The sequence below is a fragment of the Tolumonas lignilytica genome, from assembly GCF_000527035.1.
GTDB classification, from domain to species: Bacteria; Pseudomonadota; Gammaproteobacteria; order Enterobacterales; family Aeromonadaceae; genus Tolumonas; species Tolumonas lignilytica.
The window spans coordinates 1,637,843-1,695,513 of the sequence record NZ_AZUK01000001.1; the positions used below are offsets into that span (position 1 = coordinate 1,637,843).

Below are 57,671 nucleotides of genomic sequence, written 5' to 3' on the forward strand. Positions count from 1 at the left end.
TTAATCGCAGTACTTCCTCTGAAATCTTAACCAACTGGTCAGGATTATGTGATGACCGAGTTTCATGGAGGAGCGCCTAATGAAAAATCCAACCCCGGTCGGCGTCGATGCCCCCGGCATTTTACCGGGCCGACTCAGCCCGTCAGATTACGCCCGCAATTTCTGCGACAGCCATGCCCCGCTGACGGCCTCACAAGCCTTAATTGAAGCAGATCGTTGCTATTACTGTTATGACGCTCCCTGCACCAAAGCCTGCCCGGCTGGTATCGATGTCCCGAGTTTTATTCACCGGATCGCCCAGCACAATATTCGCGGCGCTGCCGAAGTAATTCTGGAAGCCAACGAACTCGGCGGCATGTGTGCCCGTGTCTGCCCGACTGAAAGCCTGTGCGAACAAGCCTGCGTGCGCAATGCGCAACAGAGTAAACCGGTAGAAATAGGTCTGCTGCAACGTTATGCCACCGACACCTATCTGGTTGATCCGGGGAAGCCACTGTTTACCCGCGCCGCGCTGAGTGGCAAAAAAGTCGCGGTCGTCGGCTCTGGCCCGGCAGGGCTCACCGTCGCGCATCGCCTGTCGCGGCTGGGACATGATGTCGTGCTGTTTGAAGCCAAAGATAAACTCGGTGGCCTCAACGAATATGGCTTGGCTAGCTATAAAACCACCAACAATTTTGCCCAGACCGAGATCCGCTGGTTGCTCTCGATCGGCGGCATTGAAGTAAAAACTGGTCAGACATTAGGTCGGGATATGACACTTGCCGACTTGCAACGTGATTACGATGCCGTGTTTCTCGGGATGGGGCTCGGTGGCGTCAATGCGCTGGGCATTGCAGAACCCGATGTCAGTGGTCTGCGTGAAGCCGTCGATTTTATCGCCGAACTGCGTCAGGCGGCCGACCAAGCCGAGGTCGCAATCGGTCGTCAGGTCATTGTCATTGGCGGCGGCATGACGGCGGTGGATGCGGCGGTACAGGCCAAAAAACTGGGAGCCCGCGAAGTCACTATGGTCTATCGCCGGGGTGAGCAGGCCATGAAAGCCTCGCAGGTGGAGATCGACTGGGCACGCAGCAATGGCGTTACCATCCGACGCTGGGCGGCCCCCAAAACCATTACCTCCGAGCAGGGAAACATCACCGGCATGACCTTCGCCGTGACCCACGAACAGGAAGGTAAACTCACCGAAACCGGCGAAACCTTCACCTTACCAGCCGACATGATCATAAAAGCCATCGGTCAGACTTATCTCCCTGCCGCCGCCGGTGCTGAACTGCAATTACGCAACGGACGGATCGCGGTCGATGCCGATGGCCGGACATCCCTGCCCGGTGTCTGGGCCGGTGGCGACTGCGTTGAAGGTGGCCTCGACCTCACGGTCGATGCCGTGCGCTTAGGCAAAATTGCCGCGTTCTCGATCGATAAAACCCTGCGCGCCAGTGAAGGTGCATCCCCGGTTGCGTTGTCTGTAGAGGAGTCTTGTCATGGCTGATATCAGCAGTAATTTCTTAGGCATCAAAAGCCCGAACCCGTTCTGGCTGGCCTCGGCCCCTCCGACCGACAAAGAATACAACGTCGTGCGCGCCTATGAAGCCGGCTGGGGTGGCGTGGTGTGGAAAACACTGGGCATCGATCCGCACGTGGTTAACGTCAGCGGCCCGCGTTACGGCACGCTGCGTTCACAGGATCGCAAAATCATCGGCCTCAACAACATCGAGCTGATCACCGACCGCAGCCTCGAGATCAACCTCGAAGAGATCGCCCGCGTGAAACGCAACTGGCCCGACCGGGCACTGGTGGTCTCGCTCATGGTGCCGTGTGATGAAGAGTCGTGGAAATATATTCTGCCACTGGTCGAACAGACCGGTGCCGACGGCATCGAGCTGAACTTTGGCTGTCCGCATGGCATGAGTGAACGTGGCATGGGTGCCGCCGTCGGTCAGGTGCCGGAATACATCGAGATGGTGACCCGCTGGTGTAAGCAATATTGCCGTCTGCCGGTCATCGTCAAACTCACGCCCAACATCACCGACATCCGTTATCCGGCGCGGGCCGCGAAACGCGGGGGTGCCGATGCCGTATCGCTGATCAACACCATCAACTCCATTATCGGCGTCGATCTCGACCAGATGGTGATGTCACCCAGCACCGGCGGACAGGGTTCGCACGGCGGTTATTGCGGCCCGGCGGTCAAACCAATCGCACTGAATATGGTGGCGGAAATCGCGCGGGATGCCGAAACCCAGGGCTTACCGATGTCCGGTATCGGTGGGGTTTCCACGTGGCGCGATGCTGCGGAATTTATCGCGCTGGGGTGCAGCACCGTACAGGTGTGTACCGCCGCGATGGTGCACGGGTTTGGCATCGTCAAAGAGATGATCAGCGGTCTGAACAACTACATGGAGCAACACGGTTACCAGACCATTGATGACTTCCGCGGCAAGGCCGTGCCGACCGTCACCGACTGGCGTTATCTCAATCTCAATCACGTGGAAAAAGCCGTGATTGATCAGGATAGCTGCATCAAATGCGGTAAATGCCATATCGCCTGCGAAGACACCTCCCATCAGGCGATCACCAGCATGAAAGACGGCGAACGCCACTTCGAGGTGAAAGAGCAAGAGTGTGTCGGCTGCAATCTGTGCGTCTCGATCTGTCCGGTGGAAAACTGCATCACCATGCGTCAACTGCAGCCCGGTGAGACCGACTTACGAACCGGTAAGGTGGTCAGCGCTGATTACGCCAACTGGACCACCCATCCGAATAACCCGATGGCCATCAAGACCACGGTTATCGCCTGACCAACCAGGGCTGCCGCTCGCGGGTGGCAGCCAGAATATAGCCGGTTTCAGATCCGGCACGCACTATGCGTACCCTGAACTGGCTTTGCGAGCATGAGGGATCGGTTATGAGCAACAGTGTATTAATTCAAGGTGGCACCGTCGTCAATGCGGATCGGGAATTCCGTGCCGATGTGCTGTGTGTTGATGGTCTGATCGTCGGGGTCGGTGAACAGGTGCGCGAGCATGCGCCCCGGGGTTGCAGCGTCATCGATGCTGGCGGGCAATATGTGCTGCCGGGTGGCATCGACCCGCACACCCATATGAACTTCCCGTTTATGGGCACCACCACGGTCGACGATTTCTACAGCGGCACCGCGGCGGCACTGGCCGGCGGCACCACTTCCATCATCGATTTTGTGATCCCCAATCCGCAGCAACCGCTGATGGAAGCCTACCGCGATTGGCGTGGCTGGGCGGAATCGGCCGCCACCGATTATGGTTTTCATGTCGCCATCACCTGGTGGGATGACAGCGTACACCGCGATATGGGAACGCTGGTCCGCGAGGAAGGCATCAACAGCTTTAAACATTTTATGGCCTATAAAAATGCCATCATGTGCGACGACGAAACACTGGTAAACAGCTTCCGCCGCACCTTGGAACTCGGCGCGATGCCGACGGTACATGCCGAAAACGGCGAGCTGGTGTATCTGCTGCAACAGGAAGTCGCCAAGATGGGCATTACCGGCCCGGAAGGTCATCCGCTGTCACGTCCACCGATGGTGGAAGGCGAAGCGGCGAACCGGGCGATTGCGATTGCCGATGTGCTGGGCGTACCGATTTATATCGTGCATGTCTCCTGTCAGGAATCGGCTGATGCCATTGCCCGTGCCCGCGCTCGGGGCCAGCGCGTCTATGGCGAAGTGCTGGCCGGCCATCTGGTGATCGATGACAGCGTCTATCGCGACCCCGATTTCACCAAGGCTGCCGCCCATGTCATGAGCCCGCCGTTTCGGGCAAAACCCCATCAGGAAGCGTTATGGCGCGGCCTGCAATCCGGCCAGTTACACACCACCGCCACCGATCACTGCACCTTCTGTGCGGCGCAAAAAGCCGCCGGCAAAGAGAACTTCGCCAAGATCCCGAATGGTTGTGGCGGCGTGGAAGAACGCATGGCGGTGATTTGGGATGCGGGGGTCAATACCGGCCGCCTGACACCGAGCGAATTTGTCGCCATCACCTCGGCCAACACCGCCAAGCTGTTCAATCTCTATCCCCGCAAGGGGCTGATCGCCGTGGGCGCCGATGCCGATCTGGTGGTGTGGGACCCAACCGGCAGCAAAACCCTCTCGGCGAAAACGCATCACTCCAAAAACGACTTCAACGTCTTTGAAGGACGCACCGTCAAAGGTATTCCGACCTACACCGTCAGTCAGGGCAATCTGGTCTGGCTCAACGGCGAGTTACGGGCGCAGGCGGGGGCCGGCCGTTATATCAAGCGTCCGGCATTTGGTGCCAACTTCGCCGCGAACGCGGTGCGCGCACAAACACTGGCACCGACCGCCGTCAAACGCTGATCCTCATCACCGAATTTTAAGGAGAAGGAATATGGATACCGTCATCACTACCGCCCCTGCCACGACCCCGGTGTTACCGGATGTGCGGGTGAAAGGGGATCGCTTGTGGCAATCACTGATGGAACTGGCCCAAATCGGCGCTACTCCCAAAGGCGGCGTGTGTCGCTTAACCCTGACCGATCTTGACCGGCAAGGGCGGGATTTGGTGATCGGCTGGGCCAAGGACGCGGGCCTCTCTGTCACCATTGATAAAATCGGCAATGTCTTCATGCGCCGGGCCGGACGCAACAACAGCCTGCCCCCGATCATGACAGGTAGCCACATCGACACCCAACCGACTGGCGGCAAATTCGATGGCAACTTCGGTGTATTGGCCGGATTGGAAGTCATCCGCACCCTGAACGATTACGATATCGAAACCGAGGCCCCGGTCGAACTGGCGTTCTGGACTAACGAGGAAGGCTCACGTTTTGTGCCGGTGATGATGGGCTCAGGTGTCTTCGCCCATATTTTCTCGCTGGAACATGCCTACGCCGCCACCGATACCGAAGGTAAAACCGTCAAGGGTGAGCTGGAACGCATTGGTTATATCGGTGAGCAGGAGCCAGGCGATCATCCGATTGGCGCCTATTTTGAAGCGCATATCGAACAGGGCCCGATTCTGGAAGACGAAGGCATCACCATTGGCGTGGTGCAGGCCGTGCTCGGTATTCGCTGGTATGACTGCGTGGTCACCGGCATGGAAGCCCACGCGGGGCCAACCCCGATGGCACTGCGTCAGGATGCGTTGCAGGTTGCCGCACGCGTGATGCAGGAAGTGGTCGCGATTGCCAACCGCTTCGGCCCGCACGGGCGCGGTACGGTCGGCATGGTGCAGGTGTTCCCAAACAGCCGTAACGTGATCCCGGGGCAAGTCAAATTCTCGATTGATTTCCGTAATATGACCGACGCTTTGGTCGATGAGATGGATGCCGCCATTCGTACCTATGCCGATCAGGTGGCCGCAGAAACCGGCTTGTCGATTGCGATCACGCAGGTCTCTCACTACCCGGCAGCGCCCTTCCACCCTGATTGCAAGGCTGCCGTGCGTCATGCGGCGGATAAACTCGGCTATTCCAACATGGACATCGTCTCCGGTGCCGGTCATGACGCGGTCTATATGTCGATGCTGGCCCCGACCGGCATGATTTTCATCCCGTGCAAAGATGGCATCAGCCATAACGAGATTGAAGATACACAGCCGGAGCAGGTCACCGCCGGGGCCAACGTGTTACTGCACGCCATGCTGGAACGCGCCGGTGTAGTCGGTTAACGGTTTTTCTTCTCCTCGCCTGATATGACAACAGCCCGTCAGGGCTGTTTTTTATTTCGGTGCGACAGTTACTGCGCAATGTATCCGACATCATAAAGCTGCACCGGATTTTCACCGGACAATGGTCGGTCACGCCATAAACTGAACCGGACGAGTGACCAGTTGCTCGGTTCAAACGCCACCAGTGATGCCAGGGCGCCACGCTCTGTGATTGACTGACGGGCACGGGCGGTTTCCTGCGCTTTCAACTCCGCCAAATCACAATAAGCCGGAATAGACACTATCTCACGACTGGCATATTTTGCTTCTGTGAGGTTTGCCTGTAATTCGGAAAACCAAGGCACCCAGGTTTTTACCGACGGCACACCAAAATCACGACAGAGCCGGGCAAAACCAGCCGAAGATAAAAACTCACTCATGCCGTCGCTGTTTTCCCACAGATAAAACGGGGCATACAAATTCTCCGATGCCGGTTGGTTTTCATCCTGGCAGGCATAAAGATAGGCTTTAAATTTCAAGCCATTAAAGCCATTGAGCAAATGACCTTTGCTTTCAATACGGTTGCGGATCAGCGCCATATCGTAACCCGCTGGCAACACAAAACTATATTGCATACAGAGCATAATTCACCTCTTCTGATTAACGCAGATGCATCATGGCGGCAAGCGGTTGACCATGGGAAAACGACCAGTCAGTCATCGCTGTGGTCTGAATGATGACCATGACATTTTCCGGAGCAACGCCGGGATCACTTGCTAACAGAGCCGCCAGCCGGTGATAAAAGTTATTTTTGGTCTGCTCATTCCGCTCTTTTCCAGCCGTGATCTGGAAGAGAATGAAATCGTCGCTCCGTGGGCCGCCCATATAGTGCGCATCAAAGATCAATTCTGTTTTTTCATGCTGATGTATCGCCTGAAAACGGTCGTCGGCCGGAACATCAAATGTTTCGACCAGCGCCGTATGCAAAGCATTCGAAACGGCGCGAAGATAATCCGGAGATTTCCCCTTCAGTAGTGAGATCCGGGTAAAAGGCATACTGGCTTCCTCCGTTTAATTCGATTGCAACGTAGCTAATACCTGCAAAGCTGTCGCGGCGACCGGCCACCCGGCGTAGAACGCCAGATGGGTGATGGCTTCCGTGAGTTCTTCGCGCGATACACCATTTTCCAGCGCAAACTGCACATGAAATGGCAATTGCTCTTTGCGGTTTAATGCCACTAACGCCGCCACCGTGATCAGACTGCGCTCTCTGGCCGGAAGCTCACTGCGTTGCCAAATATCATTGAAAAGCACGTCGTCAGAAAGCTGGGCAAATTTGGGTGCTATCTGCCCGAATGCGTTTTTACCCGCGTTGTTGATCATATTCATGTTGTAAACTCCTGTTGCCTGACCATCGTTGACATCTCAACCATACTGCGTAAGCATCATTAAAAATATTGGAATGTTTTGAACTAATCATTCTGAATTTCAGGATTAATTTTCATGAAAAAAATCATCTACGATTTGGATGCGCTACGTTCGTTTACGATGGGCATGGATGCCGGCAGTTTTGCCAAAGCCTCGGAATATTTATGTAAATCCACATCCGCAATCAGTGCACATCTGAAAAAACTGGAAGAACAAACCGGACAAGTGATCCTGGAAAAGAACGGACGACATCTGAAGTTAACGCCGGCTGGCGAGATCTTATATTCATATGCCAAACGCATGCTGGCGCTGAATGATGAAGCCAATCAGGCCTTAGGAAATATGAATCTGGCCGGAGCCGTTCGTGTGGGGTTTCAGGAAGATTTTGGTGAACATTTGCTCACGGGGGTGCTGGCGGGTTTTAGCCGGGCTCATCCGAATGTCAGCATTGAAGCCAAAATTGCACGCAATGCTGAACTGATCACGCAAATCCATACAGACCAGCTCGATCTCGCCCTCACGTGGGCAGGAAATCTTGATACCGCTCATTCCATCCTGCTGGGTGAATTGCCACTGCACTGGATCGGTCGTGCCGAGCAAAATCTGACATCTTGGCAAGAAAGAAAAGAACCCATCCCGCTGATATTGTTTGAAGCGCCGTGCCTAATCCGCCAGCAAGCACTCAGTTTATTGGACGAAGCCCATATTCCCTGGCGTATTGTCTTGACCAGTCAAAGCCTGGCGGGTATCTGGTCTGCGGTCAACGCTGGTTTAGGGATCACTGTACGCACCCGCGCCGGACTGCCTGCCGCATTACAATGCATTCACGGCGAGGAGCTAGGTTTACCGACCTTACCTTCGCTGGGTATCCGCTTACACCATGCCAAACCCCAAAGAGACCCCATCATTGACAGTCTGGAAAAAAATATCATTCAGGCGGTGGCCACGATCACTCAGCCATAACCGGAACAGGTGACTGCTTTTCCTCATTCAATATGAAAACAGCCCGTCAGGGCTGTTTGTTGATTCGGTTAGGCCGTCTTTTTCATCCGCAGCAACAGCGCCAGCACCGCGGTAACAGTCGCCAATCCGGTCACGCCGACCCAGCCAAAGTGCGCCAGCATCAGATTGCCCAACACCGAGCCGAGCGTCATGCCGACAAACATCAGCACCAACAACAGGGCATTCAGACGGCTGCGTGCGGCCGGTTCGAGGCTATACACTAGCGTCTGATTGGCGATCAGCGAAATCTGTACGCCCATATCAAACCCGACCGTGCCCACCGCCAGCACGACAAGCTGTAACGTGACCGAGGTGGCAGCCAAGGACATGCCGGTCATCATCAGGAAAAAGAACACCACCAATGCGGCACCGCACATCGCCACCTTGACCGGGCCAATGCGATCCGCCTGTTTCCCCGCCACGGGCGCCATCAAGGCCCCCGCGGCACCGGCCAAACCAAACAAACCGGCGGCGGCGCTGCCCAGATGAAAGGGTGCACCGTGCAGCATCACCGCCAGCGTTGACCAGAAGGCACTGAAACTCAACGACAGCAACCCCTGCACCAGCGATGCCTGACGCAAGGCTGCATACTGCCGCCACAGATGAAATAACGAGGCCAGCAACTGGTGATACGGCAGCGTTGAGGTCACCTGAAAGCGAGGCAGCGTACGCCATGCCACCAGCCAGATGGCCAGCAAACTCAGCGCCGCCAAGACAAACATGCTGCGCCAGCCGAGCCAGTCGGCAATCAGGCCGCTTAATACGCGCGACAGCAGGATCCCAAGCAGCAAACCGGTCATCACCGTACCAACCACCTTACCGCGGCGGGAGGCCGGTGCCAGTGTTGCGGCGGCCGGGACAATATCCTGCGCCATCGTGGCCATCAACCCGATCCCCAGGCTGGCAATCAGCAATGACATCAATCCACCCGCGGCCGCCGCTGCCAACAACGCCAGCATCAATAGGCCAGATTTGGTCAGAATGATGCGTCGACGGTCATAGCGATCGCCCAGTGGTGCCAGAAACAGAATGCCGAGTGCATACCCCAGCTGTGTCAGGCTGGGGATCCAACCAATCTGCTGCGCCGGTACCTGCCACTGTTCCGTCAACATACCCAGCAGCGGCTGGCTGTAATAAATGGTCGCTACGGAAAAACCAGCACCAGCGGCAAAAAAAGTGGTCAGCGATGCCGGTAAAGGATGCGCGTCGGTTGTGGTTACATCGTTTTGATTCGTCGTTTGTATAACCGTCATCTGAATTACCTCTCGAAATAGGTTCCATCTCACAGTTTCAGTGTCGTTTTTTTCTTTTCAAGATGGTAGGCAGCCGACTCGTACATCTGTTATACGTAATACGAATAACCAAACGGAGTGATGTGATGGCAGAAAACAGCCCGGAGACTCTATTCTCAGCCAATACCCCCGACCGGCTGGAATTACTGCGCACCTTTGTGCGGATCGTGGAAGCGGGCAGCCTCTCCGCTGCCGCAACGCAACTGAACACCACACAACCGACCATCAGCCGCCGCCTGAAAACACTCGAACAAGCCTTCGGGGTGCGCTTACTGCATCGTTCGACCCATCATCTGCGCTTATCGGAAGCCGGTGAACGCTGTTACGCCGGAGCCAAGCAGTTTCTTACGCAGTGGGATGTCTTTGCCTCGGATCTGACAGGGGTGGACAGAGAACCGGAAGGCTTGTTGCGCATCATCGCGCCGCATGCTTTCGGCCAGGATGTGCTGGTCGCCCCGCTCACGGAGTTTATGCAGTTGCACCCGCGCGTCACGATCGAGTGGCTGCTCCATGATGACCGCAGCATCCGCGATTTCATCGCCGAAGGCATCGATTGTGCGATTCAGGTCGGCGAAGTGCTCGACCCGGCGATGGTGCGCATTCGGCTGGCGGAGATCCCGCGCATCTTAATTGGTGCACCGGCACTCTTTGCCTCACGTCCACTGCCGGCGCACCCTGACGATCTGAAAACGCTGCCTTGGCTCGCGCTGCAAACGTTTTACCGCAATCAGATCACGCTACGGCATGTCACCGGACAGCCGCAAATCCAGCTGCCGCTGACCCCGGTATTCAGCACCGACAGTCTGTATGCCCTGCGCAGTGCTGCGGTGAAAGGGCTTGGTATTGGCATCGGTTCATCCTGGCTGATGAATCAGGACATCAAGGAAGGGCGGTTATTACGCCTGCTGCCGGAATGGGAAGCCGAGCCGCTGCCGGTGTATCTGGTCTATCCGTATGCCAAATATTATCCGGCGAAGTTGCGACTGTTTATCGAGCTGATGCGCGACAAGATACCCGCAATTATCCGTTCTGCGACTTGCTGAAGACGCGTTCACTCCGTATTTCTTGGCTGAGTTGCCGATACAACAACCAGCCAGCCCCCATGCCGCACACCGCCAGTCCATGCCAGATCCAAACCGACGGCACCGAGCCGGCAGCACCGAGCAGGCTGCCGATCACCAAATTACTCAGTAACGCGACACATCCGCCGAAACTGGCATAAAAGCCGTAATAACTGCCCATCTGTCCTGTTTGGGCATAATGCGGCAATCGGGCAGAAAACAGCGGATAACAGAGAATCGAACCGAGTGAAAACAGCACCGCCTGCATAATCGTCGCCGCCACTGGCCAATGGTCAAACCAACCCATCATCAGATAACTCAGCCCCATTACCGCCAAACCTAGCCCAATGGCACGAGGCATACCGAGGCTTCGTTGTACCCACTGGCTCGCCGGAAGTTGCAGCACGACGCCAATCAGTGCCGTGATGGTAAAGACACTGCCGAGCAAACCGGCGGTTTGATGCTGACTTTGAATAAACGCCGGCACGGATAAATAGAGCTGATGGAACAAGACCCCATACGCGGCCGAGAATAGCGTAAATCGCAGAAAAGAACGGTTTTTCACAATGGTTTGCCACTGCTGCAAAACACGCGTTTCCACTGCTTTCTCTGGTTCCACCCGCTTTGCCAGATAAAACCATTGCAGCCCGGTCAGTAGAAAAAACACGCCGCCCGAAACCAATCCGGTCATGATGTAACTGAGATTGGTCAGTAGCAGACCAACCAGCGGGCCAAGCAGCATCCCAGCTTCACTTGCCAGATTATGCAGGACAAATGCTTGCTGTCGCTGGTTTGGATCACGACATTCCGCCGCCAGATAAGCTTGTGCGCAGGGGGTAAATAATGCACCGGCGAATCCGGTCAGAAACGCCGCCAACAGTAAGAGCGGTAAATGTTCCGCCCATCCCAGCAGCGCAAATCCAACCGAACGGACGAGGCAACCCCAGATAATGGCCGGGCGATATCCAATGCGATCACCCAGCGTACCGCCGAGCAAAAATAAGCCCTGCTGACTGAACACCCGCATGCCCATAATCAGCCCACTCGCCCATCCGGCCAGCCCTAACGTGCCGCCCAGATGCTGCGCGAGATACGGCATCATCATGTAAAAACCAAGGTTGAATGCCAAACCGTTGGTGACCAGCAAGCGCGCAGCCGGACTGAGCGCCCGCCAGCTATCGAGCCCTGAGCGAAATGCCATCATATTCTCAGCACGCTTGTCTTAAGGTGCGGATATAAGGCAGCCCATCTCGATCATGATGAATATCCACCGGCACTTGGTACAAGCGGGTAATCAGTTCTGAGGTCAGCACATCAGCCGGTGAACCAAGCGCCTGTAGCCGGTTATCCGCCAACACAATCAACTGATCGGCAAACTGCGCTGCCAGATTGAAATCATGCAACACCACTAAGGTCACCCAGTTTTTTGCACGGGTTTGTTGAAGTAAGTGCTCCATCAAATGCATTTGGTGCTGTAAATCGAGCGCACTCACCGGTTCATCCAGCATCATGATTTGCGGGTCGCGCAATAACACCTGTGCAAATAACACCATCTGGCGTTGACCACCGCTCAGCGAGTGCAGTGGGCGGTCGGCTAAATGCGCAATGCCTAGGTCTTGCAACGCCGATAAAGCCGCTCGTAAATCATCATCACTCAGGCGTAATTTCAGGCTTTGTAAACGCCCCAAAACCACCACTTCCAGCACACTCAAATCGAGCTCTAGTTGGGTATTCTGTGGCATATAACCAAATTGCTGTCGCCATTGGCTCGCCCCCAGCTCAGAAAGCGTTCGCCCATGAAACCTAATCGACCCTTGTTGCAGCGGCAATTCACCAAACAGGGCGCGCAACAGGCTGGTTTTGCCCGTCCCGTTCGGCCCGATAATGACATGAAGCTGACCCGGTTGCAGTTGCACACTCAAGTTTTTCGTCAGCGGATGTTTGCCGATCGCCATCGAGACCTTGTTGAACTCAAGCATGTTTGCGCCCCCGCCCCAGTATCAACCAGATGAAAAAGGGCACCCCGATAATCGCGGTGACGATCCCGATTGGAAAGAGCGCACCGGGAATAATTGATTTTGAAATCACGGAGGAAATCGACAACATACCAGCGCCACACAAGGCAGACAGCGGGATCAGGAAACGTTGGTCTTCACCAATCAACATGCGGCCAATGTGCGGTGCCACCAGCCCGATAAAGCCGATGATGCCGACAAAACTAATGGCGGTAGCAGTCATCAATGCCACCAGCACCAGTGTTTTGATGCGCAAACGATTGATGTTCACCCCCAAGCTGCGCGCACGCGCTTCGCCCAAGCGTAAACACGTCAGTTTCCAGGCATCGCGATAAAGCAAGACAGAGCAAACCGCAGTAACGACGGCGGTGAGAGTCAAAGAATCCCAGGTGGTGCGCATTAAGCTGCCGAATAACCAGAACACGATCTGCTGATTCAGTTCAGGCGATGAGACAAATTGCAGCAGTGAAAGCAACGATTGAAACAGGAACAGCAACGCAATCCCAGCCAGAATGATGGTTTGACTGCTGACATGGCGCATCAGCGCCAGACCGAATAACAGGCAGGCCGCGAACATACTGAAAAAAAACGCGCCAAGCGGAATGCTATACATCGACATCACGCCAAAATGACTGCTGGCAACCAAGGCCAGCGCTGCACCAAACCCCGCTGCGGCCGCTAAACCCAACGTAAACGGGCTCGCGAGGGGGTTATCCAGCAAGGTCTGCATTTGTGCGCCACCTAACCCCAATGCTGCGCCAACCACCAATGCCATCAAGGCGATCGGCAGGCGCATTTCCATCACAATGGTGCGCGTCATGCTGTCGGCCTGACTGGGTGAAATCAACGCCAGCACCACCTCTTTCACCGGCAGCAAGGACGGGCCGGTCGCGATATCCAACAATAAACTTCCGACAATAAACACCATAAAACCGAGGAGATATTTCCAACGACGGGATTCACGTTGTCGCTGACGGATCAGCGCCTGTTCGAATAAAGCAGCATCACTCATGTAAAACTCCGGAAATCTTTTTGCGGAGATAAGTGTATCGTATCTGCTTGATGATATAAATGATAACCATTATCATTCGCTTAATTTAAATCAAATAAGGCCCTCCATGAACTGGATCAAACGATTCACCATATTGCTCATATTCAGCCTGACAACGACCTTCGCATTGGCAAAACCGACCATGATCGAAGATGTTTTAGGCCGTAAAGTCACCATCGATGCACCGGCCAAACGAGTGCTGCTGGGGTTTTATCTTGAAGATTATTTTGCGGTCGGCGGCGATGCGTCATTCGATCACTTAGCGGGTATTTCCAGTGGCTGGTTTATAAAATCACGCCCGGCAATTTGGGATATGTATGTCGCCAGCAAACCGCAACTCGCAAAAGTACCGAACGTCGGTAACGTGCAAGACCAGACTTTCTCGATGGAAAAAGTTCTGGCAAGCAAACCAGATGTGGTAGTGCTGGCTGACTGGCAATACAAAGCGTTAGGTGCTGAGTTAGCCCGACTAGAACAAGCGCACATCCCGGTTGTGGTGATCGATTACAACGCGCAGACGTTGGAACGTCATTTGGCAAGTACCCGCATTTTAGGTCAGATCACTGGCGAAACGGATCGTGCCGAGAAGATTGCCAAGGCCTACAAACAGGTGGTGACCACGATTACCAACCGCATCCAAAAAGCAAACCAACCTAAGCCCAGCATCTATATTGAGCTGGGAGACAAAGGTCCGGCAGAATACAGCTACACCTACGGAAAAAATATGTGGGGTGCCATGGCTGAATTGGTCGGGGGCAATAATATTGCGGCTCCCTTCGTCGAAAGCTGGGGCTCCATTCACCCGGAACAACTGCTGGCCAGCAAGCCGGACGTGGTGATGATTGCAGGGTATGAAAGTGTCGTCAGTCAGACCGCGATGCAAGTGGGTCAGGATATTGATGCCGCTAATGTGCAACAACGCCTGAAAGGCTTCACGCAGCGTGCTGGCTGGTCTGATTTACCGGCGGTGAAGAACCATCGCGTGTTCGCGGTCTACCACGGTGCGACCCGCAGCATCATGGACGCCGCCCTGATTCAGTATGTGGCCAAAGTGCTCTATCCGGATCTGTTCACCGATCTCAACCCGCAGGCGACTTATCTGAAGTTCTATGAACAGTACCTGCCGATTCGTCCGAAGGGAACCTTCATGCTCGGCATCAACGATAAAACCTGATGCGAAAAAACAAGCCTACCGTGATCAGCGAGATAACCACACTCTCCTGACGGCGGCGGAGAGCCTTAGAGGATCTCCACCGCCTCGGCAAACGGCAGGCGCGGGCCGCGGGGATAATTCCCCGACGCATCGCCGTAACCCATGTTGATCAGAAAATTGGATTTGTAACGCCCTTCAGGGAAGAAGACCTGATCGACCATTTGATTATTGAAACCGCTCATCGGGCCGCAATCCAGCCCCAGCATCCGCGCCGCCAGAATGAGGTAGCCGCCCTGCAATGTGGCATTGCGCTTGGCGGTCACCCGCGTTAATTCCTGATTGGCCTCAAACATTGCCTTGGCATTCGGATTAGCTGGAAATTGTTGCGGCATATGTTGATAAAACTGCATGTCCATGGCCACGATCACGGTGACCGGCGCCGCCATGGTTTTTTCCTGATTACCGGGCATCAATGCATTTTTCAGTTTCTGTTTGGCTTCCGGGCTTTTAATAAACACATAGTGGCCCGGCTGACAATTCATCGACGTCGGCCCCCATTTCATCAGTTCAAAGAGTTGTCGGATCAGATCATCCGAAACGGCCTGTGCGGTGAATTTATTGAAAGTGCGGGCATTGAAAAAGACCTGTTCCAACACATGTCTATCCAGCGGCTGATTCATGTTTCACCTCATTCACACGCATAATTATCGAAGCCTATCTATAACCATAGGCCACCCGTGTCAGGTTGGTAAAAAATATTTCCGACTAAATTAGTCTGTTATTCATGCTGCGCCAGACGTTCGATGCGCCGGTCGGGTATCAGCCACAACAACGCCACGCCGATATAAACCACCACCGCCAACCACTGCGACAAGAACGCCGACAGAATCCCGGTGGCATAGAACACCGGCGATAATTTGCCTTTCCAATCGCGGCCGATCGCCTGCTGTAAGAGGGAATGTTCCCCCTGCGAGGCAATGATTTGCTGTTGCAAGATCCGGTAGGCAATCGAGGCCATCAGCAACACCAAGCCATACAGCGCGGCAGGCACTTGGGCAAAGTGGTTTTCGCCCATCCAGCCGGTCGTAAACGGGATCAGCGACAGCCAGAACAGCAGATGCAGATTGGCCCACAGCATGGCTCCCGTCACCTGCCGACAGGTGTGCAACATGTGATGATGGTTATTCCAGTAGATGCCAAGATAGATAAAACTCAGCACATAACTTAAGGTCACCGGTAGCAGCGGTAATAAGGCATTCAGGCTATCCCCGTGCGGCACTTTCATGTCCAGCACCATGATCGTGATGATGATGGCCACCACCCCATCGAAAAAGGCTTCCAACCGGTTTTTTCCCATGTTCGTGACCTCGCATCACGGCGTCGTGCGTCTCTGCATTCCCTCTCAACAGCATAGAACATAAAAAAGCAGCCGATGGGCTGCTTTTTTCATGCCAGTTACTAGGCCGCATGGCCCGCAAACAGGCTCAGCACGCTATCCAATATTGCCAACCCTTGCTTCACTTCCTCTGCGGTAATAATACAAGGCGGCACGATATGGATGCGGTTATCCGCCACAAACGGCAGCAGACCATTCTTGATTAATGCATTCTTGATCTCGCCCATCACCGCCGCCGGCATGGCTTGTCGTGTCACCTGATCCGTCACCAGCTCCAACGCCCAGAACACGCCGCTGCCGCGCACTTCCCCGATGATCGCATGCTTCGCCGCCAGTGCGTTTAAGCCTTCACCCAGCACACCGTGGCCGATGGCGGCGGCATGTTCGACAATGCCTTCTTCGGCCATCGCATCCAGTGTGGCGACGATCGCCGCCATCGCCAGCGGATGACCGGAATAGGTCAGCCCGCCCGGAAAATAATGATCGTTGAAATAGGCCGCGATCAGGTCAGAAATCAGCACGCCACCCGCTGGCACATACCCGGAGTTGACCCCCTTGGCAAAGGTGATCAGATCCGGCACCACGCCGAACTGTTCAAAGGCAAACCAGGAACCGGTGCGACCAAATCCTGCCATGACCTCATCTAAAATCAGCACGATACCGAACTCATCACACAAGGCTCGCACCCCCGGGAGATACCCGACCGGTGGCGTCAGGATGCCAGCCGTGCCGGGTATGGTTTCCATCAGAATCGCGGCTATCGATTGCGGGCCTTCACACTCGATGATGCGGCGCAGGTGTTGCAGTGCGCGTTCACATTCCTCGGCCTCCGTCGTGGCAGAGAATTCGGAACGGTACAGATACGGGTGGAAGAAATGCACATGACCACGCGCATATTCATTGGGCACGCGGCGGGCATCGCCAGTGGCCACGATCGCACTGCCGGTATTGCCATGATAGGAACGGTAGCCGGATAAGATCTTGTCGCGACCAGTAAACAACCGTGCCATACGCATCGCATTTTCGTTGGCATCCGCACCCGCGTTGGTGAAGAACACCTTGTTAAAACCGTCCGGCGCACGTGCGACGATACGTTTGGCCGCTTCACCACGGATGCGGTTAGCTGTCGCGGGAGCAATGGTCACCAGCTCCGCTGCCTGCTGCTGGATGGCGGCAATCACTTTCGGATGCTGATGCCCGATGTTGGTATTGACCAGCTGGCTGCTGAAATCGAGATACTCCTTGCCGTCATAATCCCACAGTTTGCAACCGGCACCACCAGCAATCACCAGCGGATTCAGCGCCCCCTGTACCGACCAGGAGTGAAACACATACTGCCGGTCGAGTTCATAGACTTCGCGGTTTGAGACACCCGCGTCATGGGTTATTGCCTGATTCATCGTCCATCCTCACTGTCCGTGGTTGCGACTGCGCATGGTTATGTTCCGTGTCGTATTTCCGTGACTGGGAACCCGTGGCAGTCCTCTGATGGCTTCAGACTAGGAAGAAATGCCTAAAACCGATAGGGCCAGTTCCACCGGAAAGATGTGTCAGACGGCGGTGTTCCGCCCCTCGCCGACCCGCAGCATCACTGGTAAGGTAGTCAACGTAATTCACCGATAACAACGAACACAGGAGTGATCAATGGGAGATGTCGTATTTATTACCGGTGCCACCTCCGGTTTTGGTCAGGCGGCGGCACGTCGTTTTGCCAAGGCGGGCTGGTCGGTCGTGATCACCGGTCGCCGTGAAGACCGCCTGAAAGCACTGGCTGACGAATTATCCGCTCAGGTGCCGGTGCATTTTGCTGTGCTGGATGTACGCGACAGTGAGGCGGTCAAAGCCGTCGTCGCCAATCTGCCAGACGCCTTCAAACAGGTAAAAGCTCTGATGAACAACGCCGGGCTGGCCTTGTCACCGAATCCGGCCCAGTCGGTCGCGCTGGAAGACTGGCACACCATGATCGATACCAACGTCAAAGGGCTGGTCAATGTTACGCATGCCCTGTTGCCTACCCTGATCGCCACCGGGGCCGGTGCCTCGATTATCAACATCGGTTCCATTGCCGGCCAGTGGCCCTATCCGGGCAGCCACGTCTATGGCGGCACCAAAGCGTTCGTCAAACAGTTCAGCTACAACCTGCGCTGTGACCTGCTCGGCACCGGCGTTCGCGTCACTGATCTGGCACCGGGGATTGCCGAAACCGAATTCACGCTGGTCAGAACCAAAGGTGATCAGGCCGCCTCCGATCGGCTGTATCGCGGCACCACCGCCCTCACCGCCGAGGATATTGCCGAACAGATGTTCTATATCGCCACCCTGCCGGATCACATCTGCATTAACCGCGTGGAAGTGATGCCGACCCGTCAGGCCTGGTCAGCCTTCGCCATTGATCGCGACCCAACCTAGTCCTCTCATGCGACACCCCTGCGCGGGGTTGTCGCATTATCAATTTGCTTCTCATAATGCAGTTGCCGTCTTCAATTTTGCACGGCATTCATCCGAGTATCGGCAGACCGACAAAGCCAACTCATTTGACTATCCCCGTTAATGTGACCCACCTTACAAATGCGTAAACGTTTATGCGTTTTTCCTTATGTAGGCAGGGTTAGTGCATAGTCTGAAATATCCTTTTCTGCTCAGGATAATGCATATGAACATTCTCCGCCGATTCAGTATTTCTCATCGCCTGTTGATGAATATGATGCTGATGATTGCAGGTATTGTCGTCTTGATGGCGATCACATTGGATTATTCCTATAACGGCATGTTGGACAGTCGGCGTAGCGCAATCCGCGAGCAGGTACAATCCGCCTATGGCACGCTGGCTTTTTTCCAGCAACAGCAGCAACAAGGCAAACTAACCGAACCGGAAGCGCAGCAGCTCGCCAAAGAGGCGCTTCGCAACATGCGTTTTGGCAACAACAACTACTTCTGGATCAATGACACCCGGCCCGTCGCCATCATGCATACCGCCAAACCGGATCTGGAAGGCAAACCTCTCGACACCATCAAAGATACGCAGGGTAAGCTCATCTTCATGGAGTTTGTCCGGGTGGCACAAGCCAATCCGGCCGGTGGCTATGTCGACTATTACTGGCCAAAACCCGGTTTTTCCGACCCGGTGTTCAAGGTTTCTTATGTCAAATTGCTCCCGGAATGGGGTTGGATTGTCGGCGCCGGAGAATACACCGATGATGTGCGGGCGTTTTTCCTGCAGCAACTGTGGACCATCCTGCAGCTCTTGATCCCGCTCCTCCTGTTGCTGATGCTGTTCTCCTGGCTTATCACCCGCAGTATTCTGCAACCGCTGGCACAAACGGAACAGGGGCTGCGGGAAATCGCGAAGGGCGGTGGCGATTTAACCCAGAAACTGGATGAAGACGGCAATGACGAATTAACCCGGCTGGCCCATTCGTTCAACGCCTTTACCCGCAACCTCGCCGACACCGTCCGCAATATCATCGCGGCCAGTGAACGCAGTCATCAGGCCTCCGAACATCTGGAAACCATGGCGGCGACCGGTCAACGCAATGTCGAACGGCAGCAACTTGAAACAGACGCCGTCGCCACGGCCATGAATGAAATGACAGCCACCACCAAAGAAGTGGCTGCCAGCGCCGAACAGGCCGCCGAGGCTGCCAACGATGCCAAACAGCGGATCAGCAACAGCAATCACGTAGTAGCCAACGCCCGTGTCTCGATGCAGAACCTCATGAGCGAAGTGAAAAATGCCAATCAGGAAGTGACACAACTGGTGGAGGAAACCAAAAATATCGGCTCGGTGCTCGATGTCATCAAACGTATTGCCGATCAAACCAACTTGCTGGCGTTGAATGCGGCCATTGAAGCCGCCCGAGCCGGCGAGCAGGGTCGTGGCTTTGCCGTCGTTGCCGATGAAGTCAGAACGCTGGCCACCCAGACGCAAGCCTCCACCAATGAAATTCAAGCCATGATCACCCGCCTGGAAAATGGGGTACATACCACTGCCAACGGCATGCAAAAAACCTTGGCATTATCAGAACAGACCGAACAGCACTCGAAAGAGACGGAAATGGCGCTGCAGGAGATCGCCCATGCCGTTCTTATCATCACCGATCGGAACACACAGATCGCCAGTGCCGCCGAAGAGCAGGATCTGGCCTCTAACGAAATCAACCGCAATATCGTCAATATCTCCCAACTCTCCAGAGAGGTCGCCGAACAAAATAACCAACTCAATCAAACCTGCCATGATTTGAAATTACTGAGTGACGAACTGGGTAATCTGGTGGCCAAGTTCAAGACCTGATCCGTACCCCATACCCCGCCGACATGACTCCCCGTCGGCGGCTCTGCGTTTCCGCTGCACAGAAAGTTGACCGATTGGACAAAAAGGCACAGGCTTTGCACATCTTTCCGGTGATAGAACACCAAGGGTGAAGCAGATGATTGAACACAGCCTTCAAATCGATTTCGCCGATGACAGAGGATTACAAGAGCAGCTACGGGAAGCGCTGGTCAGCTCGATTCTGGCCAGCCGTTTTTTAGCCGAAGAGGCGCTGCCTTCCTGTCGTAACCTCTCGGAACAATTAGGAATTTCACGCAATACTGTCGCGCTGGTCTATGAAAGCCTGCGGGATGAAGGGTATCTGGTCAGCCGTCCACGCAGCGGTTATTACGTGCATCCCCGCTATCATCCGCAGGAACGCGAAGAAGAAGCCCCGGTGATCGTTCATCAGGATGCCGCACATAACGCCCCAGAATGGGGCGATTTGTTCACTATCTGCCCCAGCAATTACCTGACCATCACCAAACCCGCCCAGTGGATGAAATACGATTTTCCCTTTATTTATGGTCAGCCCGATACCGAACTGTTTCCCATGGAACAGTGGCGTGAGGCGTCGCGCCGAGTCATGGGCAGCCTGCGGGATCACCACTGGCTGCACGACCATGTGGATCAGGATTCCCCGATGCTGATTGAACAACTGCGCACCCGCGTGTTGCCGAAACGCGGCATCATGGCGGGCAGTGATGAAATCCTGATCACGCTCGGTACGCAGAACGCGCTCAGCCTGTTATCGCAACTGCTGTTCAAACCAGGCACCCGCGTCGGTGTGGAAAGCCCGGTGTTTCGCGAAGCGATTAATACCTTTGCCTTGCAGCAGGTAGACATCATGCCGCATCAGGTTGACGCCGACGGGCTGGCGCTGACGCCCGACTCCGCCCGCTGCGACTACTTCTATGTCACCCCAAGTCATCAGGCGCCTACCGGCATCAGCATGAGTAACCTGCGGCGCCAGCAATTGCTGCAACATGCCATGACCCATCAGCAGATCATTATCGAAGACGATTTTGATTCCGATACCAATATCGAACCGCACCCGCGGGCCGCCTTAAAGGCACACGATCACTGTGGTCGAGTGATCTACATTAGTAGCCTGTCGAAGGCGTTATCACCGGGGTTACGTCTGGGCTATCTGGTGGGGCCGGCGGAACTGATCGATGAGCTGCGTGCCCTGCGCCGTCTGCTCTATCGTCATCCGCCAACCTATATTCAGTATCAAATGGCACATTTTCTGGCGCAGGGCCATTACGAAACCTATCTGCGCCGCTATCGTGAAAACTCGGCCTATCGTTGGAGCCTGCTGAAAGATGCACTCGATAAATACCTGCCGCAGTGCCGTTATAACCCAAGCCGCGCCACCGCCTTCTGGGTGGAAGCGCCTGCAGAGATCAATACCCAACGTCTCACCTGGCGGGCGGCACACAGCAGCGTACTGATCGAGCCTGGCGCCCCGCATTTTCTGGAAGCCGACGCGCCACAGAACTACTTTCGTTTAGGATTTAATGCCATCCGTCCGGAGGCCATCAAGCCGGGTATCATCCGGCTGGCCGCGGCATTGGAAAAAGAGATGGAGCGCAGTCAAAGCCACTGACCGTCGCCATACAAGGCGGATGCGAGCGCTACGCCGTCAGAAATAATGCCTCAAATTCATCGGCAGGCTGTGGACGGGAAAAATAATAGCCTTGCAGCAGATGGCAACCATGCCGCCGGCAGAAGTCCGCCTGTTGCTCGGTCTCCACCCCTTCGGCGATGATTTTCATACCCAGCGCTTTGGCAAACGCAATGATCGCCACCAGTAAACGCTCGCTCTTCTCTTCATGGCCAATGGCAGAGACAAAGCCTTTATCAATTTTCAGGACACTGATCGGAAACAGCTTGAGATGATCCAATGAGGAGTAGCCGGTACCAAAATCATCCAACGACAGCCCCACCCCTTGCGCCACAATCGCCGACAGCATCGCCACCGTGGAATGAGTATCGCTGATCAGCACGCTTTCCGTGATTTCCAGCTCAAGACTCGCGGAATCCAGCGCATGTTCGCTTAAAATATTTTGGATGGCTCGGGATAAGCCACTCTGCCGGATCTGCACCGCCGACAGATTCATCGACAGCACCAACTGGTGAGTGGTCTCCGGCTGGCGTTGTTTCCACGCTTGCAACTGCCGGCAACCCTCCTGCAACACCCAATGACCGATCTCCACAATCAGCCCCGTCTCTTCGGCAATCGGCAGAAATGCATCGGGCGTGAGCAAACCCAGTGTCGGGTGCTGCCAGCGCAATAAGGCTTCCATGCCACCGATACGATGATCGACCGACTGGATCTGCGCCTGATAAAACAGCCGGAATTCGTTTCGCTCCAGCGCTTTCACCAAGTCATGTTTCATTCTGGCCCGGTATTCCACCGCATCCTGCAGTGCTGCGGAATAGAACTGGCTCTGGTTACGCCCGGCCCGCTTGGCATGATACAGCGCCACATCGGCCGATTTCAGGAGATCGAGTTCCGAATTCGTGCCATGCTCCAGAATGGCAATGCCGATGCTGGTCGTGATGATCTGCTCCGTCGCACCCAGTTGCACCGGAACCTGCAAGGCAGCCACGATGCGCTCCGCCAGATGCGTCGCCTGATCGGGGTGTTGCAGATCGGTCATCAGCACCACAAATTCATCGCCACCCAGACGGCACAGATAATCGCTCTCACGCACAATACCGCTCAGCCGTTGCGCCATTTCCACCAGCAACAGATCACCGGCATCATGCCCCAGCGTGTCGTTGATACTTTTGAAGTCATCCAGATCCAGCAGCAGCAGCGCAAGATTCTCGTCGCCACGTCGGGCCCGAGCCACCGCCTTCGCCAGTGCCATTTCAAAACCCCGCCGGTTACTGAGCCCGGTCAGTGGATCCCGTTCCGACAATTGTCGTAACTGTTCGCGACTGTTACGCAGCGCTTCCTCGATCTGATAACGCTGCCGCGCCTGCCGCACCGCCCGTGACAGGCGACGACCATTGACCTCATCTTTGAGCAGAAAATCCTGCGCACCGGCTTCCAGACAGCGCTCGGCCAACGTCTCATCTTCCTGATGACTCAGCATCACCACCGCGACACCTTCAAAGCGCCCGCCACGCAGTGAATGCAGCACATCGATACCGTCTTGGTCTGGCAGCCGGTAGTCCAGCAGAATCGCGTCAAAATGCTGCTCACCCGCCAGCTTGAGCCCTTCTGCTGCCGTTGCGGCCGCCACAACCTCGCACGCCACCAGACTTTGTTTTAAAGCCCGGTGAATGGCATGACGATCAACCTCGTCATCATCAATCAACAGAAAGCGCAGTGGCGTACTCATGTCAGACCTCAGACTCCGACCGGTAATTCAACAACACGCCAGTAGTGATCCAGCATGCCCATGATGCGTAGAAAACCATCCCCCACCTGACTTTTGACGATGTAGCCAGCCACATGCTGCTGATAGGCCACCACGATATCTTCATCGGCCTTCGAGGTGGTCAGCACAAACACTACTGCACTCGACAACACCGGGTCGTTCCGCAATTCAGCCAGCATCTCCAGCCCATTCATGCGCGGCATGTTGAGATCCAGCAAAATGATATAGGGCCGAGGTACCGCCGCGGGTTCGCGCAACAGCGCCAGCCCCTCCATGCCATCCCGGGCTCGGACAATCGGATTGGCAATCTTTAATTTTTTCAAAGCCCGTTCGACCCCCATGACGTCGACATCGTCATCCTCTACCAGCAGGATGGTCACTTCTTTATAGGGTTTGCTTTCTTCTGCCGTCATGTACTTTGTTCCTCAGGAATGACCGTCGGCCATGTAAAACGGAAGGTACAGCCATGCTGGCCGTCAGACTCCAGCGTGACTTTTCCGCCCACCGATTCCACTGCCTTCTTGACCAGTGCCAGACCGATGCCACTGCCTTCTACTTCATCGCGCGGTTTGAGTGTCTGGAACATGGCGAAAATCCGTTGCTGATGTTCCAATGGCACACCGGGCCCATCATCTTTTACAGCAAATTCGATGCCATTTTCGACAGGGTTGGCCGATACCTCTATGATCCCCTGCTTTTTATCGTGATGTTTGATCGCATTGCCGATCAGGTTGCGGAAAACTAGTTCCAGCGGCACCTTCCGGGTCTGCAACACAGGCATGTCGTCGGCGAGATGCAAAACAATCTGTTTACCACCTGAGGCTGTCAGATCAAATGCCGCCTGTACCAGCTCGTGTGTATTCACGGTCACGACATCATCGCTGATCCGCCCGACCCGCGAATAGGTCAGCAAGTCATCCAGCAACATCTCCATCCGGTTGATCCGGCTACGCATCAGGCGCAGATAATTGCGGGTATCCTCACTCAGCGTATCGCCCAGGTCTTCAGTGATCCAGGTGGCTAACTGATCAATCCCCCGTAACGGTGATTTCAGATCATGCGAGGCGACATAGGCAAAACTGTTCAATTCATCATTAATGCGCGTCAACTGATTGACTAACTGCAACTGCCGTTGCTCGGCGCGACGTTCTTTCGTGACGTCAAAGGTAATGCCGAATAGACGGATCGCCTGTCCGTTGGTATCCCGGATGGCAGAAGCCAGCGATTTAACATGATGGATCGCGCCATCCGGCAGCAGGATGCGGTATTCCGTGTCAAATTCGCGCACCCCGAGAATCGCCTCGTTTAAATTCTGTGTTTTTTGCGCCCGATCTTCCGGGTGAGTGGCATTCTCCCAAAGTTCCGTCGGGTTCGCGTATTGTTCTCGTTCCCGGTGGTAAATCCGGTACATCCAGTCATCCCATTCGATCCGCCCGGAATAGGGGTCGTAGTCCCAAAATCCCAGCCCGGCGGCATCAGAAGCCATCGAAAAGCGCATATTCTGTTCTTCGATAATCTTTTGCGCCGCCGCCTGCTCCGCCGTTTTGGCTTCCACCCGCAACTGCAGGCTCCAGTTCCAGAACGCCAAACAGCCAATGACCCCCAGGACGACCAGCAAGGCTTCAATGATCCCCCGCGTGGTCATAACTGACAAACCGTTCGTCAGTGCACTGCCCAGCCATTTCTCGTGGATCTGCTGTCGTTCCGACGCGGTAATTTGCGCAAAGCCCGCGGCAATGATCTGTTTCAGTTGCGTGTTGCCCAACCGGACAGCCCAATGAAACTGCCCGACGGAAAGCGGCCGCGTGTAGTTAAAGCGCTGACTTAACCCTTTTTTATACAGAAAATACATGGCCGGTGGTTTGTCGATACAGAATACCACTACGTCTTCCCGGGCCGCCGCATCGATCATGGCTTCATAACTGGGGTAGCTTTTCAGGCTGGTAATGTGGTGTTGCTGCAAGGTGTCAATACAGGCATCCCCGGCTTTGACCCCGACGGTAAAACCGCGCAGTGAATCGGCATCGACGATGCCGGAAATTTTCCGATTAAAAAAAATCGACACATCAATATCGGCATAGGGTGCGGAGAAGTCATAGTGTTTTCGTCGTTCCGGGGTCACAAAGATAGTATCGATGACATCCGCCCGCCCGGCGGCCATTTGCGCTTGCGCTTGACTCCAATCCATCGCCTCAATGTTCACCGCGATGCCGGTATGCTTTGACCAGAGATCCCAGGTATCTTTCAGGATGCCCTGCAGATGCCCTTCGGCATCGAGAAAGGTGTAAGGCGGGTAATTATTATCCATCACCACGGTGATCGTGGAAGGCGTCGTGGCAGCATAAACCACCGGGGCCACACCCCACAGTGCAGCAAACCAGCCCAGCCACAGCCAGTGTCGAATCCGTTGCCTCATCAATGCCATTTTATCCCTTTCCGTTGGTCATGATCTCTGTGCTGACTGATAAATCAGCCAACAAGAATAACGACTTATGATGTCAGGATAATGATCTTTCGTTGCCAAATAGCAACATTTGAGAGAAACATCCGGTTTAGCGGGCGACCGTGATGGCTGACGCTTTCGGCATCCAGCAGTATGCCAGCCATAACCCGGCTTCAAACAGCAGACACAACGGCACCGCCAGTAACGTTTGAGACAACACATCCGGTGGCGATAACAGCATGCCGACAATAAAAGCCAGCACGATAAAATGTGGGCGTTTCGTTTTCAGCGCAGTAACCGACGTGACACCGGTGCGACAGAGCACCGCAATCAGCAACGGCAACTGAAATGCAGCACCAAACGAGAAAAACATCGTCAGCACGAAATCAAGGTAACTGCCGATATCCGTGGCCATGCTGACCCCGGTCGGCAGGGCACCGACCATGAAACGAAAAATCAGTGGCAATACTACGTAGTAGGCGAAAGCAATGCCCGTATAAAACAGCAGATTGCTGCCAAACAGCAAGGGCAGTAACCAGCGCTGTTCGTGACGATATAAAGCCGGTGCCAGAAAGCCCCAGATCTGCCAGAGCAGATAAGGCAAAGCCAGCAACAGCACCACCAGCAAGGTCAGTTTCAGCGGCACCAGAAACGGCGCCGAGACCGCCGTCGCAATCATGTGTGTGCCCTGCGGCAAGACCGCCAGCAACGGCGTTGCCAGCAGATGATAGATAGCATTGGCAAAATAACTGAGCGGCAGAAACAGCACCAGCAATACCAACAGGCAATGCAGCAGACGCCGGCGTAACTCCAGCAGATGATTCAGTACATTCATGAGCGGGGCTCTTGCGGTTTCTCCGCCGTCGCCGCGTCCAGCTCTTTTTGCAGTGAGTGTTGCGCATGCTGCCAAAGCTGGCTAACCTGCCGCCGGAAGGCGCCGATATCCCGCAGCAGGGTTGGCAATTTTTCCGGCCCGAACACCACCAGTGCCACCACCGCACATAACACCAGCTCACTGAATCCGATATCGAACACGGGTCAGGCGCTCTGTTTTTCGCTGTCGGTCGTTTTCGCCGGTTCAGCAGCCTTAGGCTGTTCCTGCATGGCATGGCGAAAATCGCGGATCGCATGCCCGATGTCACCGCCTAACATGCGCACCTTCTTGCTACCGAACAGCACGATGGCAATAAACGCAATCAACAATAATTCCGTGACACTGAAATGCATTTGAATCTCCACTCAATTATCTTAAATGATAATCTATATCATTTTCGTTTGCATTTCACCTGTTACGCCATAAAAAAGCCGATCGGCGGATCGGCTACATGCGCGCTATCACGAAGTTCAAGCTTCGGCAGGAAAAGGATAACGGCTCAAGCCCAACTGGAGAGAGATTGCCGCGGCCGCCTGATGCAGGAGCGCAACATAGTGCGCCAACTGGTTTTCATCAAAGCGAATAGTCGGGAAGGAGATACTTAATCCGGCCAGCACATGGCCAAAACGATCATAAACCGGCACCGCCACACAGCGGATACCCATTTCCTGTTCTTCGCGATCTTCACTGAAACCGCTGCGGCGGACATCCGCCAGCTCTTGCAGCAAGGCGTCAATATCGGCCAGCGTGTTGGCGGTTTTGGCTTCAAAAGTCACGGCCGCCAGAATGTCACGGATCGTCTGCTCATCCAGCCAGGCCAGTAATACCTTGCCAATGGCCGTGCAATACAGTGGATTACGCCGCCCGACACGGGAATACATGCGCAGGCTATATAACGAATCAATCTTGTGCAGATAGACGATACTCTCATCCTCCATCGCGCCCAGATGAATGGTTTCCTGTGTTGCTTTGGAAAGCATGCGCATCTGCTGATCGGCAATACGAATCAAATCGACGTGCTGTAACGCTTTGGCACCGAGATCGAACAACTTCAGCGTCAGTGAATATTTATCGTTTTCCCCTTCCTGCTGCACGTAACCCAGCGATTTCATGGTCTGTAGAAAACGATAAACCGTACTCTTCGACATCATCACCCGCTGTGATAGCTCGGTCACCCCGATTTCATGTTCATCACCCAGTGCCTGCAAAATACCGAATACCTTGAGCACCGACGAAACGGAATCCTGCTGTTTGGAAAAGTCGTTCACCACTACCTCTGCCATGATTGTTAAAAACTGCTGCGGCCACATCTTATGCAAAGCCGGATACCGGCGCAAATCAACCGCATCAGCCCCTGCGCCCCCTTTTTATCATGACTTATTTTTGCCGCAACCTCCGCGTGTCAATTTTATGCATCTATCACAAATAAAATGAAACATCGTTTTATTTTATTTGACACAAAAGTTTGATTAGATAATCTATGCTTGTTTTTTAGACACAAAATGAGAAACATCCATGGCTACTCTCAACATCGCCATCATCGGTGAATGCATGGTGGAACTACAGCGCCGGGAGCAGGATATCCGGCAAGGATTCGGCGGTGACACGTTGAATACGGCGGTTTATCTTGCCCGTCAATTAGCGGCCGACCAGGGCAAGGTGTTTTATGTTTCTGCCTTGGGCACCGATCATTTCAGCCAAAGCATGATTGATGCGTGGCAATCAGAAAGGATCGATACGTCGCTGGTACAACGTCTGCCCCACAAAATGCCCGGGCTCTATTTTATCGATACCGATGCACAGGGTGAGCGCAGTTTTTCCTACTGGCGCAGTGATGCGGCGGCGAAATACTGGCTGGAAACCGAGCAGACCAACCAGGTGCTGGAACAGTTATCCCATATGGATGTCCTCTATCTGAGCGGGATCAGCCTGGCCATTCTGAACCCCGCCAGCCGCCAACGCCTGTTCCAGTTTCTCGCGTCATTCCGAGCACAGGGTGGCCGAGTGGTCTTTGATAATAACTATCGCCCTCGCCTCTGGCTCAGCCGTGAAGAAACACAACAGTGCTACCAGCAGATGCTGCAGCTGACCGACATCGCCTTTCTCACTTTGGATGATGAAGATGCACTCTGGGGAAAATGCGCGTTGGAGACCGTGATCCACCGAACCCAAGACTTAGGCGTCCGTGAAATAGTGATTAAACGGGGTGCCGAACCTTGTGTCATCGTCAGTCAGAACGGCGTTCAGGAAACCGTCGCGGCACAAAAAATTGCCGCCAGCGCCGTCATTGATACCACGGCGGCCGGCGATTCGTTCAGTGCCGGTTATCTGGCCCGTCGCCTGCAACACGGCAGCGTGACCGCCTCGGCAGAACAAGGCCATCGCTTAGCCGGCACCGTGATCCAATATCGTGGCGCCATTATTCCGGCTGACGCCATGCCGTCAGTCGTCCTTTAATTTATTCCAGGAGAAATCATGTCGACCTTAGTGGAACGTTTGCAGGCACTGAAGATCATTCCGGTTATTGCCATCAAGCAGGCCGATGACGCGGTTGAATTGGGCCGGGTATTGGTGGCAAACGGAATGCCAAGCGCCGAAATTACTTTTCGCACACCGGCTGCCGCAGAGGCTATCCGTCGGTTACGAGCCGCCTTCCCCGACATGCTGATCGGCGCAGGAACGGTGCTCACCACGGCACAGGTCGATGAAGCGATCGCGGCAGGTGTCGACTTCATTGTCAGCCCCGGTTTTAATCCGACCACCGTGCGTTATTGCCAACAACGTGGTGTCGCCATCGTACCCGGTGTGAACAACCCGAGTCTGGTCGAACAAGCGATGGAAATGGGCCTTAACATGCTGAAATTCTTCCCGGCGGAACCCTCTGGCGGTGTCAACATGCTGAAAGCGATGTCTGCGGTCTATCCGGTAAAATTCATGCCGACCGGCGGTGTGACGCCCGAGAATGTGAAAAGCTATCTGGGCTTAAAAACCGTGGTGGCCTGTGGTGGCACCTGGATGGTTCCTGCCGATCTGATCGACCAGCAGCAATGGGACAAAATAGGCCTGCTGGCCAAAGAGGCCATGGCCGCACTCAACGCATAGAAATGTCTTACCGGTAACAAAACAGCAACCGGATCGGCTCAGGCTCCGTATCCGGTCTTGCATCCCGGTGACCGGCGACACTACCATGTTGTTTTCTCGGCGAAAGGAGGCGGCATGCGTAAGCTACGGGTCGGCATCGTGGGGTTGGGCGGTATCGCGCAGAAAGTCTATTTGCCGATCTTGTCGCAGGCCCGCCATTGGGAATTGATCGGGGCCTACTCCCCCAACCAGCAGAAAAACTGTCTGCTCTGCCAGCAATACCGTATCGTCTCGTTCTTTTCACTGGATGAACTGGCCGCCAACTGTGACGTCGCCTTCATTCACAGTTCGACCGCCACCCATTACGACATCGCCAGCCACCTGCTGCAAAAGGGGCTGCATGTGTATGTCGATAAACCGCTGGCCGACACGCTGGATCAGGCAGAGGCACTGGTTGAACTGGCCGAAAAAAAGCAACTGACTCTGATGGTCGGTTTCAACCGCCGCTTTGCCCCGTTTTATCAGATCATCAAAGAGCAGATGCCTTGTGCCGCCGCCGTCCGTTTTGAAAAACACCGCATCCACGGCATCGGAAATTCTCTGCGCTTTACGATGCTCGACGATTATCTGCATCTGCTGGACACCGTGCTCTGGCTCTGTGACGGCGAGCTGTCGCTGCTGGCCAGCCAGATCAATACCACGGTACAGGATGAGCTGATTTTTGCCGGACACACCTTCCGTCATGACAACAAACTGATCAACACCGCCATGCACCGCGACGCCGGCACGCAGGCAGAAACACTGGAGGTCGTCACACACGGTGCCGTGATGCGCGTCCGCGATTTAAACCGGCTGGAAGAGGAACGGGATGGAAAAATCTACGTGACGACTGCCGGTAGCTGGCAAACCATTCTGGAACTGCGCGGCTTCGCCCCGATGGTGAAGCACTATCTGGAGTGTGTCGCTAACCAGACCACGCCGCTGGTCTCGGGGGAACAGGCGCTGATCGCTCAGCGCTGGATGGAAAAATTACTGGCGGAAACCCGATAGCAATGAGCGCCTAGCGCTCATTCAACAACTGATCCTTGCGTTGCCAGACGTCGCTCAGCCACTGCTGGAATCCCCGTTTAAACGGTTTATCCTTCATATAATCACCCCGCTGCACCTCGGTCACCGGGATCTCTTCAATCCAGACCTGGATCCGTTTCATGCGTCCACTCAGCATGTCATGGAACGGGCGTTCCTGATTGTCTGGATAGGCCAGTGTCACATTCACGATCTTCTCAAACTGCTCACCCAGCACATTGATCGCCATGGCCAACCCGGCGGGTTTGGGCGTCAGCAAATGTTGGTACGGAGACTTGGTCTCTGCGCGTTTTTGTGGCGTAAACCGGCTGCCCTCAACGAAATTGATGACTGTGGTCGGAATGGTCTTGAACTTGGCACACGCCTCGCGCGCCGTAGTGACATCCTTGCCGCGTAAGGCCGGATTTTTCAATAATTGCTGACGGGTGTAGCGGCGCATAAACGGCATGTCCAGCCCCCAGCAGGCCAGACCGACAAACGGGACATACAGCAGGTCATGTTTCAGGAAAAATTTGGGGACGGGCAGCCGGTTACGGAAAATATCACCGATCAACACAATATCCGCCCAGCTCTGATGATTACAGATCACCATATGCCAGCCCTTGGGGTTTAACTGGGTGGTGTCGTGAACTTCCCATTCGACCCGGTTCACCAACCGCAACATCAGCGCATTGCCACACAACCAACCGTACATCACCCCATTACAGGCCTGTGTCAGGCGATGTCTGATGGCCGCGATCGGCAACAGCAATTTCAGTATGGCCAGCACACCAATCAATAAAGAGACTAACGCAGTATTCAAAATCACCATGGCGACACTGAATACCAACAACACAAAACCGGGCAGGAACGACAGCATAATAGTAAAAATCAGTCAGCAGGGTTAAAGACTTCTGGCCTCAGGCCGTTCGAAAGCGCGCATTATCGCTGCAAGATCGCAGCAGGTGAAGTGATAAATCTATTTTTCTGTCAAGTTCTTTTGCTGCTCCGTTTGAAACACTACTAGGCAAATTCCATGACTTCTGCTCATAATGTAAGCTCTTTTTTTCTTCATGGGATCACACAATGGAAACCAGTGTATTCAAACGCACACAGCTCGTCGGCGAACAAATCAGCCCTTCATTATACAACCTGACCATCGGTCTGACCTTGTGCTGGGGTTTCTTTGTCAACTGGCTAATGATGATGACCATCCCGGTGGAAAGTCTGTATACCATTGATCACCGTCTGTTTTTTATCGGCTATTTCCTCTGCTGCATGGCCGGTAGTGTCATCCTGAACCGCTCCGTCAACCCGCTGATCAGCTTCCTCGGCTACAACCTGATTGTCGTCCCGTTTGGTCTGGTGCTGAATCTGGTGGTGAGCCAGTTCGACAGTGCCTTAGTGCTGGAAGCCATGCGGGTGACCGGTGAAATTACCTTTGTCATGATGCTGTTGGGCAGTATGTATCCGGCCTTCTTTCAGGGGATCGGGCGCGCCCTGTTCTTTGCACTGCTGATCACGCTGGTCGTGCAGTTAGCAGAAGTCTTTATCTTCCACAAATCACATCCGCTGACCGACTGGGCCGTGGCCCTGATTTTCAGTGGTTACATCGGCTATGACTGGGCGCGGGCCAATGCCCTGCCCAAAACGCTGGATAACGCCATCGACAGTGCTGCCGCGCTGTATCTCGACATCATCAATCTCTTTTTGCGTGTGCTGCGAATCCTCAGTCGTCGCTAAGTGTTATCGGGCGGAATCTGGGTTGCCGAACCCAGGTTACCGCCCACGGATCCTGTTTTATTGCGGCGACAGAGTGATATCAGACTGACCACAGGGAGGATCACTTTATGTACGCGTTCTATCTGGCATCCGTCGTGGGTTTTGCCGTACTGGCACAATGGCTGGCCTGGAGCCTCCGGGTTCCGGCTATCCTGCTCCTCCTGATCACGGGGTTATCGCTCGGCGCCTGGCCGGCCGCCCCGTCACCGGATCGGCTACTGGGCAACCTGTTATTCCCGATCATTTCGCTTTCCGTGGCTGTGATCCTATTTGAAGGGGCGCTGACCCTCAAACTGAAAGACCTGAAAGGGATCGGCCATGTGGTGCGCAATCTCTGTTCAATCGGCGTCTTAACCACCTTTGTGGTGATTGCGCTGGCCAGCCATTTCATCATGGCGCTCGACTGGCGCATCGCGATTCTGCTGGGCTCGGTACTGACGGTCACCGGGCCGACCGTGATTGCCCCGATGCTCAGTATCATCCGACCCAAAAAAGAACTCGACCGCATCCTGCGCTGGGAAGGGATCATCATCGACCCCATCGGGGCACTGTTTGCTGTACTGGTGTTTGAAGGGGTTACGTTAAGCCAGCACAGTGATGTGCTCAGCCATACCTTGCTGGCACTGGGCAAAACGCTGGGCGTCGGCATCTCATTGGGGGCGTTCATGGGCTGGCTCACCAGCCTGCTGATCCGGCGGAAATGGCTACCTTACGAGTTACATAAATTTGGGGTGCTGGCCATTGTGCTGCTGACCATGACCCTCTCGAATCGGTTCAGTGCCGAATCCGGCTTGCTGGCCGTGACCATTCTCGGGATCTGGATGGCCAATCAGGATGATCTGGAAATTGATGCCATTTTAGAATTCAAAGAAGACTTATCGATGATCCTGATTTCGGCCCTGTTCATCCTGCTGGCCGCCCGACTCGATCTGGCAGCCTTATGGCGACTGGGGCCGATGGTCTTGTTGATGATGGGTGTCGTGCAGTTTATTGCCCGCCCCGCCTGTATCTTCCTTTCCTGCATAAATTCCGGCCTCCGTTTCCGGGAAAAACTGCTGTTAAGCTGGATCGCACCACGCGGGATTGTCGCTGCCGCTGTCAGCTCCGTCTTCGCACTCAGTCTGGAGGCGAATCAGGTTCCGGATGCCGACAAGCTGGTGCCGCTGGTCTTTTCCGTCATCATCTCCACCGTCGTGCTGCAAAGTCTCACCAGCACCTGGCTGGCCCGGCGTCTCGGTCTGCAACAACCCAATCCAGAGACTATTCTTATCATTGGGGCCAATGCACTGGCCCGGGCTATCGGACAGGCACTGAATGAGCAGAAGATTCCCGTCTATCTCTCTGATCCGGCGTGGGAAAACTACAAGCTGGCCCGGTTGGCGGGGTTACCCTGTTATTATGGCAGCCCGCATTCAGAGCATGCCGAACGCTATTTGCCGCAGCATGAAATTAAATACGTGCTGGCCCTGTCGCCCAACCGGCAGCAGAACGCACTGGGCATCCAGCATTTCGCCCATCTCTACAGCGGAGAGCGGGTTTACTCGCTGCCACCGGGCGACATGGAAAAAAAGAAGAACCGCGACAGCGCAACATTTCGCGCCCGTCAGGTGTTGTTTGGCAAGGAGGTAACCTATTCACGATTGCGTAAGATGCTGGAAAGTGGCGGCAAAGTGAAAGTGACCCGTCTGGCCGACGCGTTCACATGGCGCGATTTCCAACAGACCAATGCAGACGCGATCCCGTTATTTGTGCTGAATGACAAGGGGCTGGTGCGCATCATGACGGCGGATAATCCGGTACTGCCGGTTGCGGGCAACGTGATCCTGTCGTTATCACCACAAAAAGAGAACAACCGGAACGAGCCCAATGGTGTATCAGGAGAGCCGAATCATGACCCAGCCACTCAGAGAGATCCTTCATACGCTGAATCAGGTAATTCTGGGCAAACAGGAAGAAATACAACTCGCGGTCTGCTGCCTGCTGGCTAAAGGGCACCTGCTGATTGAAGATCTGCCCGGCATGGGCAAAACCACGCTGGCTCATGCGCTGGCCACAGTGATGGGGCTGGACTATCAGCGAGTGCAGTTTACCTCCGACATGCTACCCGCCGATCTACTGGGGGTGTCGGTGTTTGAACAGCAACGTGAGTTTGTTTTTCATCCGGGGCCGATCTTCACGCAGGTATTACTGGCTGATGAGATCAACCGCGGCAGCCCACGGACGCAAAGTGCGTTGCTGGAGGCCATGGCCGAGCGACAGGTCAGTATCGACCGCGAAACACGTGCGTTGCCGGAACCGTTCTTTGTCATTGCCACACAAAATCCGCAGGATCAGGCTGGCACCTATCCGCTGCCGGAATCCCAGCTGGATCGCTTCCTGATGCGAATTGAGCTGGGCTACCCCGATCAGGCCACCGAAAAACAGATGCTGCTGCAAACGCAGCAGCTCAAGGTTACGCCGAAGCTGGACAGCCAGCATTTGCAGTTGATGCAACAGCAGGTGACTCAGGTTCGGGTCGCCGATGCCGCGCTGGATTATCTGCTCGGTCTGGTGCATGAAAGCCGCTATGCCGGGCTCACCCCGCACGCACTCTCGCCGCGGGCCAGTCAGGCATTACTCAGCGCCGCCCGCGCCTGGGCCTACATGGCAGGCCGGGATTATCTGCTGCCGGATGACATTCAGGCGGTCTTTGCCCCAGTGGCCGAACACCGCTTACGCAACGCCACCAGCAGTGTCATCGGGCAGCGCCAAAGCTTCAGCCGTGCCCTGCTGGAACGGGTGGACCCGGTACAATGAAGCTGTGGCAGGCGCTGCAACACCGCTGGCAGCAACGCATAGCAGACTGGCTGGCACAGCGTATTCCGCCTGCCGCGCAAATCACACTTAACCGGCATAATCTGTTTATCTTTCCCAGCCGAACCGGCGGCGTCTATCTGGCACTGACCGCAGCCATCTTTCTGCTCGGTTCCAACTATGAAAATAATCTGGTGTTGGCGCTGGCGTATCTGCTGTTCAGTCTGTTTGTGATTTCCATGCATTATTGTCACTTCAACCTGAGCGGCCTGCACATCGAAGTAATCCCCACTTCCACCAGCTATGCCGGCAAAACGGTCCGCTTTCAGATCCAGATCCATACCCGCTCGCGGCGGCGGTATGACCTGCATCTGACCGCCGACGGTGCCATCGGCGAACACCTGCCGGAACTCGCCGCACAGGATCAACTGGGGGTCAGTTTCCTTACCCAGCGTCGTGGCTGGCTGCATCCAGGGCGACTGCGGCTTTCCAGCCAGTGGCCACTGGGCCTGCTGCAATGCTGGACCCTCATTGACCTGCAACAACGCGTACTGGTTTACCCGCAGCCGCAGCCCTGTGAGCTGCAACTGCAGGCTGACGATGCCATGGCCAGCGGCGACCGCGCTGTGAGCGCGCACCACCAAACCACCGGGATGGATGAAATTCAGGGAGTGCGCCCTTACCGCCCCGGTGAATCACTCAGTCAGATTGCCTGGAAGCAGGTGGCACAGGGTCGCGGCTGGGTGAGCAAGGAGTTCAGCACGCCCTTGCCGGAACAATGCTGGCTGGAACTGCGAAAAACACCGGGCTACACTTTGGAGGAAAAACTGTCGCATCTTTGCTATCAGCTCCAACTGCTGGAACGACAAGGCAGCCGTTACGGACTGCTACTCGGCCAGCAACGTATTCCCCCCGGCGCCGGTGAACCTCACCAGACCGCTTGTCTGACCGCCTTGGCCTTGTATGAAGAGCACTGAAAATCTCTCGGTAGTATTGGGCCGGCAAACGCTGAACTGGCTCAGTGCCAGCTATCTGCTGATGGTGCTGCCGCTCTATACCGAACTGCATGGTGTCATTTATGGTTGTGCACTGCTGATTATCGCGTGGCGCTATGCGGTGGCGCAGGATCGTCTGCCGCCGCCGGCAGCCTGGCTGAAAAACGGGCTGGCCTTGGTCGGCATGGGCTTTGTTGCCTATCTGTGGCGCAGCAGCGGCTTATTACCCGCGATGTTTAATCTGCTGGTGTTGGGCTGTACGCTGAAATTTCTGGAGTTCAACAGCCGCCGCCATCTCAGTCTGCATGTGCTGTCTCTCTTTTTCCTCGGGGCACTAATGCTGATTTACCATCAGGGGCTGGCATTTACCCTGTATTTGCTGCTGGTCATCGCGCTCAATAGCATCGCTTTAGTGTCTATCTATCAAACCGACAGCTATCGCGCGCAATGGCAGCTTGGCCTTCGGTTGCTGTTGCAGAGTCTACCGCTCATGGCGGTGCTGTTCTTATTGATCCCCCACGCCGGCCCTTTGTGGCGATTACCGGATATACAACACGCCACGACCGGTTTGAATGAAGAGGTAACCCCGGGCGATATCGCCCAGCTTTCCCGCTCCAGTGCGCTGGCCTTTCGCGCCAGTTTCGACGGTGCATTACCGCCACCCACCGAACGTTATTGGCGGGCACTGGTCCATGAGAATTTTGATGGTAAAAGCTGGAGGGTCGCCAATTATCTGCGTGTCTGGTATCAACAGCAGGACAATCCGCTCCTCGCCACAACGCCCTTGCAAAAATTGATACCTTGGTCAGGCCCGTCTACGGCCTACCGGCTGATTGTCGAACCCAGCAATCAGCACTGGCTCTATAGCCTAGATCTGTCGCGACCGGAAACCAACGATGCCTTGCTGACCCCGGTGATGAGCCTGTATTCGCCTAAACGATTACAACAGGAAAAACAGGTGCAGCTGACCTATTTCCCGCAAAGCGTCATGCCACAAGCGCTCTCCCGTGCCCAGCGAGCCCTCGATCTGCAACTGCCGGCTGACAGCAACCCGCAAACTAGGGCATTGGCGGAAGAGTTACGTTTGAATCATCACGATGATCGCCAGTTTGTGCAGGCCGCACTGCACTATTTTGCCAGTCACAGCTTCACCTACACGCTGCAGCCACCCCCTCTGCAGGGCAACAACCAGATCGACGACTTTCTGTTTGGCAGCCGTCGCGGGTTCTGCGCCCATTTTGCCAGCAGCTTTACCTTTCTGCTCCGAGCGGCCGGTATTCCAGCCCGCATGGTCACCGGCTATCTCGGTGGGGAATATCATGCCAATGGCAACTATCTGAGCCTGTATCAGTTTGATGCCCATGCCTGGAGCGAAGTCTGGCTGGACGGACACTGGCAACGCGTGGACCCGACCCTCGTGGTCGCCCCGGAGCGAGCCAGTCAGAGTATTGATGACGTACTGCCGAGCGCCGAAACCCGCCTGCGGGATCCGTTCAGTCTGATCAGTTACCGCCATTATCTGCTACTGGCCCAGTTGCATGCTTTCCTGGCCGATATCGATTATCGCTGGACCTCGTGGGTGCTGAACTACAACAACCAATCACAGCAACAGTTGCTGCAAAATCTGTTTGGTAACAGCATGTGGGGACGCCTGTTCGCCATGCTCGGTGGGCTCAGTCTGGTGCTGGGTCTGGCCTGGCTGGTTCACTGGCTAAGCCGGGAACGGAACCGGCAAGACCCGTTAGTCAAAGCCTATTGCGCCGCCTGTCAGCGTCTGGCAAGGCAGGGGATCAGCCGTCAGGCTGGCGAAACGCCTCAGGCGCTGGTGTTGCGCCTGAGACAACTTCAGCATCCGGCCGCCGCGCTGATGCAGCAAATCACCGACTGCTATCTTGCCGCGCGGTATGCACAGGCCGACCCTCATCAGGCACGACGCCAGATCCGTCGGCTCAGCCGACGGTTATGAGCCGCCATACTGATAACAACGCTTCAACTCGTTGAAATCATAATAAAAGCTATTTGGTGCAACCGGATGACATGCTGCTTTGAACGGCATTTCCTGCTCGTTGTACAACATTCTGACCAGATAATGCTGCTGATTGTCGCGGTAAACATCCCATTGCATGTTGGCGGCCATTGGGATCACTTGGGCGCCACGCCATGGGTTGTTTTTATAGCGGTAGGGTGAGAGCAGAGTCGCTGGTTTATCACTGCCCGGTAATTGTAAAAAAGCAGCCAACGGTGCAATCACTTCAGCATGGGTAAAACGCAACCGCGCCACTTCCGGGGTCGGTGTCTCACTCAGATGCTGGATGGCAGCAAAAAAGTCATCCGCGAGCGGTTTGACCAGACGGTAGGTAATATCCTGTCCTTTAAAGGCCGGCCCTTTCTTGTAAAACGCTTCCGCATCGTTCAGATAGGCAAACCACACCGCCGCTTTTTTCGGTATGAAGCGGGAGAATGACCAGTGTCCTTCATTGCTCATGCCCGGTGTAATGCTATAGACATCATACAACAGGCGCGCCGTCGCCAGATCATCCGGTTCGACCACACGACCATCGACCGTGAACCGGTATTGCGTATTCTCCAATCGCGCGATGAAATCGTCATTGAACAGCGGGGTCAGCGTCATATGAGCCATTTTATGACTGGTCGACTGATCCGTGATCTCATGCAGCGTGTTACGCAGCAACCGGTTTTTCTTCAGATAGTGACGATACGGTTCGCTGTTGGCTGTTTTATGGAAATAGAGTAATTCCTGATCTTTCTGGGCCGGTAATACCAGCGGCGCCAAGGCCGGTTGCGCCTGTGTCAGCCCATCAACAAAATTAGCGGCACTCTCTTCTGCCCGTTGCAGACCGGAATGCCAGACACTGATTTTTTGACCTTGCTGGATCGCCTGCTGGAACAACGCCGCATCACGTTGATACAACCGTAGTGCCAACTGCTGATGTTCTTCTTTTCCTAGTTGGGTTAACTGGCCATAGCCCAGCTTTTTATCCGCAGCGAGCAATGCCTGCAACTGAGGCCCCAACTGTTTCCCCAAGGGCGTCAACGCCCCTTTTTTCTCTGCTTCCAACCAGATCTGATACAACACCTGATCGCTGTTGTGAGCTAAAGTCCGGGCACCATGCCGGGCAACCAGCTCGGTAAAGACCAACTGATAGCCGGCAGGCGCTGTCTGATAACTCTGCCACGATTGTTGCGCCACATAGGGAGTTTGTGAACCGAGATAGAGTGGTTCTTCTACTTCGGCCGCCACCGCAGGCAATGCCAACAGACTAAAACTGATCAGTTTTATCGATAAACGAGACAAACAAAACATAGTGGCCACTCCCCGAATATCGATGCGATTTAAATCATCGACATAATTTTTTCACGGAAGATAAAAAAGACTGCACCCAGCATACACAACGCCGCCCACAGATAATCCAATTTGATCTGCTCTTTCAGGTAAAAAACTGAAAAAGGAACAAATACAGCCAGCGCAATTACCTCTTGCATGATCTTCAGCTGCCCGACGCTCAGAGCTGTATGACCAATCCGATTCGCGGGAACCTGCAACAGATATTCAAACAAGGCAATTCCCCAACTGATGATAGCAGCAACGATCCACGGTTTGCTGCTCATATCTTTCAGATGACCATACCAGGCAAAGGTCATAAACACGTTACTGCACATCAGTAACAACATACTAGTAAAAATGGGATTCACGTCACACTCCGGCAGTTACAACGGCGCCTTTATACCGCCGAAAAGAGAAAAAAGGAAGTGATTTAAAAATAGGCAATATGACTCGAGATGATCAATTTTGTGCATAGTTAATCGTGTCAGCAAGAATACATGTCACGCACTTAACTCGTAGTGTAATCTATAACTATTAATATCAATTCGGATGTTTAACCCCTTGGAAGAGAAGCATAGTGTTCGAGCATCAACACAGGGAAAATAGTGCCTCTATCTACTTTGGCTTTACTAGCTGGAACGCTATTTTACGCCTGCTCATGCTCATTTCTGCGGGGATGGTTCTCGCTGCAGATGTGTATGCCACTGAAATCGTTGACCTGCAATTACGCTGGCATCACCAATTCCAATTTGCTGGCTACTACGCCGCGCTGGAGAAAGGGTTTTATAAAGAAGAGGGGCTGGATGTTCGCATCCACGCAGGCGACCCGGCGCATCAACCGGTTCCAGAAGTACTGGCCGGTCACGCCCAATATGCGGAAGGGAATAGTGAGATACTGTATCAACGCCTGTTGGGAAAACCGCTCATTGCCCTTGCCGCAATATTTCAACATTCGCCTTCCGTATTATTGACGCGCCGAGATTCAGGTATAGAGTCCGTGCACGACCTCATGGGCAAAAGAGTCATGCTCATGAATATGACGGAAGATGCCGATTTTCTCAGCATGTTTCTGAGTGAAGGCGTTCCTCTTTCACAAGTTCAGATCATACCCAGCAGCTATAATATCAATGACTTGGTGTCAGGAAAGGTCGATGCATTTAACTCCTACACAACCAATGAGCCTTATTTCCTGAAGCAAAAGAATATCGCTTACAACATCATTGACCCGTCCACTTACCGCATCGATTTTTATAGCGATATTCTGTTCACCTCGGAAGCAGAACTGCGTGATCATCCAACGCGTGTCGAAGCAATGCGACGCGCCTCGCTCAAGGGCTGGCGTTACGCCATGGATCATCCTGATGAAATAATCTCTCTGCTGCTCAATAAATACCATGTCGAGAAAACCAGAGCACATCTGGAATTTGAAGCCGCCGAAATGCGTAAGCTGATCTTTCCCGACTTGATCGAGATTGGCCACATGAACCCTGGACGTTGGCAGCATATGGCCAACAGCTTCGTCAACGCGGGGCTCATCAAACCAGGCTACCAACTGGATGGTTTCATCTACGATCCAAACCCTAAACATGCTCCCGCATGGGTATTGCCGCTACTGTTTGCCGTTTTGATCGTTTTAATGGTCGTCTCTGCCATCACTTATTACCTGCAGCGCCTGAATCGCCGTCTGACGAAGACACAAAGTATTCTCCGTGAGAGCGAAGAGCGCCTACGACTGGCGCTGGGTGCCGCGAATCAGGGTTGGTTTGAGATCAGCGTTCAGACCGGAATTGTTTCTGTCAGTCCTGAATATGCCCAAATACTGGGCTATGACCCTTGCGAATTTACCAGCAGCTTGCATATCTGGGAAATGGGAATTCACCCCGAAGATCGCTCGCTCGTGATGGAGACTTACCGTAAATGTCTGGCAAATGGTGAGCCAATCACGGTGGAATATCGTCGACGAAAAAAGGACGGTGAATGGGTCTGGATCCGTTCAATAGGAAAATTTACCGCCTGGACCCCAGAGCATCAGCCACTCCGGATGAGCGGTATTCACACCGATATTACCGCACAAAAAGCGGTTGAGTTTGAACTCGTACGCCAGGCACACACTGACCACCTCACGGGTTTCAATAATCGTGGCCATTTTATGCAACAAGCGGAACGCGAACTGAGACGGGTGGTTCGCTGCGGCGGCTCTTTGTCTATCTTCATGGTGGACGTGGATCACTTCAAGAAGATCAATGATACCTACGGCCACAAAGTCGGCGATCTCGTGCTGCAGAAATTGGCAACGGTGTGCCGAGATACATTGCGCATGGTCGATATCATCGGACGCGTAGGGGGTGAGGAATTCGCCATCTTGTTGCCAGACACCACAGAACAAGAGGCTATCCGCGTGGCCGAACGCTTACGACAAGCGATCGCTAACGCGAAAATTCCCTTAGGCTATGGCTTACCCCTAAGCATCACTGTCTCGATTGGTATCACTTCTCTCAGGTCAAAAGACGACAATATTGATGTCTTGCTCAGTCTGGCCGACAAAGCACTTTATGAAGCTAAAAACGCCGGCCGGAATCGAATTTTCAATCTTCAGGCCGTCGTCGGTACTAGCGCCTAACGATGAAAACCAAATTGTCATGTTCAAAATCGTTATGCTTTCAAACGCTGAAACAGCCGATCCATCGCCCGATAGCCCAATGCCTCGATCAGATGTTGCCGTTGGATCTGCGTATCTCCGGCAATGTCCGCAATGGTTCGGGCCACCTTCAGCAACTTGTGCCAGGCCCGCAGTGACAGACCTAATTTGTGAATGGCATTTTCCAGAAACTGCGCATCTTCGGTCTGCAAGGCACAATCACGCTCAATTTCACGGCTTTGCAGCATGGCGTTCAGTTTGCCACTGCGCGCCAGTTGCCGTTCCCGGGTGCGGATCACCCGTTCGCGGATCTGCACACTGCTTTCACCGCGTTCCACTTTCTGACTCAGCGAACCTTTCGGTAATAATGGAATATCTACCGTTAAATCAAACCGATCGAGGAACGGGCCAGACAGCTTGCCCAGATAACGCAACACCTGTTCCGGGCTCGCGCGTTGCTGATCATCCAAATGCCCGCAAGGGCTCGGATTCATGGCTGCAATCAACTGAAAACGGGAGGGAAACTCCATCTGTCTCGCCGCCCGCGAAATGGTAATGATGCCGGTTTCCAGCGGTTCCCGCAGCGAATCGAGAGTACGGCGCTCAAACTCCGTCAATTCATCGAGAAACAGCACGCCATTATGTGCCAGCGATATCTCACCGGGCCGTGGTTTACTGCCTCCTCCCACTAATGCCACGGCAGAGGCACTGTGATGCGGGTTTCGATAGGGTCTTAATTTCCAATTCACCTTGCCCGGATTCAACCCGCCGATAGAATGCAACGCGGCCGTCTGTTGTGCCTCTTCATCACTCATTTCAGGCAGAATGCCCGGCAACCGGCTCGCCAGCATGCTTTTCCCCGTGCCCGGCGGCCCCATCAACAGAAGATGGTGTTGGCCGCTGGCTGCAATTTCCAGGGCCCGTTTGCCGGTTTGCTGACCAATCACATCCTGCAAATCGGCGACTAGGCAACGCTCCAGCTCACCCTGTGCACTGCGCTCGGCCCATGTCAGTGCTTGCTGCCCCGCCAACCAACCACACACTTGCAATAAGGAATGGCACAGATAGGCACGATGTTGCTGGATCAGACTGGCCTCGGCCGCATTAGCCTGCGGCACGACCAGCGTTCGCCCCGCGCGCCCTGCGGCCAATACCGCCGGCAAGACCCCCAGCACCGAACGTACCTCCCCCGTCAACGCCAGCTCGCCCAGAAATTCATAGTCGGCCAGCAACGCATCCGGGATCTGGCCGGAAGCCGCCAGAATACCGAGCGCAATCGCCAGATCGAAGCGACCGCCTTCCTTTGGCAAATCAGCCGGTGCCAGATTGACCGTGATGCGCTTGGCCGGAAATTCAAAGTTGCCGTTGATTAAGGCACTACGTACCCGATCGCGTGACTCCTTGACCGACGCTTCCGGCAATCCCACCATGTTGAAAGCCGGTAACCCGTTGCTGAGATGAACTTCAACCGAGACCAGCGGGGCCTCTATCCCCAGGCTGGCGCGACTGTAAACGACGGCAAGTGACATGCCACACTCCGAACATGATTTTGTGGCTGAAGTTACCGAACCCACAACCACAAACATAGCCGTTAAATGTGGCGGCTGGCATTGTCGTCATGCCTTTGTCACGTTACCGCCCCCTTAACCATCAAGAAGGGTCTGTTTCTGACTTTAACGCCGTATCTAAAATGGCGACCACTTGCGAAATTAATGTCTTGTCGATAATCAGCGGCGGTAAAAACCGAATCACCGCATCATTTCTGCCGCCCGTTTCAACAATTAATCCCATCTCATAGCATTTTTGTTTAATTTTATTCGCTAAAACTCCGTCACCGAACGGTTGCCCCAATGGATTATTCTTTTGTGGATCAATCATCTCGAGACCAAGCATTAATCCCCGGCCTCTGACATCACCAATTTGCGGATATTTCAGTTTCAGCTCATTTAATAAATGCTTAAAAAAACGACCATTCTCGCGAACATTATCTAAAAAGTTTTTTTGTTTTATGATCTCTAAGGTGACATAGCCTGCCGCCATGGCCATTTGGTTGCCGCGGAAGGTGCCGGTGTGTGCTCCCGGCTTCCAGCAATCATATTTCCGGTTATAAACCACCAACGACATCGGTAAACCGCCGCCTACCGCTTTCGACAGCAATATGGCGTCTGGCTTGATGCCTGATTCTTCAAACGCGAACATATCGCCGGATCGGCCGATACCGCATTGAATTTCATCCAATACCAGTGGGATCTCCAGCTCCTCACAGATCCGAGCCAACCCGTTTAACCAACTGGCGGGAGCAGGGATGCAGCCACCCTCGCCCTGAATGGCCTCCACGATCATGGCCGCCGGTTTTTTAATGCCACTATTCGGATCTGTTAATGCGCTATAAATATGATGGAGAGAGATGGTGATTAATTCATCCGCATTTTTCCCATAGGGGTTGCGGTACAGGTAGGGATAAGGGAAAAAATGAACCTCTGGCATCAAATTGGATATTGCCCCTTTGATCGCCAGATTACCGGTGAGCGACATCGAGCCATTGGTCATGCCATGATAAGCGCCATGAAAGGCAATCACCGAACTGCGATGGGTGGCGGTTTTAAATAATTTCATGGCCGCTTCTGTGGCATCGGCACCCGACGGGCCACAATAATGCATTTTTAATTCGTCGCGCCATTCCATCGGAAATAACGAAATGATCATTTCACTGAATTTACGTTTCACAGGGGTAATAAAATCGAGACCATGCAAAATCTGTCCGCTATCCAGAAACTGCTTTAATTCGGTGATCACGGCAGGATGATTGTGTCCCAGAGCTAACGTGCCCGCCCCCGCCAAACAATCAATGTAAACATTCCCTTCCTCATCAGAAAGGGTTGTCCCCGCTCCTGACGTAATTTTATTGATGACAAACCGAGAATACGTTCTGGCATTTGATTCAATATCATATTGGCGAATCAGTTCATTGTTTTCTGAAGGGAACGAGGTATCCATGATGCTTGCACTCCGATATTGTGGGTCGAACAGGCTTGACAACATGCGCTCATAGTAACGGTATCTGATGAATCTTGGCGTAATAAACTTTGTTAACTATGTTTAATAGAGCCACTATGTTTAGGGTTAAACGCGCGGATGCATCTGGACCTGTTCGATGTACAAACCATCTTGTTCATGAACGTACTGATCTGTGCGTGTCTTTCAGTTGCCTTATTTTTCAATATTCGCGATCGCTATGTGTGTCCGGGCATCTGGTATTGGTTTGGTGCGTTCATCTCGCTCACGGCAGGTCTTTTTTTCTTATGGCTGCGCTTGCATGTGTCACTGTGGATCAGCGTCGTCTTTGGAAATGGGCTGATCATTCTCAGCTACATACAGCTCTGGCTGGGTTTGCGCCAATACACAAAATCACTCAGACCGCACGACAAGTTATTAATGCTGCTGGCACCTTGTGTTTCTCTGGTGCTGTTCGCCCTGCTCAGCACCGGAAAGGATAGTTTTATCATTCGTAGCCAGGTGGTCGCTTATACCTTGCTGTGTCTGATCGTAATGTCTATTACCTTAGCATTAAAAAACAGAAAACCGACCGAATCAGGTCGGCTCCTATTTGCCTGTTCTCTGCTACTGGCATTAGGCAACGCGTTTTTCCGCACATTTGCCTTACATTTGTTACCCGGCAATAGCGGGCTGCTCGACACCAATCTGCAAAACGTCATTCTCATGACCACCTCTGAAGTGTCATTACTGGCCAGCGGATTCAGTATCATGATCATCTCTTCGCAATGGCTGCAGCAGCGTCTCTATGTGCATGCCACTTACGATTCGCTCACGGGTATTTATAATCGCTACGCACTCATAGAACTCAGTGAAACCATTGCCTTAACCACCAATTTGACGCAGCGCGTCTGGAGTCTGGCCATGATCGACATTGACCATTTCAAAGCCGTCAATGATCAATATGGTCACCCCGTCGGTGATATCGTACTGAAACAAATCGCGACAACTCTCAAAGAAAATATCCGCCATCGGGATATTCTGGCTCGTTACGGTGGTGAAGAGTTTGTGGTGGTATTGCCCGATTGTGATACCGCCAGTGCTAAAACATGGGCCGAGCGAACACGAAAAATCATTGAAAACAAAGCAATAACCATCCATGGACAATACCTGCATGTCACCGTCAGTATCGGGGTAGCAACCTCCAACTATTCCATACTGGGGCTCGATGATGTCATCAAGCTGGCCGATCAAGCACTCTATGCCGCAAAGAAAGCGGGGCGCAATCAAGTGCAAACTGGATGACAACATTCTTTATAACGAAATCATTATCTATCTACACACATCAACAAAAACACTTTTTATGATAAAAACATTTTTGATCTATATTTATTTTATTGATATTTTTTCCTCAGAATAATTGCCACCGATAGTTCTGTGTCTTATAAAAAACTTTCCACCTTCATATCCCGCATCATTAAAAGAACCATTCGACAATATATCACCTCCATTATCGAGCTTCTTTTTATATATTTTTTTATGTGTAAAAGTCTCATATACCTGAACTAAATTACCATACATTGTTAATACAAATTCTCCTTTATCACTGATAGCTAAAGAGTTTAAATATACATCGCTAACAGTATTTGGTTTTTTGAAAAAAACATATTTAACACATGATAATCCGCATGAGTACACTATATTATAGACTTCATTTTCAAAATATATATTGGATGGTTCAGATTTAATGGATGACAAAACAACATATGAATTTTCATTATAAATCAACTGGCATGATCTGTTTTTTTACACGGTACTGTAAAATCGGTGTTGTTTTCATAAACATGCTGCTCTGCATTGCATAATGAGAAGTAAAACACAGAAATCAGTAAAGCAAACAATTTAATTAACATTAAAATCTCTTTAACTCCTATAAAAAACATAATCACCCTCATTAACTTCATTAGGAAAGATGCGAATCAGAGCCTTCTCGCAAAAAAACAAAACATAATAAAATCAATTAATTAAATATCACCATTTCTTGTCCTGAGGACTTATTCGCATGTTCCGTAAAGCTTTCAATGTGCAGCCTATAAAAGCTGACTTGATCGAACAAAAGTTTATCAAACTTGGCAACTATCAGTTCGAAATTAATACTCATGATTAAATTTTTATTCATCACATCTTTTTTCAAGATATATTTTTTTAATCCTACCATACAATATTGTTTTGTTTTTCTCAGCTAAATCAACTGCTGTTTCACCCAGGACGAGATCATGAATAGCACCCTCAACATTGCCATCGGCTACTGGATAGACCATGTATTTGGTATCACCATGATGGAATTGGGGCTGAAGATGCTGTTGAGTAAGAATTGATTTTAATTAAAAAAACGTATTGTCATTCTGAAGTACGGCGTGTTTAGCTTGTAAACAAATGCTCGACTATACGTTACTTCAAGTCTTTGCTCAAAATGTAAAATTTTGACTTATTTTTTCCATATAAAACATATGCATATTCAAAATCATCACCTGCATAGCCTAATATTTGGCAAACGTCATCTTTAATCAGATACCCTTTAGCTTTTGAACCATCTTTATTTAAAATATATGACTTATATTCAGAAATTTTCTTAAAAATTGGTTTTCTATCAAAAATATCAACCTCATTTGTCACCAAATATCTATTCCCAGTTGACAGTTCAGTTCTTTTTATTTCGTTACAATCTACACATCTATCCTCTATAACCTGAATCAGATTGAATTCTTTTGTCACTTTATATAAACGATCTATCGATGAGGGCATACCAAGAGTATGTGTCACTATTGAATCTAATTTTTTCTCATAAGTAGAAAAAATTAGTTTATTCCCTGTGGCATCAACATATGGAACAATATGATTTCCTTTCACAGCGAATATATGTTGTACAGGAGAAGAATTGCCATTAACCTCAACATCTATTTCTTTCTTTTTGTCCCCATCAAAATCAATCAACTCAACATTAACAACCTCAAAATTAGAAAATAATCTCGATTCGTCCACACAATGATTTTCAACACAAACATTAGCTTTGAGAAACCCATTTTCATTTTCAACATTAATGACAGCATCACCATCATTAAATGTTAACGCAAATCCATTAAAGGACATAAAAAAAATAAATATAAATTTTTTCATTTTACTTTAAACCCCATAACTCTTTTATCTTTAAAAAATAACCACGCCTTTCTTCTACACCATTAGCCCCGCCGTTAACAGCCAAGCTAACCAAATCACAATTATTTTTTTCATTATCAATAAGAATGTTAATATCACCTTTTGCGTTATATTTTTTATGCACTCCTCCATTATTTCGCCAAAACCATCCCGCAGAATCAACAGCAACATCCATACTATCGCCAACAATATATGGATTATCCATTAAAATCTTTTCATCTCCATATTTATATTTAGAATAGGCCAGATAATTATTTTTCCATGTCAACTGAAGAAGACCTCTTCCTTTATATTTTGGTCCATCTCCAACATTTACATTGCCATTCTCAATAGCTTTAGAATGGCGGCCTGGATTATATGCATTACCTGACGCATATTCTATAACAGTATCGAAACTAGCTGTCTCTAAAATTATTTGCGCCACAAAATGAGCCAAATGATAATCACTTTTATTTATTTCATATTTCGCTGTCATTTGATTTAATAGAAAAACAAATTTTTCTTTGTCATATAGATAAGATCCACTCTCTTTGTAACTTCGTCGATAAGAACTATCTCCACCATGTCCTCTAAACCAATTTTCATTTCCAGAAACAGCGGTTAATAGCTCAACTGTGATTTTCCCTTGTGACCTCAATCCCCTTAACAACTCAACTGGATTAAAATGCCAAACCATGGGCCCTATCGCGGCGATCTGGCTCATCCATTCCAGCTTATCCATTCGTGCTTTTTCATGTTCCAGCAGCACTTCGATTTCGTGATCGGTTGTTTCATTAGCCCACTGGGAAAGGCGTAATTTAATGCTGTTAATCGTTGATTTATGCCATTCGCTCGGATGTTTGACGATCAACTTCACCAGTTGCTCTCGTTTGCCTGTGTCTTTAAATGCTGCTGAGATTTCGGCGCTGTCTACGCCCTCTTTGCCGTCTTTATCAATGGCTTTATACAACTGCTGGAAAAAGGCCGGCATTTTGTCTGGGTCGAGGTAACCATCTGAATTGGTATTCTGCTCTTCGAGTAATTTAAAGCCCAGTTTGCTTAGATCGTATTGCGATATGATCGTCAGTTCTTTTTCACTGATATAGCCGTTAAACGTGCCATTCAGGATCGGCAATTGGTTTATTTTGTAAAAGACGCCTTTGCTGCTGTCATTCTCTTTTTTACAAACAGCCAGTTCCACAATAAACGATGACTGAGTCTTCAGCCCTGCGGTACTGAAGGTCACTTTTTTGTTTTCTTCCTCCTTATTTTCTTCCTCCCGAATATAAACGCTGGCTCCGGCCGCCACTTTGACATATTGCTTACCCGTTGTCAGACCCGCTTCATTATTCAGAAAAGCCTGAATTCTGCTGTCGCTGTCTGTACTGAATAACTCAATGTGCACCTGATGTTTGCTGATTTTTTGTGCACAATTGGCTGGCATCTTCGGTACTTCATAAAGCCCCATAAAACCAATTGCATCACCAGCTTTAATGGGGTGATGACATTTCACTATGCTATCGAATTGGGTAGGAGCCTGAGCTGTCAACGTGACATAAGGTTCATCAATGCACACCCAGAACGGGCTGGGCGGCTGCCCCGCTTTTTCCGCGTAACCACCTCGTAACAGTGTCACTCGAGCCATTTTGTGCTGTTTGCCATCGATATGGCAGAACACCACGTCGTTACTGTCAAATTCAAATTCTGCCGTGATATTTAACAAGCCCAGCACTTCGCTGTTGGCTTCACTAAACGCTTGACCACTGTTTTTGATCTGACGGGCGTTCACTCGGGTTTTAACAATACCTTTCATTTTGCTTTGCCAATAGCCCGGTGGAGAACATGGCGGAAGATTAGTGACTGAAGCCTCGACCTGTTGGGTGTACTTTGCATGATCCACCACCCAGACGGAGGTACCTTTAGTGATGTGATGGTCTGTTTTGCCACAGACTTTAGAAATAATGCCTTTTGCAAAGGTGTAATTGTGGGAGCCGCTCTGTTCCTGCACCGTAAACCGGGCCGTTTCGCCACTTAAATCCACGATACTGCCAGCGCCCAGATAACCCAAAGAGGGAGGAGTACCTTTTGCGGCAGTATCACCCTGCCGGACACGGATGGTTTGTATTAATTTGAGCTGTTTTTTTGCTTTCGATTTTTGCCCATCATCCGTCGCCGGGGCATAAACAGAATACGGGGCCAGATGCATATATAAACTGTAAAACGTCAGTTTATTTTTTTTGCCTTTATTGGCTCCGTCTTCCGAATTAACCGGTGACTCATAATCATGCTGAATTAAACAAAATGATGAGGAATATTGCAGTGGCTGACCCAGCCAGTCGCTGCTGAGATAATCTTTATTCAGACGGTAGGCAATCACTTTGCCATCCATCATACAGCGTAAGGATTGATTTTTTACATGATGCGGCACCGAAGCATCGGTGAAATGAATGCCGCCATGCCAGAAGTTATAAGCACTGAGCAAATAAAAACCGCTGGCTTCCTTTTCCAGTAATTGATAGACCGCATCGGCATCTTTATATGGTTCACCTTTTTCGGTGACCACAGGGAAACAACATGACGTAACAAAAGATGACTGATTGCCTGATGTTTGTGATGAGCCAACATGTTCTGTTTTATATTTTTCTTTGGGTCTCAGAATTTTAGTTGGTCTTGGCCAATAAGGCGCACCATCACCAAATTTGGCTGTCGCTGGCCCAGAGCTTGATTGTGAACCGAAAAAAGATCCCGAAAAGCGAGATGGCGACGCGGAATAACTGATACTATCTAAAACACCAGTATGGTTGAATTTGCCTCGCCATAATAAAATGTCACCCGATTTAGCGTCTGATGGATCGATCACATCATAATAGCTGGATTTATTAAGCTGTTCGGTAGTTTGATACGGTATATCATAGCCAGCATTGCGCACCATCTTATTAACCAAATGTGAACAATCTATTTCTTTTTTACCATCATTATCGGTGTCACTGTCTCCTTTCGCGCCATACCCATATTCATAATTTTTCTCGAACAATGTCTTCTTTTCCAGAATATCGCTCATGCTTTTCTCTTATTCACATTTATTATTCGATGGATAGTTTTTATTCTTTAACAATCGATTTATATTATTCTGAGCTTCTTTATTTCCTTCTTCAGAAGCCAACTTATAACAAGATATCGATGCAGCCATATTTTTATTAACTAAGCGACCATGTTCATATAGAAAACCAAGAATATTGGCGGCGACACCACTGCCATTTTTTGTGGCTTTTTTTAGCCAAAAAACGGCCGCTTTGCTATCCTTACATTCCGTATATTGCGCATTACAGTTATCAAGAACAAAACTCATCTGCGCATCAATGACATTCCCTTTTGCTGCTTGCAATATGAGGGTTTTAATTTTTTCATCCGATAACTGACTCGCCATCCCTGATGAACCGAGACCCGCCGCTTTCCATGCGGAGATAGCACTACCCTCTTCGGCACCTTTCAAATAAAAAGTCAGCGCCTGGTTATAGTGATTATTCACTTTCTCCGTGAATTCCCTTGATTCTTTTTCAGTTATTTTTTCACCCAATTGCTCAAGTTTGTTATTCATGCCGGATGCTCTTTTTTCCTCTGATAACCCCTTTGAATACCATGAAGCACCCGATGAAATATCATTTGCCGCATGTGAAATATTAATAATTAATAAAAACATCAAAATAGATAAAGCTATGGTTTTCATATTATTCTCTCAATTAAAATATATAGTTTAATTAAGCTTTTAAGTCTCGTTTTAGTATCTTGCGCCGGCACTTTATCATTGCCGCCCAAAAGTACACCTGCGAGTTGTAACAGTTCACTGTCCAGCCTTGCTGCGATTGTTCTGTTCTTGTTATCCTGCGGGTTATCCGCTGTTCCTGATGACCTTCCATGGCCCATTTCGAAAAAATGCGGGGACTGCTGCACGTGGGCCGAAGAAAACCCCCATACAAAGCATGAGGTTGATGACTATGTTTGCCGTACTCCGTTCATTGTTTCGCGAACTCTTGCCAGAGGAAGGTGGAGCCGGAGCTGCTGAAACCCGCAGTATTCAGCTCGCGATCGCGTCGTTGTTGTGCGAGGTCTCTCGTGCCGACAATCACTATGATGTGCGCGAAGAAACGGCAAAAATTCACCTGATTCGACATTTACTGACAGTGGATGAAAACACCGCGCAACAATTGCTCGCGCAGGCCCGTCGGAAAAGTGAAGAGGCCGTTTCACTCTTTGATTTCACGAATAAATTACGCACCTTGAGTCACCCGCAGCGGTTTGAACTCATCAAGGCCATGTGGCAGGTCGCCTACGCCGATGGGGTACTGGACCCGCAGGAAGAAGCCATCATTCGTCAGGTTTCAGATCTGATTTATCTGGATCACCCCGAATTTATCCGGGCCAAACTGGCAGCGCAGGAAAATAGTTAACTATTTTCTCGCCCGTGGTGTAAGAAAACGCATCTCCCGCACGACTCTTCTTACATACCCTATTTTCAACAGGCAAAGGACTATGGATGCCCGCACCACGTGGTAATGCCCAAACTGCCGAGATGACAAACCCACTGTTCGACGAGGCCTATCTCGGTGACTTACGCCGGCAGATGCTGAAATTTGCCACGCTGCAGCTTTCCGATCCGACGCAGGCAGAAGATGCCGTGCAGGAAGCCTTGGTCGGCGCGTTGAAAAATGTCGCCTCATTTGGCGGTCGGGCCGCCCTGAAAAGCTGGGTGTTTGCGATTCTGAAAAACAAGATCGCCGATACCCTGCGCCAGCGGCATCGTCTGATCGATGCCAGCAGCCTGCTGCGGGAAGAGGATGCAGAGCAGGATTTTGCCGATCTGTTCAATGACCACGGCCACTGGCCACGCGGCGAGCGTCCTAAACCCTGGGCAACACCGGATGAATTGTTGCATGAAGCTCATTTCTGGCGGGTGTTTGAGGTGTGTCTGGAAAATCTGCCGGGCAGTCAGGGGCGCGCGTTCATGATGCGTGAATTCATCGAGTTCGATTCCGATGAGATCTGCCGCACCCTCGACATAACGGAAAGCAACCTGAACGTCATGCTGTATCGCGCCCGTATGCGGTTACGAGAATGCCTGAATATCAACTGGTTCATGACAGGAGAGTGATCATGCTGATGAACTGCTGGCAAGCAACCCATCTGTTATCGGAAGCACAAGAACGCAACCTGACCCTCAAGGAACAGATGGCATTGCGTCTGCACTTGTTGATCTGCACTGGCTGCCGCAATTTCAATAAACAGATTGGCACATTACGCATCATCACCCGGGCTTATGCCAAAGGGAAAAAACCGACTCTCGATACCGAGAAAAAAACGGACAGCGAATAGATAACCAATAGATAAAACGAACCCGCCTATAAACGCGGGTTCATGCTGGTTTACGTACGGTTTGATTGCATGAGCCAGTGATCCAACGACCAAGGCCCGGCCCCTTTCGCCAGTAAAAAGAGAAACGCCACGCTCCAGACAGCATGGGTGGGATAGGCATCTGGATAGACAAAGATCTGAATAACCATCGTCATGCTCAGTAAGGCCAGCGCGGAAAAACGGGTCGCCAGCCCAAGACATAGCAGCACCGGGAACAGATGTTCGGCCGTCGCCGCCAGATAGGCCGCCGTATCGGGCGGGATCAGCGGCAGACGGTATTCCTCCCGGAACAGATAACGCGCCGAATCGGTCAGATGCGGCCATCCCAACTGGACTTTTCCGCTCAGCAAATCCACGACCAGACCATCGACCTTGGTTTGCCCTGATTGCCAGAAAATCACGGCCAGAGCAAAACGGGCCAGCAGCGCGATCAGGGAATCCGGGATCTTCGACAGCATCTGCATCCCCTTTGTAACCCAAGCTGTCATCTTCATGTTGCTACCCTCCTAGCTTCAGATCTGTCATTACCTGTTGTCGAATCAGCAGCGTCAGTACTGGCTCAAGCCGCCAGCCGGGCACATACGATGTGACCTCTGCCATGGCTTCACCCAGTGTCAGACCGCGAGCAATGGCGGCAACAAACTGCCAATCCGCCACACTCAGCCGACAACACACCACGTCAGATTGCTGTCTCAGCAACAAGATATTTTCCGGTTGCGCCAGCGTAACTTCGATCTGTTCACTGTCCTGCTGATGCGCCATCCACAGCGAGAGCACCGCATAGGCGGAGCGGAACAATCGCACCGACGGATGCAACACCACCGTGGCGCTTAGCAGTGCCACCGGATCGGACAACGCGTCATAAAGCGCCGGAAGATCAAGACCTTGTGCATCGACGGCGTGATACACTGCCACGCGAAGCCACTCCAATCGGGCCAGATCCGCCAGATAGGGCAATTGCGCCACCGGGGTAAAACACGCGATAAAATCGGCAAACTCCTCACCGTACTCCACCAGCAACGGCGATCGCGGAAAGTGCGCCAGAATGTATTGCCTGGCCATGGAGTGAAAAAAATCTTCGCCTACCAGCGCCTGTGTCACCGGAAAGGTATCGGCCAGTGCCGCAATCAACGATGCCATGACATTATTCCGATAGACCTGCCAGCGCGCGGTGACATCCTGCCCGGACGCAACGACAAACCCGGTCGGCATGGGGGCATCCGTAGCAGTCAGTGCGCTCGCGAAATGATGTTGCCAATCAGCCATAACAGTGCACCTCTCTGGAGGCCAGCATGATCTGTTCGGCCTGTTTCGCTTCCGCCAGCAAGACCGCAAACGCAGGCAGGTTCTGATCCCGTTCAATCAACGTTGCGACTGGCCCAGTCTTTTGCACCGCATAGGCATAAAGCTGCCAGACGGCATCGGCCACGGCAGCACCGTGGCTATCGATTAACAGCCGCTCACCGTTCAAATCCTGCTCTTCGTGAAATCCGGCCAGATGGATCTCGCCCACCGCCGACAACGGCAGTTGGTCTATATAGGCGTATGGATCGAGCCGATGATTGACACAAGAGACATAGACGTTGTTGATATCCAATAACAGACCACAGCCAGTGCGGCATACCACTTCACGGATAAATTCTGCCTCCGAGAAGCTGGAATCGCGGAAAGTCAGATAGGTCGCCGGATTTTCAAGCAAGATGGGGCGCTGCAAAAACGCCTGCACCTGCGCAACATGCTCACACACCCGCGTTAACGTGTGCCGGGTATAAGGCAGTGGCAATAAATCATTGAGAAACTGCCCCTGATGGCCCGACCAGGCCAAATGTTCAGAAAAGCTCGCCGGCTGGTAGCGATCGAGCAAGCGTTTCAGTCGCAGCAGATGGGTCGGATCAGGTGCAGCCTCACCGCCCAGCGACAAACCCACACCATGCACAGACAACGCATATTGCGCTCCGATTTGCGTTAAATGCTGATGGTATGGCCCGCCAGCGACCATGTAGTTCTCAGCATGGATCTCAAAAAAGCCGAGCTCAGGTTTGCTGCACAGGATCTCGGCGATATATTCCGGCTTCAGACCCACACCGCCCCGGGCCGGTAAACCGGCCGCGAAGAGAGGAGAGCCGACGGACGGTGTAGCAGATAACGGATGTTGAATCATGTTCGGCCCTCCGGTAGGTCTGCCTGACTTACATCTTCGCTTTCACTTCCGTGAAGGCCTGCAACTGGCCATACCCGGTTGGTGAAGTTGGCGACGCAATTTTCAGACAGGTTCCGGCAGGCACCGCTTTCCAGGCATTGCCCTGAAAATCGATTTTGGCCGTACCGGCACACGTCGTTCCGGCTCCGGCCTTGCAGTCGTTTTTGCCTTTCATCGCCACACCAAAACACTTCTCCATATTGCTCATGTCGGCCGCCGCTGCGGGCATCGCCGCGCTGACCAAGACCGAACCCAATGCCAGTGCCAGCGTCGTTGCCATTGTTTGCTTGTTCATAATCTGCATCCTTGAAATCAAAAGAAAAACAAAAGGGTGATCAGGATGATTTGCATGAGACCAACTACCGCCTCATGAAATTCCTGAAGCTATAGTCGAGGCGGAGGTGATTTTTCTTACGGCTGCGAGATGAATATTTTTAAATTATTTTTAATTTATTGATTTTAAACTAATTAATTTTTGATAATGTCGCATTTTTACAATCTTTCAGCGAGGTGAACAGCTAGTATTCCCCCCTGTTGACCATCACTACAGGAGTGGAACCATGACCTTAAAAGCTGCATTTATTTTTGTTTCCGCACAGGCCGTTCCGGAAACACATCGTGCACTCGTGAATACTGGCGATGTCGAAGTCACCACCATTGCCGTGAAAAACTACGCACAAGCTGAAGCGGTTGCTAAATCACTGCTGGCAGAAGGCATCATTGCCATTGAATTGTGTGCCGGTTTTGGCACAGAAGGATTAGCCCGTATCAAACAGGCCGTACAAAACAAAATTGCCGTCGGGGCCGTGCGTTTTGATTTTCATCCGGGGCTGGGTTTTAAGAGTGGCGATGAGCTGTTCCGCTAATATAATGAACTTCTTCTGTGCCATGTACTAATAGGATGATTGATGATATCGCCCTTTGATTGGCATCACGCGCCCTCTGCCGCACTCAGCCCTTTTATTGACCGATATTGGGGCTGGGATATCCCTGCCACCGCAACCCTGCCGATGCTGATGCCGGGAACCGGCAGCGAATGCTTTTTTCATTACCGACAACCGCCGACGCTTCGCTCAGGACAACCTTTGCCAGCCAGCTATCTGGTT

The 57,671-nt window shown here is 52.4% G+C and carries 55 protein-coding genes (1 of these 55 cut by a window edge); 25 read left to right on the plus strand and 30 right to left on the minus strand.

The annotated features are described in order from the left end of the window. Positions 1 to 79 precede the first annotated feature (79 nt). The 4 genes from H027_RS0107660 (at position 80) to H027_RS0107675 (ending at position 5,669) form a co-directional block, all read left to right on the plus strand. On the plus strand, positions 80 to 1,489 hold the full coding sequence (locus H027_RS0107660) for an NAD(P)-dependent oxidoreductase (RefSeq protein ID WP_024871881.1): 1,410 nt from the start codon (positions 80 to 82) through the stop codon (positions 1,487 to 1,489). Then, positions 1,482 to 2,798 carry an NAD-dependent dihydropyrimidine dehydrogenase subunit PreA gene (gene preA / locus H027_RS0107665; RefSeq protein ID WP_024871882.1) on the plus strand — a complete coding sequence of 439 codons (1,317 nt, stop codon included), beginning with the start codon at positions 1,482 to 1,484 and terminating at the stop codon, positions 2,796 to 2,798. The genes H027_RS0107660 and preA overlap by 8 nt, the downstream gene beginning before the upstream one ends. Before the next feature lie 107 nt (positions 2,799 to 2,905). Further along, the gene (hydA, locus tag H027_RS0107670; RefSeq protein WP_024871883.1) at positions 2,906 to 4,357 is read left to right on the plus strand and encodes a dihydropyrimidinase; all 1,452 of its coding nucleotides are present in this window, start codon (positions 2,906 to 2,908) and stop codon (positions 4,355 to 4,357) included. A 31-nt stretch (positions 4,358 to 4,388) separates the two neighbouring features. Continuing rightward, complete coding sequence (locus tag H027_RS0107675; protein ID WP_024871884.1) at positions 4,389 to 5,669, plus strand: Zn-dependent hydrolase; 1,281 nt, start codon at positions 4,389 to 4,391, stop codon at positions 5,667 to 5,669. Positions 5,670 to 5,737: 68 nt separating this feature from the next. Here H027_RS0107675 and H027_RS17625 read toward each other — a convergent pair whose 3' ends face one another. From H027_RS17625 to H027_RS0107690, 3 genes are read right to left on the minus strand one after another with little or no spacing between them, the layout of a single operon-like run. After that, complete coding sequence (locus tag H027_RS17625) at positions 5,738 to 6,292, minus strand: DUF4865 family protein (RefSeq protein WP_038149218.1); 555 nt, start codon at positions 6,290 to 6,292, stop codon at positions 5,738 to 5,740. 16 nt (positions 6,293 to 6,308) lie between these two features. Next, complete coding sequence (locus H027_RS0107685; RefSeq protein ID WP_024871885.1) at positions 6,309 to 6,704, minus strand: tautomerase family protein; 396 nt, start codon at positions 6,702 to 6,704, stop codon at positions 6,309 to 6,311. A 15-nt stretch (positions 6,705 to 6,719) separates the two neighbouring features. Further along, complete coding sequence (locus H027_RS0107690; RefSeq protein ID WP_024871886.1) at positions 6,720 to 7,037, minus strand: carboxymuconolactone decarboxylase family protein; 318 nt, start codon at positions 7,035 to 7,037, stop codon at positions 6,720 to 6,722. A 114-nt stretch (positions 7,038 to 7,151) separates the two neighbouring features. On the opposite strand from H027_RS0107690, the gene H027_RS0107695 reads away from it, so the two are divergent. Further along, positions 7,152 to 8,039 (plus strand): LysR substrate-binding domain-containing protein, encoded by an 888-nt coding sequence (locus H027_RS0107695; RefSeq protein WP_024871887.1) that lies wholly within the window; start codon positions 7,152 to 7,154, stop codon positions 8,037 to 8,039. A 68-nt stretch (positions 8,040 to 8,107) separates the two neighbouring features. Here H027_RS0107695 and H027_RS0107700 read toward each other — a convergent pair whose 3' ends face one another. After that, positions 8,108 to 9,331: an MFS transporter gene (locus tag H027_RS0107700; RefSeq protein ID WP_024871888.1), complete on the minus strand. Its 1,224-nt coding sequence runs from the start codon at positions 9,329 to 9,331 to the stop codon at positions 8,108 to 8,110. Positions 9,332 to 9,456: 125 nt separating this feature from the next. Between H027_RS0107700 and H027_RS17630 the strand changes: the two genes are divergently transcribed. After that, positions 9,457 to 10,413 (plus strand): LysR family transcriptional regulator, encoded by a 957-nt coding sequence (locus tag H027_RS17630; protein ID WP_038149220.1) that lies wholly within the window; start codon positions 9,457 to 9,459, stop codon positions 10,411 to 10,413. Here H027_RS17630 and H027_RS0107710 read toward each other — a convergent pair. Genes H027_RS0107710 through H027_RS0107720 form a run of 3 tightly spaced genes read right to left on the minus strand, consistent with a single transcriptional unit; the run spans position 10,391 to position 13,458 of the window. Continuing rightward, the gene (locus H027_RS0107710) at positions 10,391 to 11,632 is read right to left on the minus strand and encodes an MFS transporter (protein WP_024871889.1); all 1,242 of its coding nucleotides are present in this window, start codon (positions 11,630 to 11,632) and stop codon (positions 10,391 to 10,393) included. The genes H027_RS17630 and H027_RS0107710 overlap by 23 nt on opposite strands. A 7-nt stretch (positions 11,633 to 11,639) precedes the next feature. Further along, positions 11,640 to 12,410, minus strand: a complete 771-nt coding sequence (locus H027_RS0107715) for an ABC transporter ATP-binding protein (protein ID WP_024871890.1) — start codon at positions 12,408 to 12,410, stop codon at positions 11,640 to 11,642. After that, positions 12,403 to 13,458, minus strand: coding sequence for a FecCD family ABC transporter permease (locus tag H027_RS0107720; RefSeq protein ID WP_024871891.1), 1,056 nt, complete (start codon positions 13,456 to 13,458; stop codon positions 12,403 to 12,405). The genes H027_RS0107715 and H027_RS0107720 overlap by 8 nt, the downstream gene beginning before the upstream one ends. Positions 13,459 to 13,564: 106 nt before the next feature. Here H027_RS0107720 and H027_RS0107725 point away from each other — a divergent pair, with 106 nt between their 5' ends. Continuing rightward, the gene (locus H027_RS0107725) at positions 13,565 to 14,671 is read left to right on the plus strand and encodes an ABC transporter substrate-binding protein (RefSeq protein WP_024871892.1); all 1,107 of its coding nucleotides are present in this window, start codon (positions 13,565 to 13,567) and stop codon (positions 14,669 to 14,671) included. 65 nt (positions 14,672 to 14,736) lie between these two features. On the opposite strand, the gene H027_RS0107730 is transcribed toward H027_RS0107725, so the two are convergent. From H027_RS0107730 to H027_RS0107740, 3 genes are all read right to left on the minus strand, one after another. After that, a complete protein-coding gene (locus H027_RS0107730; protein ID WP_024871893.1) occupies positions 14,737 to 15,330 on the minus strand; it encodes a malonic semialdehyde reductase in 594 nt (197 codons plus the stop codon). Positions 15,331 to 15,428: 98 nt separating this feature from the next. After that, positions 15,429 to 16,007, minus strand: a complete 579-nt coding sequence (locus H027_RS0107735; protein WP_024871894.1) for a TMEM175 family protein — start codon at positions 16,005 to 16,007, stop codon at positions 15,429 to 15,431. Positions 16,008 to 16,108: 101 nt separating this feature from the next. Continuing rightward, positions 16,109 to 17,446: an aspartate aminotransferase family protein gene (locus H027_RS0107740; protein ID WP_024871895.1), complete on the minus strand. Its 1,338-nt coding sequence runs from the start codon at positions 17,444 to 17,446 to the stop codon at positions 16,109 to 16,111. Positions 17,447 to 17,690: 244 nt separating this feature from the next. Between H027_RS0107740 and H027_RS0107745 the strand changes: the two genes are divergently transcribed. From H027_RS0107745 to pdxR, 3 genes are all read left to right on the plus strand, one after another. Continuing rightward, complete coding sequence (locus H027_RS0107745) at positions 17,691 to 18,455, plus strand: SDR family NAD(P)-dependent oxidoreductase (protein WP_024871896.1); 765 nt, start codon at positions 17,691 to 17,693, stop codon at positions 18,453 to 18,455. A gap of 244 nt (positions 18,456 to 18,699) precedes the next feature. Further along, the gene (locus tag H027_RS0107750) at positions 18,700 to 20,337 is read left to right on the plus strand and encodes a methyl-accepting chemotaxis protein (protein WP_051448969.1); all 1,638 of its coding nucleotides are present in this window, start codon (positions 18,700 to 18,702) and stop codon (positions 20,335 to 20,337) included. A 136-nt stretch (positions 20,338 to 20,473) separates the two neighbouring features. After that, positions 20,474 to 21,964, plus strand: coding sequence for a MocR-like pyridoxine biosynthesis transcription factor PdxR (gene pdxR, locus H027_RS0107755; RefSeq protein ID WP_024871898.1), 1,491 nt, complete (start codon positions 20,474 to 20,476; stop codon positions 21,962 to 21,964). A gap of 28 nt (positions 21,965 to 21,992) precedes the next feature. Here pdxR and H027_RS0107760 read toward each other — a convergent pair whose 3' ends face one another. The 7 genes from H027_RS0107760 to kdgR form a co-directional block, all read right to left on the minus strand. After that, positions 21,993 to 23,711, minus strand: a complete 1,719-nt coding sequence (locus H027_RS0107760) for a putative bifunctional diguanylate cyclase/phosphodiesterase (protein WP_038149222.1) — start codon at positions 23,709 to 23,711, stop codon at positions 21,993 to 21,995. An 8-nt stretch (positions 23,712 to 23,719) separates the two neighbouring features. After that, on the minus strand, positions 23,720 to 24,163 hold the full coding sequence (locus tag H027_RS0107765; protein WP_024871900.1) for a response regulator: 444 nt from the start codon (positions 24,161 to 24,163) through the stop codon (positions 23,720 to 23,722). Further along, on the minus strand, positions 24,160 to 26,166 hold the full coding sequence (locus H027_RS18315; RefSeq protein WP_161632450.1) for a transporter substrate-binding domain-containing protein: 2,007 nt from the start codon (positions 26,164 to 26,166) through the stop codon (positions 24,160 to 24,162). The genes H027_RS0107765 and H027_RS18315 overlap by 4 nt, the downstream gene beginning before the upstream one ends. Before the next feature lie 136 nt (positions 26,167 to 26,302). Beyond that, on the minus strand, positions 26,303 to 27,028 hold the full coding sequence (gene tatC, locus H027_RS0107775; RefSeq protein WP_024871902.1) for a twin-arginine translocase subunit TatC: 726 nt from the start codon (positions 27,026 to 27,028) through the stop codon (positions 26,303 to 26,305). After that, positions 27,025 to 27,228, minus strand: a complete 204-nt coding sequence (gene tatB / locus H027_RS18985; RefSeq protein WP_051448970.1) for a Sec-independent protein translocase protein TatB — start codon at positions 27,226 to 27,228, stop codon at positions 27,025 to 27,027. Before tatB ends, tatC begins: the two co-directional genes overlap by 4 nt. A gap of 3 nt (positions 27,229 to 27,231) precedes the next feature. Beyond that, the gene (tatA, locus tag H027_RS0107785; protein ID WP_024871903.1) at positions 27,232 to 27,420 is read right to left on the minus strand and encodes a twin-arginine translocase TatA/TatE family subunit; all 189 of its coding nucleotides are present in this window, start codon (positions 27,418 to 27,420) and stop codon (positions 27,232 to 27,234) included. Between the two features lie 117 nt (positions 27,421 to 27,537). Next, positions 27,538 to 28,350: a DNA-binding transcriptional regulator KdgR gene (kdgR, locus tag H027_RS0107790; RefSeq protein WP_038149595.1), complete on the minus strand. Its 813-nt coding sequence runs from the start codon at positions 28,348 to 28,350 to the stop codon at positions 27,538 to 27,540. A 232-nt stretch (positions 28,351 to 28,582) separates the two neighbouring features. Here kdgR and kdgK point away from each other — a divergent pair, with 232 nt between their 5' ends. The 3 genes from kdgK to H027_RS0107805 all read left to right on the plus strand — a co-directional run bounded on the left by kdgK (position 28,583) and on the right by H027_RS0107805 (position 31,198). Further along, positions 28,583 to 29,524: a 2-dehydro-3-deoxygluconokinase gene (gene kdgK / locus H027_RS0107795; protein WP_024871905.1), complete on the plus strand. Its 942-nt coding sequence runs from the start codon at positions 28,583 to 28,585 to the stop codon at positions 29,522 to 29,524. Positions 29,525 to 29,542: 18 nt separating this feature from the next. Next, positions 29,543 to 30,169: a bifunctional 4-hydroxy-2-oxoglutarate aldolase/2-dehydro-3-deoxy-phosphogluconate aldolase gene (locus H027_RS0107800; RefSeq protein WP_024871906.1), complete on the plus strand. Its 627-nt coding sequence runs from the start codon at positions 29,543 to 29,545 to the stop codon at positions 30,167 to 30,169. 114 nt (positions 30,170 to 30,283) lie between these two features. Beyond that, positions 30,284 to 31,198, plus strand: coding sequence for a Gfo/Idh/MocA family protein (locus tag H027_RS0107805; RefSeq protein WP_024871907.1), 915 nt, complete (start codon positions 30,284 to 30,286; stop codon positions 31,196 to 31,198). A 10-nt stretch (positions 31,199 to 31,208) separates the two neighbouring features. Here the strand turns inward: H027_RS0107805 and H027_RS17645 are convergent, their stop codons facing one another. After that, complete coding sequence (locus H027_RS17645; protein WP_038149223.1) at positions 31,209 to 32,093, minus strand: acyltransferase; 885 nt, start codon at positions 32,091 to 32,093, stop codon at positions 31,209 to 31,211. Between the two features lie 206 nt (positions 32,094 to 32,299). Here H027_RS17645 and H027_RS0107815 point away from each other — a divergent pair, with 206 nt between their 5' ends. The 5 genes from H027_RS0107815 to H027_RS0107835 all read left to right on the plus strand — a co-directional run bounded on the left by H027_RS0107815 (position 32,300) and on the right by H027_RS0107835 (position 38,749). Then, the gene (locus tag H027_RS0107815; protein WP_024871908.1) at positions 32,300 to 32,956 is read left to right on the plus strand and encodes a Bax inhibitor-1 family protein; all 657 of its coding nucleotides are present in this window, start codon (positions 32,300 to 32,302) and stop codon (positions 32,954 to 32,956) included. A gap of 107 nt (positions 32,957 to 33,063) precedes the next feature. Beyond that, complete coding sequence (locus tag H027_RS0107820; RefSeq protein WP_024871909.1) at positions 33,064 to 34,983, plus strand: cation:proton antiporter; 1,920 nt, start codon at positions 33,064 to 33,066, stop codon at positions 34,981 to 34,983. Beyond that, positions 34,886 to 35,791 carry an AAA family ATPase gene (locus tag H027_RS0107825; RefSeq protein ID WP_024871910.1) on the plus strand — a complete coding sequence of 302 codons (906 nt, stop codon included), beginning with the start codon at positions 34,886 to 34,888 and terminating at the stop codon, positions 35,789 to 35,791. The genes H027_RS0107820 and H027_RS0107825 overlap by 98 nt, the downstream gene beginning before the upstream one ends. Beyond that, positions 35,788 to 36,765, plus strand: coding sequence for a DUF58 domain-containing protein (locus tag H027_RS0107830; RefSeq protein WP_024871911.1), 978 nt, complete (start codon positions 35,788 to 35,790; stop codon positions 36,763 to 36,765). Before H027_RS0107825 ends, H027_RS0107830 begins: the two co-directional genes overlap by 4 nt. Next, a complete protein-coding gene (locus H027_RS0107835) occupies positions 36,752 to 38,749 on the plus strand; it encodes a transglutaminase TgpA family protein (protein WP_024871912.1) in 1,998 nt (665 codons plus the stop codon). Before H027_RS0107830 ends, H027_RS0107835 begins: the two co-directional genes overlap by 14 nt. Here the strand turns inward: H027_RS0107835 and H027_RS0107840 are convergent. Next, complete coding sequence (locus tag H027_RS0107840; RefSeq protein ID WP_024871913.1) at positions 38,744 to 40,108, minus strand: histidine-type phosphatase; 1,365 nt, start codon at positions 40,106 to 40,108, stop codon at positions 38,744 to 38,746. The genes H027_RS0107835 and H027_RS0107840 overlap by 6 nt on opposite strands. A gap of 29 nt (positions 40,109 to 40,137) precedes the next feature. After that, positions 40,138 to 40,497, minus strand: coding sequence for a DMT family protein (locus H027_RS0107845; protein WP_024871914.1), 360 nt, complete (start codon positions 40,495 to 40,497; stop codon positions 40,138 to 40,140). 209 nt (positions 40,498 to 40,706) lie between these two features. On the opposite strand from H027_RS0107845, the gene H027_RS18320 reads away from it, so the two are divergent. Beyond that, on the plus strand, positions 40,707 to 42,749 hold the full coding sequence (locus H027_RS18320) for a diguanylate cyclase (protein WP_152536701.1): 2,043 nt from the start codon (positions 40,707 to 40,709) through the stop codon (positions 42,747 to 42,749). A 32-nt stretch (positions 42,750 to 42,781) separates the two neighbouring features. Here H027_RS18320 and H027_RS0107855 read toward each other — a convergent pair whose 3' ends face one another. Together H027_RS0107855 and H027_RS0107860 are read right to left on the minus strand one after the other, a co-directional pair. Then, positions 42,782 to 44,296, minus strand: coding sequence for a YifB family Mg chelatase-like AAA ATPase (locus tag H027_RS0107855; protein ID WP_024871916.1), 1,515 nt, complete (start codon positions 44,294 to 44,296; stop codon positions 42,782 to 42,784). A 121-nt stretch (positions 44,297 to 44,417) separates the two neighbouring features. Then, entirely contained in the window at positions 44,418 to 45,764 is a 1,347-nt protein-coding gene (locus H027_RS0107860) for a diaminobutyrate--2-oxoglutarate transaminase family protein (RefSeq protein WP_024871917.1), read from the minus strand. A gap of 138 nt (positions 45,765 to 45,902) precedes the next feature. Between H027_RS0107860 and H027_RS18325 the strand changes: the two genes are divergently transcribed. Continuing rightward, positions 45,903 to 47,066, plus strand: a complete 1,164-nt coding sequence (locus H027_RS18325; RefSeq protein WP_024871918.1) for a GGDEF domain-containing protein — start codon at positions 45,903 to 45,905, stop codon at positions 47,064 to 47,066. A gap of 84 nt (positions 47,067 to 47,150) precedes the next feature. Here H027_RS18325 and H027_RS18815 read toward each other — a convergent pair whose 3' ends face one another. From H027_RS18815 to H027_RS0107900, 4 genes are all read right to left on the minus strand, one after another. Further along, on the minus strand, positions 47,151 to 47,549 hold the full coding sequence (locus H027_RS18815; protein WP_152536702.1) for a hypothetical protein: 399 nt from the start codon (positions 47,547 to 47,549) through the stop codon (positions 47,151 to 47,153). Positions 47,550 to 48,212: 663 nt separating this feature from the next. Then, positions 48,213 to 48,938: a hypothetical protein gene (locus H027_RS0107890; protein ID WP_024871921.1), complete on the minus strand. Its 726-nt coding sequence runs from the start codon at positions 48,936 to 48,938 to the stop codon at positions 48,213 to 48,215. Between the two features lies 1 nt (position 48,939). Further along, positions 48,940 to 52,017, minus strand: coding sequence for a glycoside hydrolase family 19 protein (locus tag H027_RS0107895; protein WP_024871922.1), 3,078 nt, complete (start codon positions 52,015 to 52,017; stop codon positions 48,940 to 48,942). Between the two features lie 9 nt (positions 52,018 to 52,026). Then, positions 52,027 to 52,683 (minus strand): tetratricopeptide repeat protein, encoded by a 657-nt coding sequence (locus H027_RS0107900; protein ID WP_024871923.1) that lies wholly within the window; start codon positions 52,681 to 52,683, stop codon positions 52,027 to 52,029. Between the two features lie 268 nt (positions 52,684 to 52,951). Here H027_RS0107900 and H027_RS0107910 point away from each other — a divergent pair, with 268 nt between their 5' ends. The 3 genes from H027_RS0107910 (at position 52,952) to H027_RS0107920 (ending at position 54,326) form a co-directional block, all read left to right on the plus strand. Continuing rightward, positions 52,952 to 53,404 carry a tellurite resistance TerB family protein gene (locus H027_RS0107910; protein ID WP_024871925.1) on the plus strand — a complete coding sequence of 151 codons (453 nt, stop codon included), beginning with the start codon at positions 52,952 to 52,954 and terminating at the stop codon, positions 53,402 to 53,404. A gap of 86 nt (positions 53,405 to 53,490) precedes the next feature. Next, a complete protein-coding gene (locus H027_RS17660) occupies positions 53,491 to 54,105 on the plus strand; it encodes an RNA polymerase factor sigma-70 (protein ID WP_237657932.1) in 615 nt (204 codons plus the stop codon). A gap of 2 nt (positions 54,106 to 54,107) precedes the next feature. Then, positions 54,108 to 54,326 (plus strand): zf-HC2 domain-containing protein, encoded by a 219-nt coding sequence (locus tag H027_RS0107920; RefSeq protein ID WP_237657933.1) that lies wholly within the window; start codon positions 54,108 to 54,110, stop codon positions 54,324 to 54,326. 50 nt (positions 54,327 to 54,376) lie between these two features. Here H027_RS0107920 and H027_RS0107925 read toward each other — a convergent pair whose 3' ends face one another. The 4 genes from H027_RS0107925 to H027_RS0107940 are packed head-to-tail and all read right to left on the minus strand — an operon-like array spanning position 54,377 to position 56,860. Further along, positions 54,377 to 54,859 (minus strand): DoxX family protein, encoded by a 483-nt coding sequence (locus H027_RS0107925; RefSeq protein ID WP_202593435.1) that lies wholly within the window; start codon positions 54,857 to 54,859, stop codon positions 54,377 to 54,379. 4 nt (positions 54,860 to 54,863) lie between these two features. Further along, entirely contained in the window at positions 54,864 to 55,631 is a 768-nt protein-coding gene (locus H027_RS0107930; RefSeq protein WP_024871928.1) for an HvfC/BufC N-terminal domain-containing protein, read from the minus strand. Beyond that, positions 55,624 to 56,526: an MNIO family bufferin maturase gene (gene bufB, locus H027_RS0107935; protein ID WP_024871929.1), complete on the minus strand. Its 903-nt coding sequence runs from the start codon at positions 56,524 to 56,526 to the stop codon at positions 55,624 to 55,626. Before bufB ends, H027_RS0107930 begins: the two co-directional genes overlap by 8 nt. A 28-nt stretch (positions 56,527 to 56,554) precedes the next feature. After that, positions 56,555 to 56,860 (minus strand): BufA1 family periplasmic bufferin-type metallophore, encoded by a 306-nt coding sequence (locus H027_RS0107940; RefSeq protein ID WP_024871930.1) that lies wholly within the window; start codon positions 56,858 to 56,860, stop codon positions 56,555 to 56,557. 265 nt (positions 56,861 to 57,125) lie between these two features. On the opposite strand from H027_RS0107940, the gene H027_RS0107945 reads away from it, so the two are divergent. Beyond that, the gene (locus H027_RS0107945; protein ID WP_024871931.1) at positions 57,126 to 57,431 is read left to right on the plus strand and encodes a DUF6506 family protein; all 306 of its coding nucleotides are present in this window, start codon (positions 57,126 to 57,128) and stop codon (positions 57,429 to 57,431) included. 42 nt (positions 57,432 to 57,473) lie between these two features. Then, positions 57,474 to 57,671, plus strand: partial view of a helix-turn-helix domain-containing protein gene (locus H027_RS0107950; protein ID WP_024871932.1) — the 5' portion only. 621 nt of this gene lie beyond the right edge of the window; 198 of the gene's 819 nt are visible here — the first part of the coding sequence; it begins with the start codon at positions 57,474 to 57,476; the stop codon falls past the right edge of the window.

Bases quoted from the DNA above. Each gene is read 5' to 3' on its own strand.
- H027_RS0107660 (WP_024871881.1), top strand. From the start codon at position 80: ATGAAAAATCCAACCCCGGTCGGCGTCGATGCCCCCGGCATTTTACCG.
- preA (WP_024871882.1), top strand. From the start codon at position 1,482: ATGGCTGATATCAGCAGTAATTTCTTAGGCATCAAAAGCCCGAACCCG.
- hydA (WP_024871883.1), top strand. From the start codon at position 2,906: ATGAGCAACAGTGTATTAATTCAAGGTGGCACCGTCGTCAATGCGGAT.
- H027_RS0107675 (WP_024871884.1), top strand. From the start codon at position 4,389: ATGGATACCGTCATCACTACCGCCCCTGCCACGACCCCGGTGTTACCG.
- H027_RS17625 (WP_038149218.1), bottom strand. From the start codon at position 6,292: ATGCTCTGTATGCAATATAGTTTTGTGTTGCCAGCGGGTTACGATATG.
- H027_RS0107685 (WP_024871885.1), bottom strand. From the start codon at position 6,704: ATGCCTTTTACCCGGATCTCACTACTGAAGGGGAAATCTCCGGATTAT.
- H027_RS0107690 (WP_024871886.1), bottom strand. From the start codon at position 7,037: ATGAATATGATCAACAACGCGGGTAAAAACGCATTCGGGCAGATAGCA.
- H027_RS0107695 (WP_024871887.1), top strand. From the start codon at position 7,152: ATGAAAAAAATCATCTACGATTTGGATGCGCTACGTTCGTTTACGATG.
- H027_RS0107700 (WP_024871888.1), bottom strand. From the start codon at position 9,331: ATGACGGTTATACAAACGACGAATCAAAACGATGTAACCACAACCGAC.
- H027_RS17630 (WP_038149220.1), top strand. From the start codon at position 9,457: ATGGCAGAAAACAGCCCGGAGACTCTATTCTCAGCCAATACCCCCGAC.
- H027_RS0107710 (WP_024871889.1), bottom strand. From the start codon at position 11,632: ATGGCATTTCGCTCAGGGCTCGATAGCTGGCGGGCGCTCAGTCCGGCT.
- H027_RS0107715 (WP_024871890.1), bottom strand. From the start codon at position 12,410: ATGCTTGAGTTCAACAAGGTCTCGATGGCGATCGGCAAACATCCGCTG.
- H027_RS0107720 (WP_024871891.1), bottom strand. From the start codon at position 13,458: ATGAGTGATGCTGCTTTATTCGAACAGGCGCTGATCCGTCAGCGACAA.
- H027_RS0107725 (WP_024871892.1), top strand. From the start codon at position 13,565: ATGAACTGGATCAAACGATTCACCATATTGCTCATATTCAGCCTGACA.
- H027_RS0107730 (WP_024871893.1), bottom strand. From the start codon at position 15,330: ATGAATCAGCCGCTGGATAGACATGTGTTGGAACAGGTCTTTTTCAAT.
- H027_RS0107735 (WP_024871894.1), bottom strand. From the start codon at position 16,007: ATGGGAAAAAACCGGTTGGAAGCCTTTTTCGATGGGGTGGTGGCCATC.
- H027_RS0107740 (WP_024871895.1), bottom strand. From the start codon at position 17,446: ATGAATCAGGCAATAACCCATGACGCGGGTGTCTCAAACCGCGAAGTC.
- H027_RS0107745 (WP_024871896.1), top strand. From the start codon at position 17,691: ATGGGAGATGTCGTATTTATTACCGGTGCCACCTCCGGTTTTGGTCAG.
- H027_RS0107750 (WP_051448969.1), top strand. From the start codon at position 18,700: ATGAACATTCTCCGCCGATTCAGTATTTCTCATCGCCTGTTGATGAAT.
- pdxR (WP_024871898.1), top strand. From the start codon at position 20,474: ATGATTGAACACAGCCTTCAAATCGATTTCGCCGATGACAGAGGATTA.
- H027_RS0107760 (WP_038149222.1), bottom strand. From the start codon at position 23,711: ATGAGTACGCCACTGCGCTTTCTGTTGATTGATGATGACGAGGTTGAT.
- H027_RS0107765 (WP_024871900.1), bottom strand. From the start codon at position 24,163: ATGACGGCAGAAGAAAGCAAACCCTATAAAGAAGTGACCATCCTGCTG.
- H027_RS18315 (WP_161632450.1), bottom strand. From the start codon at position 26,166: ATGAGGCAACGGATTCGACACTGGCTGTGGCTGGGCTGGTTTGCTGCA.
- tatC (WP_024871902.1), bottom strand. From the start codon at position 27,028: ATGAATGTACTGAATCATCTGCTGGAGTTACGCCGGCGTCTGCTGCAT.
- tatA (WP_024871903.1), bottom strand. From the start codon at position 27,420: ATGCATTTCAGTGTCACGGAATTATTGTTGATTGCGTTTATTGCCATC.
- kdgR (WP_038149595.1), bottom strand. From the start codon at position 28,350: ATGGCAGAGGTAGTGGTGAACGACTTTTCCAAACAGCAGGATTCCGTT.
- kdgK (WP_024871905.1), top strand. From the start codon at position 28,583: ATGGCTACTCTCAACATCGCCATCATCGGTGAATGCATGGTGGAACTA.
- H027_RS0107800 (WP_024871906.1), top strand. From the start codon at position 29,543: ATGTCGACCTTAGTGGAACGTTTGCAGGCACTGAAGATCATTCCGGTT.
- H027_RS0107805 (WP_024871907.1), top strand. From the start codon at position 30,284: ATGCGTAAGCTACGGGTCGGCATCGTGGGGTTGGGCGGTATCGCGCAG.
- H027_RS17645 (WP_038149223.1), bottom strand. From the start codon at position 32,093: ATGCTGTCGTTCCTGCCCGGTTTTGTGTTGTTGGTATTCAGTGTCGCC.
- H027_RS0107815 (WP_024871908.1), top strand. From the start codon at position 32,300: ATGGAAACCAGTGTATTCAAACGCACACAGCTCGTCGGCGAACAAATC.
- H027_RS0107820 (WP_024871909.1), top strand. From the start codon at position 33,064: ATGTACGCGTTCTATCTGGCATCCGTCGTGGGTTTTGCCGTACTGGCA.
- H027_RS0107825 (WP_024871910.1), top strand. From the start codon at position 34,886: ATGACCCAGCCACTCAGAGAGATCCTTCATACGCTGAATCAGGTAATT.
- H027_RS0107830 (WP_024871911.1), top strand. From the start codon at position 35,788: ATGAAGCTGTGGCAGGCGCTGCAACACCGCTGGCAGCAACGCATAGCA.
- H027_RS0107835 (WP_024871912.1), top strand. From the start codon at position 36,752: ATGAAGAGCACTGAAAATCTCTCGGTAGTATTGGGCCGGCAAACGCTG.
- H027_RS0107840 (WP_024871913.1), bottom strand. From the start codon at position 40,108: ATGTTTTGTTTGTCTCGTTTATCGATAAAACTGATCAGTTTTAGTCTG.
- H027_RS0107855 (WP_024871916.1), bottom strand. From the start codon at position 44,296: ATGTCACTTGCCGTCGTTTACAGTCGCGCCAGCCTGGGGATAGAGGCC.
- H027_RS0107860 (WP_024871917.1), bottom strand. From the start codon at position 45,764: ATGGATACCTCGTTCCCTTCAGAAAACAATGAACTGATTCGCCAATAT.
- H027_RS18325 (WP_024871918.1), top strand. From the start codon at position 45,903: ATGCATCTGGACCTGTTCGATGTACAAACCATCTTGTTCATGAACGTA.
- H027_RS0107890 (WP_024871921.1), bottom strand. From the start codon at position 48,938: ATGAAAAAATTTATATTTATTTTTTTTATGTCCTTTAATGGATTTGCG.
- H027_RS0107895 (WP_024871922.1), bottom strand. From the start codon at position 52,017: ATGAGCGATATTCTGGAAAAGAAGACATTGTTCGAGAAAAATTATGAA.
- H027_RS0107900 (WP_024871923.1), bottom strand. From the start codon at position 52,683: ATGAAAACCATAGCTTTATCTATTTTGATGTTTTTATTAATTATTAAT.
- H027_RS0107910 (WP_024871925.1), top strand. From the start codon at position 52,952: ATGTTTGCCGTACTCCGTTCATTGTTTCGCGAACTCTTGCCAGAGGAA.
- H027_RS17660 (WP_237657932.1), top strand. From the start codon at position 53,491: ATGCCCGCACCACGTGGTAATGCCCAAACTGCCGAGATGACAAACCCA.
- H027_RS0107920 (WP_237657933.1), top strand. From the start codon at position 54,108: ATGCTGATGAACTGCTGGCAAGCAACCCATCTGTTATCGGAAGCACAA.
- H027_RS0107925 (WP_202593435.1), bottom strand. From the start codon at position 54,859: ATGAAGATGACAGCTTGGGTTACAAAGGGGATGCAGATGCTGTCGAAG.
- H027_RS0107930 (WP_024871928.1), bottom strand. From the start codon at position 55,631: ATGGCTGATTGGCAACATCATTTCGCGAGCGCACTGACTGCTACGGAT.
- bufB (WP_024871929.1), bottom strand. From the start codon at position 56,526: ATGATTCAACATCCGTTATCTGCTACACCGTCCGTCGGCTCTCCTCTC.
- H027_RS0107940 (WP_024871930.1), bottom strand. From the start codon at position 56,860: ATGAACAAGCAAACAATGGCAACGACGCTGGCACTGGCATTGGGTTCG.
- H027_RS0107945 (WP_024871931.1), top strand. From the start codon at position 57,126: ATGACCTTAAAAGCTGCATTTATTTTTGTTTCCGCACAGGCCGTTCCG.